Below are 47,390 nucleotides of genomic sequence, written 5' to 3'. Positions count from 1 at the left end.
TGGCCGCCCGGCGGCCCACCCTGCGCGCCGCCGGGCCGGTTCATGCCGCCACCGCCACCGGCACCGCCGCGCATACCGCCGCCGCCCATGCCTCCCATGCCGCCCCTGTCGCCGCCCGTCGAGGGGCCGGCCGTCGGGTTGGTGCCGTTGGCCGCGCCGCTGGTGGCCGCGTCCATGGCGTACGCGCCGGGGCCGGCCAGCAGGGCCAGCAGTCCGGCGGCCGCAGCCGCGGCGCCCAGCCGGCGCGGTGACGGCAGCTTGGGGGCGAAGCGCATGGCGAGCAGACCGGCGATCGACAGCGCCGCGACGACGCCGACGACGGGGCCCAGCCAGGCGTTCCAGCTGGTCGTGCGGTCGAGCAGGACGACCGCCCACACCGCGCTCACCGCGATCGCGGCGGGCAGCACCCACACCCAGCGCAGGCTGCCGAGCCGGAAGGCCCGGTACATGGCCGCGCTGCCCGCGCCAACGAGGGCGGCGATGCCGGGGGCCATGGCGGTCGTGTAGTAGGGGTGGAAGGTGCCCTCGGCGAAGCTGAAGACGAGGTAGTGAACGCCGAACCAGCCGCCCCACAGCAGGTAGGAGGCCCGCTGCATGTCCGTACGGGGCCGCCGCCCGCGCAGCACCAGCCCGGCCAGCAGCGCGATCGTGGCAAAGGGGATCAGCCAGGAGATCTGGCCGCCCATGATGCTGTTGAACAGGCGCCCAGCACCGGCCGCGCCGCCGAAGTTCGCACCCTGACCGAAGGCGCTGCCTCCGACAGCGCTGGCGCCGAAGACCCGGCCGAGGCCGTTGTAGCCGATGACGAGGTTCCAGACCGTGTTGTCCGTGGAGCCGCCGATGTACGGCCTGGAGTCCCTGGACACCAGGAAGTCGGCGACCACGACGTACCAGAGGGTGGACGCGGCCAGTGCCACGCCCGCCACCGCCAGATTGCGGACCCGCTTCCAGACGTCGACCTTGGCCGCGAAGGCGTACGCCAACACGAAGGCGGGAAGGCACATGTAGCCCTGGAGCATCTTGTCGTCGAAGGCGAAGCCCACCGCGACCCCGCACCATACGAGCGGCGCGAGCCGGCCCGTACGGATGGCGCGCAGGCACCCGGCGGCGCCGAGCAGCATGAGGAGCACCAGGAAGGGGTCGGGGTTGTTGTCGCGGTTGATGGCGACGGTGATCGGGGTGAGGGCGAGTACGAGGGCCGCGATGGTGGCGGCCACGTAGCCGAAGCTGCGCCGGACCATGGTGTAGAGGAGTCCGACCGAGGCGACGCCCGCCGCGGCGACCGGCAGCATCATCTGCCAGGTGCCGAAGCCGAAGACCCGGCACGACAGGCCCATCACCCACTCGGCGAGCGGCGGTTTGTCGACGGTGATGAAGTTCCCGGCGTCGAGGGAGCCGAAGAAGAGCGCCTTCCAGCTCTGGGTGCCGCTGAGTACGGAAGCGGCGTAGAAGGAGTTGGCGTTGCCGATGGACGAGAGGTTCCAGACGTACAGGGCGGCGGCCAGTACCAGGACGGCCCACAGTGCGGGCCGGGCCCAGCGGGGGGCGCGGGGGCTGCCGAGGGCCAGTTGCCTGGCCCGTACGGCGGCGGGAGTGGGGGGAGTGGAAACGGACATGGCGGCCAGCCTTCCCACGCGTTATGGGCTGACGCTGAGATGTCAATTAACTCCCGATGAGAAAACAATAATTTACCCGGCGGTTACTGTCTCTCGACCGAATGCAGGGCCGGGACTGCTCGTCATGAGGATTCTCTGATCCAACATGAGTAAACCTAACCGACTGCTCACCGGGGCTTAACGATATTCGGCTGTCCGCCGCTGTTGATCTCTGTACTGTCCTCTCTGTCGGCGTCGAACGGACGCCAACAGCACACAACGAAGAGGTAATTGAGATGGCTTTCAAGGCTTCTGCCCCGCTGCCCAAGCCGAAGAAGAAGCTTCTCACCCTGCCGCCGAAGCCGAAGGCGAAGAAGAAGCACGCGCCGGCCCCCCGGCCGGTCAACGCGGACGGTTCTGCGACCAACTGAGCTTCGCAGTCTGGCAGTTCGTAGCCTGAAAGAGGGCTGGTGGCACTGACCGCCGGCCCTCTTCGCGTTCCTGGCGCTCGGGTACTGGACGCTCTCATGGAGGCCTGCGGTTCCCGTTCCAGGGTGAGAAGGGGCCTCACATTCATTTCATAGGCATCTCACCGCAATTGGCTTCCGAAAGCCATTCCGTCGCGTAATGTTTTCCGTGTCGAAGCCGAAAGGGCAACGACGGAAAGATGCAAGAGAACGCGAAAAAGGGAGAATCCTCATGAGCTTCCGCAAGGTCGCCCCCCTCGCCAAGCCGGCCCCCAAGCACGAGGTCCACAAGAAGGCCGCTCCGGCGAAGCCGGCCACCAAGAAGACCCACAAGAAGGACCGCCCGCGCCCGATCGGTGACTGACCGCACCAGCTCAGTCCCCGCGGCCACCCGCACCCGCACTCGCACCACCCAGCACGGAACGGAAGAGACACCCGCATGAGCTTCAAGAAGATCGCCCCGGTCAAGCCCGCCCGCAAGCACGAGCCGGCCAAGTCCGCTGCGAAGAAGGCCCACGAGAAGCCCGAGCGTCGTCGCCCCATCGGCGGCTGACCCAGAGGAACCGGAGGCGGGCCGCGGCGCAGAGCCGCAGGCCCGCCTCGGCCATGTCCGTACGTCAGTGGGTATCGAGGTGGGAGAGACCTTGTCCGCGTATCAAGACCAGGCGACGATGCAACTGCGCGTCATCGACCCGGACGAAGCTGCCGCAGGCGCTGTGGGCCGGCACCGCACGCAGCCCAAGCGCGCCCGCCCGTACGGACGCCACCGCCACACCGGCCAGTTCGAAATCATCTACGAGGGCGGTTACGCCCCCGAGGTCGAGGCCGAGACGGAGGAAGAGGAGGAGTACACCCCCCACCTCCCGGTCCGCGAGGCTTTCAAGCGCTTCTGGCCTCTGACCAAGGGCGACCGCCGCTGGCTGGCCGTCATCGTCCTGTGCGTGGTCATCGCCGCCCTCGGTGAGACCGCCGCCATCCTGCTCTTCAGCGACCTCACCGACACCGCCCTGACGACCGGCTCACTGTCCGCCTTCTGGGCGCCGGCCGGGAAGTGGCTCGGGGTCACGGTCCTCGGCGCGATCGTCGGCTACGTCGGCAACTCGCTCGCGGTGTGGACGGCCGAGCGGTTCGTGCTGCGGCTGCGCGCCAAGGTCTTCTCCCACGTACAGGACCTTCCGCCCGACTTCTTCCAGCGGCACCGCCTCGGTGACCTGGTCGAACGCCTCACCGGCGACGTCGAGTCGATCGAACACATGGTGGTCTCTGGCGTCGTCGGCACCATCTCGGCAGTCTTCAGCGTGGTCTTCTTCTCCGCCGCGGCCCTATGGATCCGCTGGGACCTGGCGCTGGCCACCTTCGTCCTGGCACCGCTGTTCTGGCTGTCCGCAAAGCTCTTCTCGGGCAAGCTCAAGGACGTCTCCCGCGACGAGCGGGTCGCCGACGGCGCGATCACCTCGGTCGTCGAGGAGTCCCTCGGCAACATCCTGCTGACTCAGGCCTACAACCGTAAGCGGGCCGAGGAGAAGCGACTGCGGCTGGAGGCCAGGGCCTGGATGACGGCCTCGGTCACCAGCGGCCGGCTCAGTGAGCGCTACAGCCAGCTGGTCGAGGTCGTCGAGACCGTCTGCGTCCTGGTCGTGATCGGCCTCGGTGCCTGGGAGATCTCCCAGGGCCGGATGACCATCGGTAAGCTGCTCGCCTTCGCCGCCTTCCTCGGCTACCTCTACCCGCCGATCCGCTCGCTGGGCACCCTGGGGCTGACGTTGAACGCCGCCACGGCCGGCGCCGAGCGGATCCTGGAGATCATGGACGCCGAGCCCGCCGTCCGCGACCCCGAACGGGCCGTCCCCGTCCCCCGCCGCGTACAGGGCCATGTCGACTTCCAGCAGGTCGGCTTCCGCTACCCCGGCGCGGCGAAGGACTCCGTACGCAACGTCTCCTTCTCCGCCCACCCCGGCGAGCTGGTCCTGGTCACCGGCGCGAGCGGCGCCGGCAAGTCGACCATTTCCAAGCTGCTGCTGCGCTTCTACGACCCGGCCGCCGGCTTCGTACGCCTCGACGGCATCCCGCTCAGCGACTATCCGGTCGACCACCTGCGGGAACAGATCACGCTGCTGCCGCAGAAGACCCTCATCCTGCACGCCACCATCCGCGAGAACATCGCCTGCGGCCGCCCCGGCGCCACCGACGAGGAGATCGTCGCCGCCGCCCGCGACGCCCAGGCCCACGACTTCATCGCGACCCTCCCCAAGGGCTACGACACGGAGATCGACACCCACACCGCCCAGCTGTCCGGCGGCCAGCTGCAACGCATCGCGATCGCCCGTGCCATGCTGCGCGACTCGCCTATCCTGGTGCTGGACGAGCCGACCACCGGCCTCGACGCGCTCGCCGCCCGCCGTGTGATCAAGCCGCTGCGCCGCCTGATGAGCGGCCGCACCACGATCATGATCACCCACGACCTGAACCTCGCCCCCGACGCCGACCGGATCCTCGTCCTGGACCACGGCCGGCTGGCCGAGGTCGGCACCCACCACCAACTACTGGCCCAAGGCGGTGCCTACGCGCACCTGCACCACTCGCAGAACAACGGAACGGCGGACGGCACCGGGCAGTTCGACAAGTTGGACAAATTGGACAGGTTGGACAGGTTCGACACCGGCCAGTTCCGCGTTTCCACCGAGCTCGCGACGGAGAACCGAACATGGCGATGATGATGACGGAGGCGGGATCGGGAGTCGGTACCGGCAGCGGTATTGCCCCCAGCATCCTGGTGGTCGACGACGAGCGGGCGATCCGGGACGCCCTCCACCTGATCCTCAGCAGACGGGGTTACGAGGTCCTGCTCGCCGGCGACGGCGAGGAAGCCCTCGACATGGTCGAGTCGACCCACCCCGACCTCGTCATTCTGGACGTTCTGCTCCCCCACATGGACGGCCTCACCGCCTGCCGTCACCTCCGCGCCCGTGGCGAAGAGGTCCCGGTGCTGATGCTCACCGCCCGCGACACCATCGGCGACCGCGTCACCGGCCTGGAGACCGGCGCCGACGACTACCTCGCCAAGCCCTTCTCCACCGACGAGCTGATCGCCCGCATCCGCGCCCTGCTGCGCCGCAACCGCACCGGCACGAAGCCCCAGGACACCGTCCACAGCTTCGCCGGCCTGCGGATGGACACCGTCGGTCGCGAGGTCAGCCGCGACGGGCGTGACCTGCGTCTCACCCGCACAGAGTTCGCACTGCTCGAGCTCTTCCTAGCCCGCCCCCGGCAGGTCCTGGAGCGCGAATGGCTGCTCAAGGCCCTGTGGGGCGACCACGGCCTGCCCACCGCCAACACGCTGGACGTCACGTGATGTATCTGCGCCGCAAAACCGAGACGGGCGGCCGGCCACGGCTGATCCGTACGGTGCGGGGGGTCGGCTACGTACTCGACTCGGACCTGGAAGCGGTCGCATGAGCGGCGCGGACGAAAGCGGATTCTACGGCTCCACACATTTTTCTCTCAGGGATTTCACAGATTCTGGGGCGACCGTGGACGACATGTACGACGCGACCCAGACCGAGAACCCGGCGCGGATCCTCATCGTTGACGACGAGCCGGCAGTCCGTGAGGCGCTGACCAGAAGCCTGGAGTTCGAGGGCTACGAGGTCGACACCGCCAAAGACGGAATGGATGCCCTCCACCAGCTGGAGACCGAGCACCCCGACCTGATCCTGCTGGACGTGATGATGCCCGTCCTCGACGGCCTCGCCGCCGCCCGCCGGATCCGCGCCAAGGGCGACACGGTGCCCATCCTCATGCTCACCGCCCGTGACGCCGTCGGCGACCGCATCGTCGGCCTCGACAACGGCGCCGACGACTACCTCCCCAAGCCCTTCGCCGGCGACGAGCTGCTCGCCCGCGTACGCGCCCTGCTGCGGCGCAGCGCGCACCTGCCGCCCGTACAGTCGCAGGGCCCCCCCGGCTCGCCGCACGCCGCCAGCGGGTCCAAGCAGCAGCTGACCTTCGAGGACGTCGCGATGGACCTGCGCACCCGCGAGGTCACCCGCGGCGGCAAGCGGCTGGACCTCACCAAGACCGAGTACGCCCTGCTCAAACTCTTCATGGCGCACCCGCGCCAGGTGCTCAGCCGGGCCGCCATCCTGCGCGAGGTCTGGGGCTTCGACTTCGAGCCGACCTCCAACACGCTCGACGTGTACGTGATGTATCTGCGCCGCAAGACCGAGGCGGGCGGCCTGCCCCGGCTCATCCACACCGAGCGCGGCACCGGCTATGCGCTGCGTTCGCCCAGGGTCCGCGAGGTCCGCTGAGCATGTTCGACGCCAACCACCTGGTCTCCGCCTTCGGACTGCTGGGCGTCCTCGCGATAGTCTTCGCCGAGTCCGGGCTCCTCATCGGCTTCTTCCTGCCCGGTGACTCCGTGCTCTTCACCGCCGGGCTGCTGATCTCCCAGCACCAGGTGATCCACCAGCCGCTGTGGCTGGTCTGCCTGCTGATCTCCGTCGCCTCGATCCTCGGTAACCAGGTCGGATACGTCTTCGGCCGCAGAGCGGGGCCCGCGCTCTTCCGGCGACCGAACTCGCGGCTGTTCAAGCAGGAGTACGTCACCAAGGCGCACGACTTCTTCGAGCGGCACGGCCCCAAGGCCCTGGTCCTGGCCCGCTTCGTCCCCGTCGTACGGACCTTCACCCCGATCCTCGCGGGCGTGAGCGGCATGACGTACCGCGCTTTCACGGTCTTCAACGTCCTCGGTGGCGTGCTCTGGGGTGCGGGCGTGACCGTGGCCGGCTACTTCCTGGGGCAGATCGGCTTCATCCGGGACCACATCGATGTGGTGCTGGTCGCGATCATCGTGGTGTCGGTCCTGCCGGCCGGAATCGAGGCCCTGCGGGCCCGTCGCCGTACGCCGGTCCGCAGTGCCTGAAACCGCTGGCCGAAGGCCCCCTGAACATGTGAACTCCCTTTCTGGGAACGGCCTCAGGGGGAATTCAGAGCCCTCTCATCCCGGTGATACAGCATGACGCCCATGACCCCCCACACCACCTCTCACCCCACCCACGGTGTCAGGAAGGCCGTAGTCCCGGCCGCCGGCCTCGGCACGCGCTTCCTGCCCGCGACCAAGGCGACGCCCAAGGAGATGCTCCCGGTCGTCGACAAGCCCGCGATCCAGTACGTCGTCGAGGAGGCCTCCGCGGCCGGGCTCGACGACGTCCTGATGGTCACCGGTCGCCACAAGCGTGCGATCGAGGACCACTTCGACCAGGCCTCCGAGCTGGAGCGAGCTCTGGAGGCCAAGGGCGACCTCGCCCGCCTCCACGCGGTCCGCAGCGCCTCACAGCTGGCCCGCATCCACCACATCCGGCAGGGTGACCCGCTCGGCCTCGGTCACGCCGTGCTGTGCGCGCGGAGCCATGTCGGCAACGAGCCCTTCGCCGTACTGCTCGGCGACGACCTCATCGACGAGCGCGAGACCCTGCTCAAGGTCATGCTCGACGTGCGCGCCCGCTACGGCGGCAGCGTCATCGCCCTCATGGAGGTCGACCCGTCCCAGATCCACCTCTACGGCTGCGCGGCCGTCAAGCCCAGCGACGAGACCGGCGTCGTCCACGTCACCGGTCTGGTCGAGAAGCCGTCCCGCGAGGTCGCGCCCAGCAACTACGCGGTCATCGGCCGCTATGTCCTGGACCCGAAGGTCTTCGAGGTCCTGGAGCGCACCGAGCCCGGCCGCGGCGGCGAGATCCAGCTCACCGACGCGATCGAGGAACTGGCGCTCACCGACGAGGTGCGGGGCGTGGTCTTCACGGGCCGCCGCTACGACACCGGGGACAAGGCCGAATACCTCCGCACGGTGGTCCGGCTGGCCTGTGAACGGTCCGACCTGGGGCCGGAGTTCCGCAGCTGGCTCACCGAGTTCGTCGCCACATTCGACATCGACCTGGAAGGTGGGCGGCTCGCCGCCTGAGTTATCCAAATGATCCGCAGACTGCCGCTCCGCTCCCGTCTGGCACTCCTCACGGCAGCGGCCTGCGCCGTGGCGATAGGAGTGGCAGCGGCAGCCTGCTGGTACATCACCGCCAACCAGCTGCATGGGAACCTGGACGACTCCCTCATCACCGCGCAGGTCAGCCGCGGCTGGACCAAGGTGCTGGAGGCCGAGTGCGGCAAGACACCGCCCGCGACCAACAAGGAGGGCCCGCCGTCCCGCATCACCGCAGTGCTGCTCAAGCCTGACGGCACCCGCTGCGTGGACTACGCCGACACCGCGACCGTCATCACGCAGGCCGACCTCGACGTGGCGGCGGGCAAGACACGTGGGGTACTGCGCAACGGTGTGCGGGAGGACGGCACCACCGTCCGCGTCTTCACCCACAAGCTGTCCAACGGCGACACGGTTGTCCTCGCCAGCGAGATCAGCGAGATCGCCGAGCCGCTCAACAGGCTGGCCGCGCTCCTGACCATCGTCGGCGGCTGCGGTGTGCTGCTCGCGCTCGGCGCCGGGCTGCTCATCGCCCGTACGGCGTTGCGACCGGTGCACCGCTTCACCGCCGCCGTCGAGCACATCGCCCGTACGGAAGACCTGAAGGTACGCATCCCCGTCGAGGGAAACGACGAGATCGCCCGCCTCGGTACCTCCTTCAACTCCATGACCGCGGCCCTGGAGAACTCCCGCGACCGTCAGCAGCGCCTCATCGCCGACGCCGGGCACGAGCTGCGCACCCCGCTCACCTCGCTGCGCGCCAACGTGGACCTGCTCGTACGCAGCAGCGAGACGGGCCGGCCCATCCCGCAGCACAAGCGGGACGCGCTGCTCGGCAGCCTCCAGGCTCAGACGCAGGAGCTGAGCAGCCTGATCGGCGATCTGCTGGAGCTGTCCCGTCCCGATGCCGCCCAGGCCGCCGCCGTGCCGACGCCGTTTCACTCGGTGGTCGAACGCGCCCTGGAGCGTGCCCAGTTGCGCGGGCCCGGGATCGAGTTCGTCACGGAGGTCGAGCCCTGGCACGTCCTCGGCGACCCCGCGTCGCTGGAGCGGGCCGTGGTCAACCTGCTGGACAACGCGGTCAAGTTCTCCCCGCCGAACGGCAGGATCGAGGTCCGGCTGCATGCCGGCGAGCTGACCGTGCGCGACCACGGCCAGGGCATTCCGGCCGAGGACCTGCCGCATGTCTTCGAGCGCTTCTGGCGCTCCCCCCAGGCCCGCGCCCTGCCCGGCAGCGGCCTCGGCCTGTCCATCGTCGCCCACACCGTGCAGCGATCCAGCGGCCGGGTGACCCTGCTGCCTGCCCCCGGCGGCGGCACAGTGGCCTCAATAAGCCTTCCCGGTAGCCCACTTGGGGAGCGCAGCGTCGCTCACATTGTGAGCGGACTATGAGAACGCTGTTTCTCATAGTCCGCTAATTGCCGTCTTACGAGTGCCCCAGATCCGGCCGGAAGAGTCAGGGGCATGAACGAGACGACAGCAGCAGGAGGCGCCCGGCAGCGATCGGTCGAGATCGTGGTGCCGGTGTACAACGAGGCCCACGTCCTCGTCGACAGCATCAGCCGGCTTCACGCCTACCTCGAAGACTCCTTCCCCTTCCCCTTCCAGATCACCGTCGCGGACAACGCGAGCACCGATGCCACCTGGCAGGTCGCGACCGACCTGACCTACCAGCTCCCGAAGGTGCACGCCGTCCACCTGGAGCACAAGGGCCGGGGTCGCGCCCTCAAGGCCGTCTGGAGCCAGAGCCAGGCCGATGTGGTCGCGTACATGGACGTCGACCTCTCCACCGGCCTCGAAGGCTTCCTTCCGCTCGTCGCTCCTCTGCTGTCCGGCCACAGTGACGTGGCCATCGGCAGCCGCCTGCACCGCCACGCGGCGGTCGTACGCGGACCGAAGCGTGAGTTCATCTCCCGCTGCTACAACATCCTGCTGAAGCTGGGCCTGGCGGCCCGCTTCTCCGACGCCCAGTGCGGCTTCAAGGCCGTACGCACCCCGGTCTTCAAAGCGATGGCGCCGCACATCGAGGACAACGCCTGGTTCTTCGACACCGAGCTGCTGGTGCTGGCTGAGCGCAACAAGCTCCGCATCCACGAGGTCCCGGTGGACTGGACCGACGACCCCGACAGCCGGGTCGACGTCGTCCGGACCGCGATGGACGACCTCAAGGGCATGTGGCGGATCGCCAAGCGGACCCTCCAGGGCAAGGCGAGGATCGACGTGCCGCGCCGCGAGAACCAGTCGTACGTCGTCGGGCAGACCCCCGCCGACCCGGCTGCCTCTCCGGAGAAGGTGCTCACCAGCGCCGGAGCCCGCTGAGCGCGGGCCAGGGCGCCGCATCGCAACGGGTCGGAGGCCTACGGCAGTTGGTGGCCTTCGGGATCATCGGCGGCGCCTGCACCCTCGCGTACATGGCCCTGTACCTCCTGGCCCGGCAGATCATGCCGGCCATCTGGGCCAACGCCCTGGCCCTGCTGATCACCGCGGTCGCCAACACCGCCGCCAACCGCCGTTTCACCTTCGGGGTGAAGGGCTCGGCCGACGCCCTGCGTCACCAGTTCGAAGCCGGGCTGGGCTTCGCCATCGGCCTGGGGCTGACGTCCGGTTCTGTCGCCGGACTGCACTTCCTGGCCCCCAGCGCTTCCCACGGCGTCGAACTTGCCGTGCTGGTCGGTGCCAACGCCGCCGCCACCATCATCCGCTTCGTCCTCATGCGGCTCTGGATCTTCAGCCCGCGTCGCCGCCCGTCATCGTCCCCGGAGTACGCGTCATGACGACCCAACTCGCCCCGCCGCCCGTTGAACACGATTCCGGCCGGCGCTCCCACCGGGCCGCCCCGCCCTCCGGCGGCGGACTCGCCGTCCGCGCCAAACGCCTCTTCACCGGCCGCCCCGACGACCCCCGCTGGGCCCGCCCCGCGCTGTGGGCGATCCTGCTGCTGGCCACAGCTCTGTACGCCTGGAACCTCACCACGATCTCGGGCAACAGCTTCTACAACGCCGCCGTCTACTCCGGCACCAAATCCTGGAAGGCCTTCTTCTTCGGCTCGCCGGACGCGGGCAACTGGAGCACCGTCGACAAGCCGCCGTTCGCGCTGTGGATGATGGGCATCTCCGCCCGCACCTTCGGCTACGGCACCTGGCAGTTGATGCTCCCGCTGGTGGGCGTCGAGAAGGGCGTCGACCCGCTCATCGGGCGCGGTGTAGGTCAGCTCAAGAACGAACATCCGGCAAGGCCGGCCAGTCAGGCCAGCTCGACGACGACGAGGGTGCCGTGGCTGCCGCGCCGGGCGGTGTGCGGGGTGCCGGCGGGGAGGACGTAGAGCTCGCCCTTGGCGACGGAGACGGGCCGGCCGCTGACGTCGAGTTCGAGGCGGCCGTCGAGGACGAGAAGGGCCTCGGAGGCGAGGTGGGTGCGCTCGTGCACGGACAGCTCGTGCATGCGCATGACCTTGACGGAGGCAGGGACCACGGCGGTGTCCATCAGGTTGACCAGAGCCATGATCGGGACGTTATCCGACCTGACGGCACGGCTCACCGGTGGAAACGCAATGGCGGCAGACGGTCACCGACTCGTCACGGCGCGGAAATGAAGCCCCTCGCGAAGTCCCGTCCGCGGCCGCTGAATTGCGGCCCCTCAGTGCTCTATGACCTCGCCGATCTCCCCCGAGACCCCCGGCACCATCGCCGGCGGCACCGGAGTGCCGGGCAGCCGCATCACGGCGATCGTGCCGCCACCATGAGCCGCGTACAGGCCGACGGTACCGCCCGCCTGCTGGACCGTACGGGCCACGATGGACAGCCCGAGGCCGCTGCCGGGGAGTGAGCGGGAGGCGGTGGCGCGCCAGAAGCGTTCGAAGACGTGTGGCAGGTCCTCGGGCGCGATGCCCGGGCCGTAGTCGCGGACGGTGAGCTCGCCGCCGTGCAGCATCACCTCGACGGAGGTGAGCGGCGGGCTGAACTTCACCGCGTTGTCGAGCAGATTCACAATCGCCCGCTCCAGGGCTGCCGGCTCGGCCCGTACGTACCACGGCGCGAGCCGCGACACGATCTTGATGTCCTGCGCGCGGAGGCGAGCGCGGTGCAGCGCGTTCTCCGCGACCTCGTGGAAGGCCACCGTCTGCAGCAGGCCGCCACCGGGGGTCGTGTCCGGGCGTGACAGCTCCTGCAGGTCCCCGATCAGCGAGGCCAGCTCCGTCATCTGCGCCTTCACGGAGGCCAGCAGGGCGCGGCGGTCCTCCGGGGGGAGCGCGCGGCCCATGGCCTCGCTGCGCTCCAGCAGCTCGATGTTCGTACGGAGTGAGGTCAGCGGCGTGCGGAGCTCGTGGCCGGCGTCGGCGATGAGCTGCTGCTGGAGCTCGCGGGAGGCGGCGAGGCGCGAGGTCATGGAGTTGAAGGACGTGGACAGGCGCGCGATCTCGTCCTCGCCGTCGACGGGGATGCGGACGCTGAGGTCTTCTGTGCGCGCGATGTGCTCGACGGTGTCCGTCAGCCGGTCGACGGGGCGCAGGCCCGCGCGGGCGATCCAGAGGCCGGCGGCGGTGGCGCCGACGACGCCGATGCCGGAGACGGCGAGCAGGATAAGGGCGAGAGTATTGAGGGGGTCGGTGACTTCGCTGAGCGGACGGGCGATCATGACAGCTGTCGTATAGGTCTGGCCGTTGGTCTGGGCAGTGAGAGAGGTGCCCCTGGTCAGGGCCCGGTACTCCGTGCCGTCACTGGCCTTCACAGTGCGGGGGGCGACGACGTTGCTGTCCAGCCTGCCGGGGCCTCCGCGCTGGCTAGGGGTACCCGCGGCAAGGGCGACCTGCTTGTCGGCGCTCGAGATGGGGAGTGTCTTGTCGCCTTGGAGCAAGCAGGACTGGCCGTTGGACAGGACGAGCTGCACCACGGTGTTGCCGACGTTGAACTGGGGCCCGCGGTTTGGATTGGTGCTCGTCCCGGAGTCACAGCCGACGTTGGCCGGCTTGAGCGTGTCCGCAGACACCAACGACTGGTCCAGCTGCTGCATCAACTGGCCTTGCACGATGAACCACGCCGACACCGCAACCGCCGCCACCGCGACCGCGACCGCCGCAGCGGTGAGGATCGCCAGCCGCGAGCGGAGCGGGAGGGACCGGAACCGCAGGATGCGGCTTCGGCGGCGGAGTGGTGCTGCCATGGAGCTCAGACCTTGCTTTCCGTGGAGCGGAGGACGTATCCGACACCGCGGACGGTGTGGACGAGGCGGGGGAGGCTGCCCACCTCGGTCTTGCGGCGGAGGTACATGACGTAGACGTCGAGGGAGTTGGAGCTGGGTTCGAAGTCGAAGCCCCAGACGGCCTTGAGGATCTGCTCGCGGGTGAGGACCTGGCGGGGGTGGGCCAGGAACATCTCGAGGAGGGTGTATTCGGTGCGGGTGAGCTCGACGGGCAGGCCGCCGCGCGTGACCTCGCGGGTGGTGGTGTCCATGCGGAGGTCGGCGAAGGACATGACGCTGTCGTCGTCGGTGGCGCCGGTCACGGCGGCGTACGAGCTGCGCCGCAGCAGGGCACGCAGGCGGGCCAGCAGTTCGTCGAGCTCGAAGGGCTTGACGAGGTAGTCGTCGGCGCCGGCGTCGAGGCCGGTGACGCGGTCGCCGACGGTGTCGCGGGCGGTGAGCATCAGGATGGGGACGGTCACGCCGCCGGAGCGCAGGCGGCGGGCCGTGGTGAGGCCGTCCATGCGGGGCATCAGCACGTCGAGCACGATGGCGTCGGGCTGGTAGGAGCCGACCTGGTCCATCGCGGCGAGGCCGTCCTCGGCGAGGGAGGTGTCGTAGCCCTCGAAGGCCAGGCTGCGCTTGAGTGCCTCGCGGACCGCAGGCTCGTCGTCCACGATCAGGATGCGGGCGGGGGCCTCGCCGTTCTCGCCGGGGCTCATTGCTGGTGTACCTCGCGCAGGAAAGAGGGATGGGGACGGGTTATACGGATTTTCCGTTATCAGCGTCTCACGCCGCCGAGCGGCGGCGGGCGGCGGCGGAGCGGCGGCGGTTGCGGGCGGGCCGGGCGGCCCGGGAGGAACCCGTGGGGGTGGTGGCGAGCTCGGGGGCGCGGGTCGCGGCGGCGGCCATCGGCATGGCGAACGCCAGGGCCAGGTCGGCAGGGCCGGTGGCGGCGTGCTCGTAGCTGTGGATGGTGATGACGGTGGCGTTCATGGTGGTGCCTCCTGGGAGGGAGAGGGACGTGAGGAGGAGGGGGGTCAGCTGGTTCCGCCGCTGCGGAGGCCGGCGAGGTCGGACTTGACCGTGTTGATCGGGATGGCGAAGCCGAGGCCGATGCTGCCGGCGCCGCTGGAGCTGGAGGAGGAGGACGCCGAGTACATCGCGGAGTTGATGCCGATGATCTCGCCGTTCATGTTGATGAGCGCGCCACCGGAGTTGCCGGGGTTGACCGCGGCGTCGGTCTGGAGCGCCTTGTACGTGGTGGTGTTGGACCCGGTGCTGCCGTTGTAGTTCTGACCGCCGGAGGAGAACGGCCACCGGCCGCCGCCCTGGCCGTCGCCGCTCTGCGACTCGTCCGTGGAGACGGTGACGTCGCGGTTGAGGGCGGAGATGATGCCGCTGGTGACCGTGCCGGTGAGGCCTTCGGGGGAGCCGATGGCGACGACCTGGTCGCCGACCGCGACGGTGGAGGAGTCGCCGAGGGTCGCGGCGGTGAGGCCGCTGACGTTGTCGGCCTTGACGAGGGCCAGGTCCTTGTTCTTGTCGGTGCCGACGACCTGGGCGGTGGCGGTCTTGCCGTTGGTGAAGGTGATCTTGATGCTGGTGGCACCGGAGATGACGTGGTTGTTGGTGATGATCTCGCCGTTGCTGGTGATGATCACACCGGAACCGGTGGCCTCACTCGAGTTCGAGGTGGCGGTGATCTCCACGATGCTCGGGCTGTCCGCCTTGGCGACGGCCGCGACGCCGGAGCTGGAGGAGCTGGCGTTGATGACCTTCGTGGTGGTGGTGCCGGCCGAGGTCGTCGTGGTCGCCCGGCCGATCAGGGCCGCGGAGCCGCCGCCGATGAGGGCGGAGACCAGGGCCACTGCCGCGATCAGCCCGATCGGACTGCGGGACTTGCGCGCCTTGTGCGCGGGGGCCGCCTCGTCCGGCGGCGGCGGGACCGGGCTCGCGGGCCACACCGTCATGCCGGGGGCGGGAGTGACGGGTTCCGCGGGGTGGTACGACGGCGGGGGCGGGTAGGCGGAGGGGGCGTCGGCGCCGCTGGAGGCGCTCGCGTACTCGTACGGGGCGTCGCCGCCGGCCGTACCGGACCTGTCGTACCCACCGCTGCCGTACGGCTGCTGCGGGTCGGAAGCGCTGCTGCGATGGGTGTTCTCGTCCATGGCTATGACTCTGAACCCCGACTATGAGAGGTTCCTGAGTGTCCGCTGAGAAGCCCGGCAGAAGTCCGTATGACCGATATAAGGAAACGAAAGACCAGGTCAGCCCCGGATCACACGTGGTCCTTACGCGCAGCCGCAGGACCTGCGGACTACCAGTCGCGACGGGAACTGCCGCAGTCGGTCGCGCCGCGACCCCGACACCCGCAGGCCGTCGTCGAGAACGAGGTCCACCGCCGCGCGGGCCATCGCCTGGCGGTCGGAGGCGACCGTGGTGAGCGGGGGATCGGTGAGGCCGGCTTCCTTCACGTCGTCGAAGCCCGCGACCGCCAGCTCGCCCGGCACGTCGATCCGCAGCTCGCGTGCCGCCCGCAGTATGCCGATCGCCTGGTCGTCCGTCGCGCAGAACAGGGCCGGCGGGCGGTCGGGCCCGGCCAGCAGTTCGAGGCCGACCTTGTAGGCGTCGTACCGGTTGTACGGGGCCTTGAAGAGCCGGCCCTCGGTTTCGAGGCCGGCTTCCTGCATGGCGCGCCGCCACCCTTCCACGTGGTCGGTGACGGGGTCGCCGACTGTGGGGGTGAACTCGGTGCCGCCGACGCAGGCGACGTACTCGTACCCGTGCTCCAGGAGATGGCGGGTGGCGAGCTGGGCACCGCCGACGTCGTCGGTGACGACCGCGAACTCGTTGAGGGCCTCGGTGCGCTCGTGGAGCAGCACGATCCGCGCGTCCCACGCCTCGATCTCCGCGGCGGCGGTGTCGCTGAGGCCCTGGCTGACCAGGATCAACCCGGAGACCCGCATGCCGAGGAAGGCCCGCAGGTAGTGGACCTCGCGCTCGTGGAGGTAGTCCGAGTTGCCGACCAGCACCATCTTCCCGCGCTCGGCGGCCGCCTGCTCCACGGCGTGGGACATCTCGCCGAAGAAGGGCTGCCGGGCGTCGGGAACCACCAGGCCTATCAGGTCCGTTCGGCGGCTGGCCATCGCCTGGGCCACACGGTCCGGGCGATAACCGAGCTGCTTGATGGCCGCGAGCACGCGCTCGCGGGTGGCCGGTGCGACCGGCCGGGGTCCGTTGTTGATGACGTAGCTGACGACTGCGGTCGAGGTCCCCGCAAGCCTTGCCACATCGTCACGCGTCACCTTTGCCACAGGCCGAGTCTACGCGGGTCTACCGGCCGTTTGACACGACGCGGCAAGGAGCGTGACCAGGGTGTGACCAGCGGGGACCCCAGCGCGGATCAGCCTTTCTGTGCTGCAGCCGGGTTCGCCGCGGCGTCCGGGGCGCCCGAGGGGGCCGCCGACGCGGCGGCGCTCGTGGCCGCCTCCGACTCTGTGCGCTGCTGTTGCTTGAGGGCTTCCTCGGCCGCCCGCTCGACCTTCTCGGGGGTGACGAAGCGGTAGCCGACGTTGCGGACGGTGCCGATCAGGGACTCGTGTTCGGGACCGAGCTTCGCCCGCAGACGCCGTACGTGAACGTCCACGGTGCGGGTGCCGCCGAAGTAGTCGTAGCCCCAGACCTCCTGCAGCAACTGGGCGCGGGTGAAGACCCGGCCGGGGTGCTGCGCGAGGTACTTGAGCAGCTCGAACTCCTTGAAGGTCAGGTCCAGGACCCGGCCCTTGAGCTTCGCGCTGTACGTCGCCTCGTCGACCGAGAGGTCGCCGTTGCGGATCTCCATCGGGCTGTCGTCGACGGTGATCTGCTGGCGGCCCATGGCCAGCCGCAGCCGCGCCTCGACCTCGGCAGGCCCCGCGGTGTCCAGCAGGACGTCGTCGATGCCCCAGTCGGCGGTGACGGCGGCCAGGCCGCCCTCGGTGACGACCAGGACCAGCGGGCAGCCAGGCCCGGTGGAACGCAGCAGCTGGCAGAGGCTGCGGACCTGCGGGAGGTCACGTCGGCCGTCGATGAGAATGACGTCGGCGCCTGGGGTGTCCACCAGGGCCGGCCCTTCGGCCGGCGCGACACGGACGCTGTGCAGAAGCAGCCCCAGCGCGGGGAGTACCTCGGTGGACGGCTGGAGTGCGTTCGTCAGCAGGAGGAGAGAGCTCACCGGCTGCTCCCGTCGTAGTTCACGGTGTTGACGTTGTTCATCATCCGGTCATGCACGCTTCGCTTGCCCATTGCGAACCCTCCTCGGTCCCATGCGAGGACGTAACTGCATGCGCTCTGGCGGCCCAGAAAGCACGAAAGGACCCGGGGGCGACGCTGCCCGGATCCTCTTGACCTAAGAGAATAGCCCACATGGAGTCGCTTGAAGAGCCCCGATTTGCGCGATCTTGTTTTTCATCGATCACTTCCGGTGGTCAACGTGCGGTGCTGTTGACGGCCGACGGGGTGCGGATCGATGCGGCTTACGTCCCTCCTGCGGGGTCTCGCGCAGGTGAACGGGACATTGCGTTCGTGGTCGCCCACGGTTTCACCGGCGCGCTGGAACGGCCCGCCGTGCAGCGGGCGGCGCGGGTCTTCTCCGAGTTCGGCGGCGTCGTCATTTTCTCCTTCCGGGGGCACGGGCGTTCCGGCGGCCGGTCCACGGTCGGCGACCGCGAGGTCCTCGACCTCGACGTGGCGGTTGCCTGGGCCCGCAAGCTCGGCTTCGGGCGGGTGGCGACCGTCGGCTTCTCCATGGGCGGTTCCGTCGTCCTGCGGCACGCGGTGGGCGGTTCGGTCGACGCGGTCGTGTCCGTCAGCTCGCCCGCCCGCTGGTACTACCGGGGTACGGCGCCCATGCGGCGCGTCCACTGGGCCATCACCCGCCCCGCCGGGCGCCTCGTCTCCCGGCTCGGCCTCCGAACCCGGATCCACGGTGAGGACTGGAACCCGGTGCCCGTCCCGCCGGTCGAGGCGGTGCCGCTCATCGCCCCCACCCCCCTCCTCATCGTCCACGGCGACCGCGACGCCTACTTCCCCGTCGACCATCCCCTCTCCCTCGCGGCCGCTGCCGGCGACGCCGCCGAGCTCTGGCTCGAGCCGGGTTTCGGCCACGCCGAGAACGCCGCTCCCCCCGCCCTGCTGCGCCGCGTCGGCGCCTGGGTGGCCGCCCAAGCCGGCTGACCTCTCCCGCGCCCCGCCCCTGCCCGATTCCTGGACGCCGCCCTCGCACTGCTCAGCCTCCGTCCGTCGTGCCGGGGCTGCCGCCGGTTGGGACTGGGGTTGTTTCCCCCACCCCGCCCCTTCCCGAGACCAGGGGCGCTGCCCCTGGACCCCGGACGCGTGCGTGCTTCGGCGCGGGTTCGTGGCCGGGTTGTGCCAGCCTCCCCCAAAGCTTCCTTTGGGTGGGGGCACCTCGCTTTGCTCGCCATGCGGAACGTTCTCCCACAACCCGGTGGAACCAGCCCGTCCGGCGTTTGAGGATCGGGGGGACCCCCACCCGAACGAAGGTTTGGGGGGAGAGCCCGGTTTCGGGAAGGGGCGGGGTGGGGGACAACCCGGCCCGGGCCCCACGGACTGGTGTCGGCTGGGTGCGCCATCATGGATGGTGGTAGCCAGGACGACGAAGGGGCCGCAATGGCCGGACGGGCCGGGACGATCCGGTATTGGGCGGCGGCGAAGGCCGCGGCGGGCACGGCGGAGGAGCCGTATGAGGCGGGGACGCTCGCCGAGGCGCTGGCGGTCGCGCGGGAGCGGCATGCGGGGCGGCCGGAGTTCGCGCGGGTGCTGACGAGCTGCTCGTTTCTGGTGGACGGGGACCCCGTGGGGACCCGGGACCATGCGGGGGTTGAGCTGAAGCAGGGCGGGACGGTCGAAGTTCTGCCGCCGTTCGCGGGAGGATGAGCGGCGTGACTTACGACCCGTATGGCGGCGCGATGCCGCAGGAGGCCGAGCAGACCGCCGTGATGCTGCCGGTGGAGGATCTTCCGCCGCAGGCGGCGGAGGGCAGGGCGGCCCGCCGGAAGGGCACGGTGCCGGCGGCGCAGCGCACCGGGTCCCCGATCATTCCGCCCGGGCCGCAGCCGGCGGCGCTGACGACGATGCTGGCGCTGTTGCTGGCCGGCGGCGCATCGCTCGGGCGGCCGGGGCTGGCGGTGCCGCTGGTGCTGCTGCAGGCGGTGACGGCAGCGGGATGGTTCCGGCTGAACGGCATGTGGCCGGCCCGCCAGGGCATCGTGCTGGCGTTCATGGCGGGCGTGACGGCGGATGTGGTGCTGCTGGCGACGGGCGGCGAGAACGGTCCGGCCGTACTGGTCGGCACGCTGGGCGTGTGGCTGCTGCTCGTACTCGTACTCCAGCTGCGGCACCGCGGCAGCGCCGAGGAGCGGCTGTCCTCGCTGACGGCGACCGCCGCCTCGACGCTGGTGACGGTGCTCGCGGGGGGCTATCTCGCCGCCGCCTCCAACCCGCACGGCAGTGACGTGATCATCGTCGGCGCGATCGCGGTCGCCGTCGCGACGGTGGTCCGCAGCCTGCACGGGAAGGGCGTGGCGACGGTGGTCGTCGCCCTGCTCGCCGCCTCGGGGGCCGGGGTCGCGATGGCGCACGCCAGCGGGCTCAGTAGCGGCGACGGCGCCCTCGTCGGCCTCGCCGCCGGCGCCGCCGCCCTGATCGGCCTGCGGGTGGCCAGCTACGACTTCCCGTCCCGCTTCGTCCACTTCACCGCGGGCGTCGCGCTGCCGCTGACAGCCGCAGCGCCTGCGGTGTACGTCCTTGGCCGAGCGCTGGTGGGCTAGGGGTGCCGTGGTCGGGCCCCCTGCTGGGGGTACGGGGGTTGTCCCCCGGGAGATTGCAGCACCGCGGGCGTCGCGCTGCCGCTGACAGCTGCGGCTCCGGCCGTTTACGTACTGGGCCGGGCGCTGGTGGGGTGAGCCCGGCTAGGGTCGAGCAATGCGCGCATTGCGGATCCTGTTGATCATCGTCGTGATACTTGGCGGCCTGTTCGTCGCAGCCGACCGCGTCGCCCTGCACTTCGCGGAGTCGGAGGCGGCGAGCAAGGCCCAGCAGACCCAGGGGCTGTCCGAAAAGCCTGATGTGTCGATCCATGGGTTCCCGTTCTTGACCCAGGTGGCGTCGAAGAAGCTGGACGACGTGACGGTCACGGCCAATGGCATCACGGCGGGCACGGGCGGCACCGCGCTGCGGATCGACCGGTTCACGGCGGATCTGCGCGGCGTGCGGCTGGGCAACGGCTTCGCGTCGGCGGTGGCGGACACGGCGGACGGGTCGGCGCTGGTGACGTACGCGGATCTGACGAAGGCGGCGCCGGACGGGGTCTCCGTGGCGTATGGCGGCGCGGCTGCCAACGGCAAGGGGAAGGTGAAGCTGACCGTGAGTCTGTCGTTGCCGGTCGTGGGGACGGTGAAGCGGTCGGTGGTGAGCCAGGTCAGCGTGACGGGCGGCAACACGATCCAGCTGCACGCGGACTCGATCCCGAACGTCAGCGGTCTGCCGTCGTCCGTGGAGACGCTGATCAGGGGCCAGATCGACTTCGCGCGGAAGCTGGTCGGGCTGCCGGAGGGCATCGAGCTGAAGTCGGTGGACACGAGCCCGGAGGGGATCACGATCGCCGCGACGGGGACGAAGGTCGTGCTCGCGGGCTGAGCGATACGTCCGCAGGGTGAGATGGGGGAGTCCGACCCGCAGGCGCCCCGCGCCCGGCGATCACCGTGAGGGCCCTTCGAACAGGTGCGCGCCCGTCATCCGTACCACAATGCGGACACCGGCGTCCCGAATGGCGGACCAGCGGTGACACTGCCCCGCTCGGTGCCTACGATCGAGGTCATGAAGCGACAGGCGGACCTTACGAAGCGGCGGGCAGTTGACCTGTGCCGCGTCGCCGCCATGCTCTGTCGCATGCGCTAGGCCTGCGCATTTTCCTGGCCGCCCTTCCCCCGTCGCGTAAGCGATAAGCGCCGCCGCCGCGCGTACCCGTCCGTACGCCGGCGAGATATCCGAACTGCCCCGGAGGAGAACAGCATGAGCCGCAGTGACGTCCTGGTGGACGCCGATTGGGTCCAGGACCGGATCGACGACCCGAAGGTGGTCATTGTCGAGGTCGACGAGGACACGTCGGCGTACGACAAGAACCACATCAAGAACGCCGTCCGCATCGACTGGAAGAAGGACCTCCAGGACCCGGTGCGCCGTGACTTCGTCGACCAGGCCGGCTTCGAGAAGCTGCTGTCGGAGAAGGGCATCGCCAACGACGACACCGTCGTTCTCTACGGCGGCAACAACAACTGGTTCGCCGCCTACGCGTACTGGTACTTCAAGCTCTACGGCCACCAGGACGTCAAGCTCCTCGACGGCGGCCGCAAGAAGTGGGAGCTGGACTCCCGCGACCTGGTGGACGGCTCCGAGGTCCCGAACCGTCCGGCCACCGAGTACAAGGCCAAGGAGCAGGACAGCTCGATCCGTGCCTTCCGTGACGAGGTCATCGCCGCGATCGGCAGCCTGAACCTGGTCGACGTCCGCTCGCCCGACGAGTTCTCCGGCAAGCTGCTCGCCCCGGCACACCTCCCGCAGGAGCAGTCGCAGAAGCCGGGTCACATCCCGACCTCCCGCAACATCCCGTGGTCGAAGAACGCCAACGACGACGGCACCTTCAAGTCCGACGACGAGCTCAAGGCCCTTTACGAGGACGAGGGCGTCGACCTGTCGAAGGACACCATCGCGCTCTGCCGCATCGGTGAGCGTTCCTCGCTCACCTGGTTTGTGCTGCACGAGCTGCTCGAGCAGCCGAACGTCAAGAACTACGACGGCTCCTGGACCGAGTACGGCTCGCTCGTCGGCGTGCCGATCGAGCTCGGCGCGGCGAAGTAACAGGGAAAGGGAAGAGGACCATATGTGTGGAGCGAAGGCCGGCGGCCCGGACCTGGCAGGAGTTGACGTGGCGAGCGAGACGATCATCCAGGGTTCGGTGACCCGCGACGGCGAGCCCATCAGCGGCTACGTCCGTCTGCTCGACGGCGGCGGCGAGTTCACCGCCGAGGTCCCGACCTCGGCGACCGGACAGTTCCGCTTCTTCGCCGCCCCGGGCACCTGGACGCTGCGCGCGCTCGTCCCGGGTGCGACGGTGGACCGCACGGTCGTGGCCCAGCAGGGCTCGCCCGCGGAGATCGCCATCGCCGTCTGACGGCAGCTTTACGAGTACGAGTACATACGAAGGCCGCGCTCCTGCTGGGGCGCGGCCTTCGGCGTACCGTGGAAGCATGAGCGTGCAACGGCGGCATCGGCTCTACTTCGTCATGATGGGCAGCTGCGTCGGGCTCTTCGTCCTGGCGTGGGGCGTGGTACGCCTGTGGTCGGTCACGGCGGCCGTGGTGATGTGCGTCGTGGCGATGGTCATCCCGCCCTTCGCGGCGATCGTGGCGAACCGCAGGGACCCGGGGGAGCGCTGGTGGGACGAGTCCGGGGACTCCCAGTCCGACCGGTGGTGGCGGGAGCTGGACGACAGGGAACACAAGTAGGCCGCTGCGTCAGTGGCCGCTGCCTGCGTGGCCGCTGCCTCAGTAGACGAGGGCCTGTACGCCGTCCGGCATGATCTCGCTGACGAAGACCTGGGCGCCCGCGATCCGTACGCCGTCCAGGACGTCCTTCTCGGTGATCTCGCGGCGGGCCGCGCACTGCGTGCACAGCGTGATCCGGCCGCCGCCCGCCATGATCCCGTCGATCAGCTCCGGCAGCGGCGCGGCATGCGGCAGCTCGAACTCGGCGGCCTTCCCCGGCAGCGCGAACCACGCGGACTCGCCGGTCAGCCAGAGCGAGACCTCCACCTCGCTGGCCACCGCAACGGCCGCCACGGTGAACGCCTGCGAGCAGCGCTCCGGTGCGTCCGTGCCTGCGGTTACCTTGATCACGAGCTTCTTCGCCATGGCCCTACCCTATGCGTGGGCCGTCTCACACAAAAAAGACTGTCAAGAGGTTGCGTTCAGTCGACATAATGCCGGTTCCGCTTGTTGCGCGTGGGGCGCGAGGGCGTTGTGTGATTGCCCGGGGGGGCCTTGTGGAAGCGCAGTCCGATTCGTTGGTTGTTCCGCCCATGCCAACGGGCGCGCCGGTACCGCCGCGCCGTCCCCGGCGCACCCCGCTGATGACCGCCGCTGCGCCCTGCACGATCCCGTCGACGACCACGACCACGACCACGACCACGGCCGCGCCGACGACCGCCGCGCCCACGCCGTCCAGCACGGTCACCGGCGCGGTGAAGAGCGGCGGCATCTAGACGGCAGCCACCCCTCGAAGGCGTACCGGCTCAGCTCCTCCGGCCAAGACCCCGGACCGCGCGCAGCTGCGAGTGCTTTTCGACCTGCAGTACCGCCGCCTGAAGACCGGACGCTGAGCCGCCCGCGCCACGCGGCAGCCCAACAAAACTTGCCCTGTTCCGATCCACCCGTGGAGAACCTCTTGTCCCTGGACGCTCCTGTCCCCATCCCCGAGCCCCCTTTGGAGCCACCCGTGGCTCCGGACGCGGCTCCGCCCCAGCCCCGGCCCCGGCGCCGCCGGGGCCGCACGACGCTGATCATCGCCGTCGCGGCGATCCTCGGCGTCCTCGCCGGAACCGGCGTCGGCTACCAGATCCAGTACCAGCGCCCGGACACCCCGCTCCCGCCGCTCACCCAGGCCAAGCTGAAGCAGCCGACGGGCGCGGCCCCGGCCGCCAAGCCGCTCACCGCGGCCGAGGACACGCTCGTCACGTACGACGGCGACCTGCGCAAGCTGCTGCTGAAGAAGCCCAAGGGCGCGAAGGACTACACGGCCTCGTACACCGACAACAACTGGATGTCGGAGTACGACTACGCCGAGTCGTACAAGAAGCCGGACGTCATGTTCCGGCTGCTGGCAGGCAACGGCTTCCGCCGGATCGCGGCCACCGGCTGGTCGACCGGCAGCTACTCGAACTACGTCGAGACCGAGATCAACCTCGTCCAGTTCCGGGACGACCAGCAGGCCTACACCCCCGAGCGGCTCAGTGACGAGCAGAGCTACATGGCGGACAAGGACTACGCGGGCAACAACGGCAAGGACATTCCGGGCTCGGTCGACGGCACGGCGTGGGTCTACTCCAAGCCGCAGATCAAGGCCGGCTACCTGCCGTTGTACACGGCCCGTGCGCTGGCCCGCCAGGGGAACGTCATGGTGGACATCTGGGTCTTTTCGTCGCGGTCGATCAGCATGAGCACCATCCAGTCCCTGGCCAAGCGGCAGTTGGAGCGGCTGTGACCGACGAGACCACGAATCTCCTCCCCGAGCCCGAGCCCGAGCCCGCGCCCGCGTTCGTTCCCGAGTTCGCTCCCGAGCCGCCGAAGAAGAGCCGCAAGGGCCTCGCCCTCGCCCTCGCCGTCGTGCTCGTGGGCGTCGCGGCTGGCGGCGGCATCGGCTACGCCATGCTCAAGCACCAGCAGGACGACAAGAAGCAAAGCGCCTCCCAGCCCTGGAAGGCGCCCGCCCCCAAGAAGACCGGCGAGTACGGAGCCCAGTCCGGCGGCAGCCACTACGGCGCCCTCGGCAAGTTGCTGTTGCCCATGCCCGACGGCTACACGGCGGGCCCGGACATCGCCGAGTACGGCAACGACACCGAGCTCAGCGGCAAGCGTGCCGTCACCCTGATGAAGGACTCGTACCGCGACCTGTCCGCCAAGCAGCGCAACGCCGCCCGCAAGGCGGTCGACCAGCTGCACATCGAGGGCATCGGCATGCGTACGTACACCAGCAATAGCGGCGACCTGGTCGTCGAGACGCAGATCGTCCAGATGAAGAACAAGCAGGCCGCCCGCAGCATGACCGAGTTCTACTCCGCCTTCACCAAGGCGCTGGGCATCTACCGCAACGGCCCGAAGGTCGCCGGCCACGACAAGGCCCGCTGCATCCTGCCGCCCAAGACGTCCGGCTCCAAGCTCGACTGGATGACCTGCCAGGCCACCGAGGGCGACCTCCTCATCACCATGAACGCCACCGGCACATCGCCCTTGGACAAGACGAGCGCCGCGGACCTGCTCAAGCAGCAGCTCGACCGCGTCCAGGACCCGGGAGAGGCCGCATGACGACCGAGAACATTCCGCACACGGCCGAGCCGGAGCCCGCGTCCGTGCCGGAGCCGGAGCCCACGCCCGTGCCACAGGACACACCGGTGGCCCTCGACCCCTGGGCCGCGCCTCCGGAGCCGGCGGCGCCGAAGGACCGCCGGGTGCTGCGCGCGGTGCTGCGGTGGACGGCGGCCGTGGTGGTGTTCGCCGCGCTGGGCGGGGCGGCGGCGTACGGGGTGACGCAGCCGAGGCGTACGGACATCCCGGGCCTGCAGACGCCGGACGATGGGCGCTGGACGTACCAGGCGCTGAAGCTGCCGAAACTGCCGGCCGGGAAGCCGCGGGCGCTCGACGCGGACAACAACCCTGCCGGCCGGCACTACGCCGACGTACGGTCGCTGCTGCTCCCGGCTCCGGCCGGGGCGAAGCTCGACAAGACCTTTCCGGGGCGCGACGGCTGGCTTCCCACCAGCACGTTCCTGAAGCTGTTCCAGGAGGCCGGGCGGAAGAACCTGGCGCTGCGGATGGACCAGGACACGCTGCGCCACATCGCGGCGCGAGCGTGGACGATGCCGGACGGCACACGCGCGGAGATCTATCTGCTCCAGTACAGCAGTGCCGCGTACGCGGTCCGCGACATCTCCGACAACGCGGTCTTCTCCGAGGCGCCGGTCGCGTCGTACGACGCCGCCTTCCCGACCGACGGCGTCCCGGACGGGGTCACGACCAACATCTACGACGAGGACAAGCCGCGCGGCACGAACCACGTGCGCTACGCCTTCCTCACGTCGGGCGACACCGTGGCCCTGGTCTATCTGACCAAGAAGGGCAGCCAGCCCCAGGTGCCCTTCCGCCAGACGGTGCTGCTCCAGTCGCAGCTGCTGGGCTGACCCGGCCGGACACGACCGGGCCACGCGGGGGCGGCGCACCTCACTGCGCCGTCCCCGGGTGGGGCGACTAGACTCGTACGCGGTCCGTTACCGCCCCGCCTGCCCGAGGAGCTCCACCCGTGAGCATCACGTACTTCTTCGACGCTCTGCTCATCCTGGTCTGCGTCGGCGTCGCCGCGTTCTCCGTTCTCGCGGTGAAGAAGCTCTACCAGGGACAGCGCTGAACATGATCGAGATCCCCTCCGACCTGCACCCGGAGCTCGTGCCGATCGCCTTTCTCCTGGGCAACTGGGAAGGCGCGGGAGTCTTCGACTTCCCCGGCGACGAGAAGTGCAACTTCGGCCAGGAGGTGACCTTCACCCACGACGGCCGGCCCTTCCTGGAGTACGTGTCCAAGACCTGGGTGCTGGACGGCGAGGGCAAGAAGGTCCGGCCGCTGGAGAACGAGGCCGGCTTCTGGCGGATCGACAAGGACCGCAAGGTCGAGGTCACCACCACCCGCGACGAGGGCGTCGTCGAGATCTGGTACGGCGAGCTGGCCGAGGGCAAGCCGCAGATCGACCTGATCACGGACGCCGTGGCGCGGATCCCGTCCGCCCCGCACTACAGCGGTGGCAAGCGGCTGTACGGGTATGTCAACAGCGACCTGATGTGGGTCGCCGAGAAGACCACGCCGACCGTGCCGCTGCGCCCGTACATGTCTGCCCATCTGAAGAAGGTCGTCGATCCGCGGGAGTGGGCGAAGGACCTCAAGGACCTCCCGGACGACGGAATCGCCTTCTTCCGCTGAGTGCCGTGGTCCTTGACCGCTGTGTCCCCTTCCCGGATGCTTTCGTTGCGGCACGCGCGCTGCGTGCCGCGATAAGCAACCAGCCGAGGAGCACTCATGGCTCACCAGGTCCGTGCCGTCGTCGCCCGGGAGAAGGGCGCCCCCGTCAGTCTGGAAACGATCATCGTGCCCGACCCCGGGCCGGGCGAGGCGCTGGTGAAGATCCAGGCCTGCGGGGTCTGTCACACCGACCTCCACTACCGCGAGGGCGGCATCAACGACGACTTCCCCTTCTTCCTCGGCCATGAGGCGGCGGGCGTGGTCGAGTCGGTCGGCGAGGGCGTGACCGACGTGGCTCCCGGCGACTTCGTGATCCTCAACTGGCGAGCGGTCTGCGGTCAGTGCCGGGCCTGCCGGCGCGGCCGCCCCTGGTACTGCTTCAACACCCACAACGCCAAGCAGAAGATGACTCTGCTCGACGGCACCGAACTGTCCCCGGCCCTGGGTATCGGCGCCTTCGCCGAGAAGACCCTCGTCCACGCCGGCCAGTGCACCAAGGTCGACCCCGCCGCCTCCCCGGCCGTCGCCGGGCTGCTGGGCTGCGGCGTCATGGCGGGCATCGGCGCCGCGATCAACACCGGCAACGTCGGCCGTGGCGACTCCGTCGCCGTCATCGGCTGCGGCGGTGTCGGCGACGCGGCCATCGCGGGGTCCCGGCTGGCCGGCGCGGCGAAGATCATCGCAGTCGACATCGACGACCGCAAGCTCGAGACGGCGAAGAAGATGGGCGCCACCCACACCGTCAACTCCCGCGAGAACGACCCGGTCGAGGCCATCCAGGCGCTGACCGGCGGCAACGGCGCCGACGTCGTCATCGATGCGGTCGGCCGCCCGGAGACGTACAAGCAGGCCTTCTACGCCCGCGACCTGGCCGGCACCGTCGTCCTGGTGGGGGTGCCCACGCCGGACATGAAGCTGGAGCTGCCGCTGATCGACGTCTTCGGGCGCGGCGGCTCGCTCAAGTCCTCGTGGTACGGCGACTGCCTGCCCAGCCGTGACTTCCCGATGCTGATCGATCTGTATCTGCAGGGCCGCCTCGACCTGGGGGCCTTCGTCACCGAGACGATCGCCCTGGACGACGTCGAGAAGGCGTTCGAGCGGATGCACCACGGTGACGTGCTGCGGTCGGTGGTGGTGCTGTAAGGCTGCCCCAGAGGGCTTCCCCCTGGGCAGCCGAACGCCCTTCGGGCGTGTCCTCGAACGCCGGACGGACTGAATTCCGGCGACGCACAGAACCGAACTCGGCGGTGAACTTCGCATGACTGCCCGCATCGACCACGTCGTAACCAGCGGCACCTTCTCCCTCGACGGCGGCACCTGGGACGTCGACAACAACGTCTGGATCGTCGGCGACGACAGCGAGGCGATCGTCATCGACGCCGCCCATGACGCCGACGCCATCGCGGCGGCGGTGGGGGACCGGCGGCTGGTCGCGATCGTGTGCACGCACGCCCACAACGACCACATCGACGCCGCGCCCGCGCTGGCCGCGCGGACCGGCGCGCCGGTGCTGCTCCATCCGGACGACCTGTTCCTGTGGAAGCAGACCCACCCCGACCGCTCCCCGGACGGTGAACTCGCCGACGGGCAGGTGCTCTCGGTGGCCGGCACCGAGCTGACCGTCCTGCACACCCCGGGCCACGCGCCGGGAGCGGTCTGCCTGTACGCGCCCGCGCTGGGCACCGTCTTCACCGGCGACACGCTGTTCGCGGGCGGGCCGGGGGCGACGGGCCGTTCCTTCTCGCACTTCCCGACGATCATCGACTCCATCCGGGAGCGGCTGCTGACGCTGCCGTCCGACACGGTTGTGCGTACCGGACACGGTGACGGCACGACCGTCGGGGCTGAGGCGCCGCAGCTCGACGAGTGGATCAAGCGCGGTCACTGACCCCGCTGAACTGGCCTTTCGTACGTCAACCGCCCCACGCTGTGGGGCGGTTTTCGTCTCCCTTGACAGGGGGTGGGGGCGCCTCCAGACTGTTGTTGCGCTTACCGCAATCAGTTTCGTCATACGCACCGAGGTGTCATGAAGATTCCCGTGTGCCGCCTCGCGGATCTGCCGCGAGGCGAGGCCTACCGGCTCGAAATCGACCCGCCTGTCTCGGTGTTCCACACCGATGACGGAGAGGTCTTCGCCATCGACGACACATGCACTCACCAGGACGCCTCGCTCGCCGACGGCTGGTTGGAAGGGTGCGAGGTCGAATGCCCGCTGCACGCGTCGAAGTTCGACCTGCGCACCGGCTCGGTCGACTCGCCGCCTGCCAAGCTGCCCGTCCGTACGCACCAGGTCGTGGTCGAGGACGGCATGATCTACGTCGAGCCCTCGCAGGCAGTGCCCAACCTGCCGCCCTGCGTCGGCGCCCGGCTCGCCGGGGGTCTCGCGTGAGAACGGTGGCCGTGGTGGGGGCCTCGCTCGCCGGCCTGTCGGCCGCCCGCTCCCTGCGCAGGCAGGGGTTCGACGGGCGGCTCGTCATCGTCGGCGACGAGATCCACCGGCCGTACGACCGGCCGCCGCTCTCCAAGGAGTTCCTGGCCGGGACGATGGCCGAGGCCGACCTCGCCCTGGAGGCGGACGGCGAGGATCTGGCCGCCGAGTGGCTGCTCGGCGTACGGGCCACGGGCCTGGACCGCAACGAGCGCCTGGTACGCCTGGCCGACGGCACGGCGGTCCGCGCCGACGGCTTCGTCATCGCCACCGGTGCCGCCGCCCGCACCCTGCCGGGCAGTGAGGGGCTCGCCGGCGTCCACACGCTGCGCACCCTGGACGACGCCCTCGCGCTGCGCGCCGACCTCGCCCGTGGGGGCCGCCTGGTCGTCATCGGCGGCGGCTTCATCGGTGCCGAGGTCGCCTCGACCGCGTACGCCCTCGGACTGGACGTCACCGTCGTCGAGGTGGCGCCGACCCCGCTGGCCGGGCCGCTCGGCGAGGCCATGGGCGGCGTCGTGTCCTCGCTCCACGCGGATCACGGCGTGCGGCTGTTGTGCGGCGTCGCGGTGGCGGGGCTCAGCGGCGAATCCGGCCGCGTGGACGCGGTCCTGCTGGCGGACGGCCGCAGTCTGCCCGCCGACACGGTCGTCGTCGGCGTGGGCGCCCGGCCCAATGTGGAGTGGCTGGAGGGCTCCGGCATCGCGCTGGAGAACGGCGTCACGTGCGGTGCCGACGGCCGCACCAGCCTCGCCGCCGTCGTGGCGGTCGGCGACTGCGCCAACTGGTACGACCCGCTCGCCGGCGCCCACCGCCGCGTCGAGCACTGGACCGGCGCCCTGGAACGCCCGGCCTCCGCCGTGGCCGCCCTGCTCTCCGGGGGCGCGGCCGAGCCGGGTCCGGTGAGGCCGCCGTACTTCTGGTCGGACCAGTACGGCGTGCGTATCCAGTTCGCGGGCCATGCCGCCGTCGCCGACAGCGTCACGGTGGAGGAGGGGGCGGCGGACGATCGCAGCTTCCTGGCGGTCTACCGCCGGGCCGGGGAACCGGTCGCGGTGCTCGGCATGGACCAGCCTCGGCTGTTCATGCGCTGGCGCAAGCAGTTGGCTCAGCCGGCTGCCTCGACCGCTTCGGTCGCTCCGGCCGCCGTGAGGTCTTGACACCGGCGTTTCCCGCCCCACATTCTGCCTGAAAGCAGTTGCGTACTGCACATCGCGTTGCCTATCGCACAACGCCTGGAGGAGTGCCCACGTGACATCGACCAGCCTGCCGGACAGCCTGATCGCCACCCTCTCCGGCTCCTACTACACCGACCCGGGGATCTTCGCCCAGGAACAGGAGCGCATCTTCGAGACGATGTGGTTCTGCGTCGCGCGGGCCTCGGAGCTGGACAAGCCCGGTGCCTTCCGGACCGTCGAGGTGGGCCGGGAGAGCATCATCGTCACGCGCTCGCGGGACAACGCGATCCGGGCCTTCTTCAACGTCTGCCGGCACCGTGGCGCCAAGCTCTGCACCGAGGAGACCGGCGAGGTCAAGCGGGCCTTTCAGTGTCCGTACCACGCCTGGACGTACGACCTCACAGGCAAGCTGATCGCCGCCCCGAACCTGACCAAGATGCCGGACGTCGGCCGCACCGAGTACGGCCTCGCGCCCGTCCACGTACGGGAATGGCTGGGCTATGTCTGGGTCTGCCTGGCTGAGGAGCCGCCCTCCTTCGAGGAGGAGGTCGTCGGCGCGGTCGTGACGCGGCTGGGCGACGTGGAGTCGATCGAGCGCTACGACATCGACAGCCTGGCGGTCGGCAAGCGGATCGTCTACGACGTCAAGGCGAACTGGAAGCTCATCATCGAGAACTTCATGGAGTGCTACCACTGCGCCACGATCCACCCCGAACTCACCGAGGTGCTCCCGGAGTTCGCCGACGGCTACGCCGCGCAGTACTACGTCGGCCACGGCGCGGAGTTCGGCTCGGACGTCCAGGGCTTCACGGTCGACGGCTCGGAGGGCCTGGACCGCATACCGGGCGTGAGCGAGGACCAGGACCGGCGCTACTACGCGATCACCGTCCAGCCGCAGGTCTTCATCAACCTTGTGCCGGACCACGTCATCTTCCACCGCATGTACCCGGTGGCCGCCGACCGCACGATCGTCGAGTGCGACTGGCTCTACCTGAAGGACGTCGTGGACAGCGGCAAGGACGTCAGCCGCTCCGTCGAGCTCTTCGACCGCGTCAACCGTCAGGACTTCGACGCCTGCGAGCGCTGCCAGCCCGCCATGAGCTCCCGCCTGTACGCCAAGGGCGGCGTCCTGGTCCCCAGCGAGCACCACATCGGCGCCTTTCACGACTGGGTCCAGGGCAAGCTGGGCAGTTAGCCCAGGTCCTGGCCGAGGTACCCCATCCGGTGGCTGATCTCGGCGGCGCCCTTGATCAGCACCGGGGCCAGCTCGTGCATCCGCTCCTCCGTGAAGCGGTAGGAGGGGCCGGATGCGCTGACCGCGGCGATGACCTCGCCGTCGCGGGAGCGTACGGGCGCGGCCATGGCGTGCAGGCCGATCTCCAGCTCCTCCAGGGTCCAGGCGTAGCCGCGTTCCCTGGCCTCGGCGAGGTTCTTCTCCAGCTTGGTCTTCGAGGTCAGGGTGTGCGGCGTGATCTTCTCCAGGCCCGCGTCGGACAGCAACTCGGCGCGCTCGCGGGCGGGGAGGTGGGCGAGCAGGATCTTGCCGCTGGAGGTGGCGTGCAGCGGGGTGAGCTGGCCGACCCAGTTGTGCGCGGTGACGGCGCCGGGGCCGCGTACCTGGAAGAGGTTGATCGCGAACTGCTTCTCCATGACCGCGATGTTGACGGTCTCCTCGATCTCCTCGGCAAGGCGTTCGCAGACCGGGCGGCCCTGCTGCGTAATGTCGATACGGCCGGTGACCGCGCCGGCCAGCCGTACGATCCCGAAGCCGAGGCGGTACTTCCCGCGCTCGCCGGCCTGCTCCACCAGGCCTCGTGCCTCCAGGGCGCCCAGCAGGCGGAAGGCGGTCGACTTGTGCACGTCGATCTCCCCCGCCACTTCACTCACACCGGCCTCGCCGCGCTGGGCCAGGATCTCCAGGACGCTGATCGCGCGGTCGACGGACTGCACTCCGCCGGTCTGCGATCCCGCCGTTTCGTTATCTGCGCTGAAGTTGCTCACAGCGAAACTATACGCGCGGTAAACAACAGCCCGGTAGGAAACGAAACCGAAACCTCCGCTCTTCAAGTTGCGTGGCACGCAACCTGGTGCGTATAGCGATACTCGTACTACCATGCCCCGCATATCGACGGCGCGATCGGGAAGCGAGAGGTCCATGGCTCCCTTGCAGTACGACTACGTCATCGTCGGCGGCGGCTCAGCAGGCAGCGCGCTGGCCAACCGGCTCTCCGCCGATCCGGCAAAGAAGGTGCTGGTCCTGGAGGCCGGCCGCCCGGATCACCGGTGGGATGTCTTCATCCAGATGCCCGCCGCCCTCACCTTCCCGATCGGCAGCCGGTTCTACGACTGGAAGTACGAGTCCGAGCCCGAGCCCCACATGGGCGGCCGGCGCGTTTACCACGCCCGCGGCAAGATCCTCGGCGGCTCCAGCAGCATCAACGGCATGATCTTCCAGCGCGGCAACCCGCTGGACTACGAGCGCTGGGCCAAGGACCCGGGCATGGAGAAGTGGGACTACCACCACTGTCTGCCCTACTTCCAGCGCATGGAGAACTGTCTCGCCGCCGACGACAAGGACGAGTTCCGCGGCCACGAAGGCCCGCTGGTCCTGGAGCGCGGCCCGGCGAAGAGTCCCCTGTTCCCCGCCTTCCTCAAGTCCGTCCAGGAAGCCGGCTACCCCCTCACGGACGACGTCAACGGCTACCGCCAGGAGGGCTTCGCGCCCTTCGACCGCAACGTCCGCCGGGGCCGCCGCCTCTCCGCCTCCAAGGCCTACCTGCACCCGGTCATGAAGCGGCCCAACCTGACGGTCAAGACCCGCGCCCTGGTCACCAAGGTGCTCTTCGAGGGCAAGCGTGCCGTCGGCGTCGAGTACGAGCACGGCCTCGGCAAGAAGAAGCAGCAGCACGAGGTGCGGGCCGGCGAGGTCATCCTCTGTGGCGGCGCCATCAACTCCCCGCAGCTGCTCCAGCTCTCCGGCGTCGGCAACGCGGAGGAGCTCCAGGCGCTGGGCATCCCCGTCGTCCACGACCTCCCCGGTGTCGGGGAGAACATGCAGGACCACCTCGAGGTCTACGTCCAGTACGCCTGCAAGCAGCCCGTCTCCATGCAGCCGTACATGGCGAAGTGGCGGGCGCCCTTCATCGGCCTGCAGTGGCTCTTCCGCAAGGGCCCGGCGTCGACCAACCACTTCGAGGCCGGCGGCTTCGCCCGCAGCAACGAGGACGTCGACTACCCGAACCTGATGTTCCACTTCCTGCCGATCGCGGTCCGGTACGACGGTTCCGCACCGGCCGGCGGACACGGCTACCAGGTGCACGTCGGGCCCATGTACTCCGACGCCATCGGCTCCGTGAAGATCAAGAGCAAGGACCCGCGCGAGCACCCGGCGCTGCGCTTCAACTACCTCTCCACCGAGCAGGACCGGCGCGAGTGGGTCGAGGCCATCCGCGTCGCCCGCAAGCTGCTCAACCAGCCCGCCATGGAGCAGTACAACGCCGGTGAGGTCTCCCCGGGGCCGGAGGTCGAGACGGACGAGCAGATCCTGGAATGGGTCGCCAAGGAGGGCGAGACGGCCCTGCACCCGTCCTGCACCTGCAAGATGGGCACCGATGAGATGGCCGTCGTCGACCCCGACAGCATGAAGGTCCACGGAGTCGAGGGCCTGCGGGTCGTCGACGCCTCGGTCATGCCCTACGTCACCAACGGCAACATCTACGCCCCGGTCATGATGATCGCCGAAAAGGCCGCCGACCTCATCCTCGGCAAGGACCCGCTCCCGCCCTCCAAGGCGGAGTACTACCGGCACCGCGACCCGCGTTGAAGCAGCTGCTGAGCCGGGTCCGCTACGAAGTCCTCCCGGCGAAGTCGACGGAGGACAAGGTCCTCGCCCACGTCCCGCGCGACGTGGTGATCACGGTCACCGCGTCGCCGGTCAAGGGCCCCAAGATCGGCGTCGGCGAGTCCACCCGCTTCCTCGCCAAGCACGCCTCCTGGTTCGTCCGCCTGGCCACCCCCGGCGGCTACTCCCCGGAACGGCTCCTGACCCGTACCGCTCCGGCGCTCGCGGCGCCTTCCGCCGCGGTGGCGGGCCTCCATGTCTTCACCTTCAACCAGATCGCCGAGACCGAGCGCTGGCGCCGCGACATGCTTGCGCGCGCCGGGAGTTGAGGCCCCCGGCGCGTCCGGCGATTGTGTACGGCCGCGTACGGCTCGCGTCAGCGGAAGACGACGGTGCGGTTCCCGTCGACCATGACGCGGCTTTCGCTGTGCCACTTGACGGCGTGGGCGAGGACCTGGGCCTCCACGTCGCGCCCGACGGTGACGAGCTCGTCGGGGTCGAGGGAGTGGTCGACGCGGACGACGTCCTGTTCGATGATCTGGCCTTCGTCGAGCTCGGGGGTGACGTAGTGCGCTGTGGCGCCGACGAGCTTGACGCCGCGGTCGTAGGCCTGGTTGTAGGGGCGGGCGCCCTTGAAGCTGGGGAGGAAGGAGTGGTGGATGTTGATGGCGCGGCCGTCGAGTTGCTTGCAGAGGTCGTCGGAGAGGACCTGCATGTAGCGGGCGAGGACGACGAGTTCGACGTCGAGTTCGCGGACCAGCTCCAGGAGGCGGGCCTCGGCCTCGGGCTTGGTGTCCTTCGTGACGGGGACGTGGAAGAAGCGCACGCCGTAGGTGTCGGCGAGGCTCTCGAAGTCGCGGTGGTTGGAGACGATCGCCGGGATGTCGATGTTGAGCGCGCCGGTGCGCTGCCGGAAGAGCAGGTCGTTCAGGCAGTGTCCGAACTTCGAGACCATGATGAGGGCGCGGGTCGGCGTGGCCGCGTCGCGGAGAATCCAGCGGATGCCGTAGGCCTCGGCGACGGGGCCGAAGCGGTAACGCAGTGTTTCCAGATCGGTGTTTGGATCGGAAACGTCGAAGTGGACCCTCATGAAGAACCGGCCCTTGAGCCGGTCGTCGAACTGCTGGCTCTGAAGGATGTTGCCGGAGTTCCGTACGAGGAAGCCGCTCACCGCGTGGACGATGCCGGCCCGGTCCGGGCACGAGAGGGTGAGGACGTACTCGTGGCCGGGTTGCGGTCGAGCAGACATGTGCGACCTCCGCTGGTGCGTAATGAGCAACAGGGTGAGTGATACGCAACATGGTCCGGTCCCGTGCCGCCTGCGGTCAAGAGGTGGAACCCGCTGGCGTCAACCCCTTGACGTATGTCACCCATTCGGCCAGGGTGTTCCACCACAAGCAATTCGATGCGCTATGCGCAACGAATTCGTCTGAAGGGCTCCTCGCGTGGCAGACCTGTATCTGGACGGTGAGTGGCGCGACCCGGTTGCGGGCGGCCGCCGGGAGATTCGCTGCCCCGCTGATGGCACCCTGTCCGCGACCGTGTCCGAGGGAACGCGGGCAGACAGCGAGATCGCGATCATCGCAGCCCGCCGCGCCTTTGACGAGGGGTCGTGGCCGCGCACGCCGGAGCGGGAGCGCGGGGCGCTGCTGCTGAGGGTCGCGGACCTGCTGGAGCGGGACGCCAAGGAGTTCGCGCGGGCCGAATCGCTCGACACCGGCAAGCGGTTGGTGGAGAGCGAGTACGACATCGCCGATGTCATCTCCTGTTTCCGCTACTACGGCGGCATCGCGGGCACCAGCGCCGGCCGGGTCATCGACACCGGCCGGGACGACGCCATCAGCAGGGTGGAGTCTGAGCCGATCGGCGTCTGCGGCCTGATCACCCCCTGGAACTACCCCCTCCTCCAGGCCTCCTGGAAGGTCGCGCCCGCCCTCGCTGCGGGCAACACCATCATCCTCAAGCCCAGCGAGCTGACCCCCTCCACCTCGATCCTGCTCATGCGGGCCCTGGAAGAGGCCGGCCTCCCTGCCGGGGCCGCCAACCTGGTCCTGGGCACCGGCCCGGAGGTCGGGGCGCCCTTCTCCGAGCATCCGGCGGTGGACATGGTGTCCTTCACCGGCGGGCTGGAGACCGGCAAACGGATCATGGCGACCGCCGCCGCGAGCGTGAAGAAGGTCGCGCTGGAGCTGGGCGGCAAGAACCCCAACGTCATCTTCGCCGACGCCGACTTCGAGACGGCCGTGGACTTCGCGCTCACGGCCGTCTTCCTGCACTCGGGCCAGGTCTGCTCGGCCGGCGCCCGCCTGATCGTAGAGGACTCGCTGCACGACTCCTTCGTCGACGAGGTCGTACGCCGGGCAGGAACGATCCGCCTCGGCGGCCCCTTCGACGCCGAGGCCGAGACCGGCACGCTGATCTCCGCCGCCCACCGCGACAAGGTCGAGGCCTACGTCGCCGCCGGCATCGCCGAAGGCGCCGTACTGCGGTGCGGCGGCGCCCGCCCCACCGACCCCGCACTGGCGGACGGCTTCTACTACCCGCCGACCGTCCTGGACGAGTGCACCCAGGACATGCGCGTGGTCCACGAGGAGTCCTTCGGCCCGGTACTGACCGTCGAGCGCTTCCGGGACGGCGACGAGGACGACGCCGTACGCATCGCCAACGACACGGAGTACGGCCTCGCCGGCGCCGTCTGGACGCAGGACGCGGGCCGGGCCCAGCGGGTCGCCCGGCGGCTGCGCCACGGCACCGTATGGATCAACGACTACCACCCCTACGTGCCGCAAGCGGAATGGGGTGGATTCGGGCACTCGGGCGTGGGCCGGGAGCTGGGACCTGCCGGCCTCGACGAGTACCGCGAGCCCAAGCACATCTGGCAGAACATCCAACCGCAGCCGCAGCGCTGGTTCCGCGGCTGAAGCCCGAAGAGAGGTCGACAGTGACCCCAACCGATACTGAGGTGTCGCAGCGGCGCGACGCGTCCCAGGATCAGGACCGGACCCCGGTCGTCTCCGTGCGCGGGCTGTGGAAGGTGTTCGGCCCCAAGGCCGAAAAGGTGCCGGACTCCGAGGAGTTGAGGGGTCTGTCGCGCCGCGAGCTGCTGGACCGGGCCGGCTGCACGGCGGCAGTGCGGGACGTGAGCTTCGATGTGTCACCCGGTGAGGTCTTCGTCGTCATGGGCCTGTCCGGCTCCGGCAAGTCCACCCTCGTGCGGTGTCTGACCCGGCTGATCGAACCGACCGCCGGCCAGGTCGTCTTCGAGGGCGAGGACATCCGCGACGCCGACCCCAAGCGGTTGCGCGAGCTGCGCCGCCGCAAGTTCTCCATGGTCTTCCAGCACTTCGGGCTGCTGCCGCACCGCCGCGTCGTCGACAACGTCTCGTACGGTCTCGAGATACGCGGCATGGGCAAGGCCGAGCGCACCAAGCGGGCCCTGGAGGTCGTCGAGCTGGTCGGCCTGTCCGGCTACGAGAACTCCTACCCCGACCAGCTCTCCGGCGGCATGCAGCAGCGCGTCGGCCTGGCGCGGGCGCTCGCGGGCGACCCGGACGTGCTGTTCTTCGACGAGCCGTTCTCCGCGCTGGACCCACTGATCCGCCGGGACATGCAGAACGAGGTCATCCGGCTGCACCACGAGGTCGGCAAGACCATGGTGTTCATCACCCACGACCTGTCCGAGGCACTCAAGCTCGGTGACCGCATCCTGATCATGCGCGACGGCAAGATGGTTCAGTGCGGGACCGGCGACGAGCTGGTCGGCGCCCCGGCCGACGACTACGTACGCGACTTCGTCAGCGAGGTGCCGCGCGCCGATGTGCTGACCCTGAAGTGGATCATGCGCCCGGCCGGCCCGGACGACGCCCTCGACGGGCCGGAGCTGGGCCCGGACGTGGTGGTGCGGGAGGCGACCCGGGCCGTGCTGGCAGCCGAGAAGCCGGCGAAGGTCGTCGAGAACGGCAAGCTGCTGGGCATCGTCGGCGACGAGGAGATTCTGTCGGTCATCGCGGGCGGTGCGTGATGGCAACCATCGCGGAGGCACCCGCCAAGCTCGGGCCGGTACGCGCGGTCCGCCGCCGGGTCGTGATCGCCGGGATCCTGGTCGCCTGGCTGGTGCTCTTCGCCGTGCTGCGCGGCCATCAGACGCTGGCGCTGGCGGCGGCCGACCTGACCGACCTGCACCGCTGGTTCAACGACGTCAACGACTCCATCGGCGCCAACCGCAACTCCAACCCGCTCTTCCTCTACTTCTTCAACGAGATCCGGCTGGTCATCGACAACCTGGTGACCTTCATCCAGTCGCTGATCTCCCAGCCGTCCGCCGGCCGCCCGGTCCCCACCATCGGCTGGCTCGGCGTCGTCGCCATCGCCGGTTACGTCTCCTGGGCCTTCGGCAACTGGCGGGTCGCGATCCTGGCCATGGCCGGCTTCACCTTCTTCGGGTTGCAGGGCCTGTGGCAGGAGAGCATGGACACCCTGGCGCTGACCGTGTCGGCGGTCTTCGTCGCGCTCCTCATCGGCATCCCGCTCGGCGTGTGGGCGGGGCTGTCCGACCGGGTCAACCGGATCCTGACGCCGTTCCTGGACTTCATGCAGACGATGCCGACCTTCGTCTACCTGGCCCCGCTCACCCTCTTCTTCCTCATCGGTCCGGCGTCGGCCACCATCGCCACCCTGATCTACGCGGCGCCTCCCGCGATCCGTATCACCGCCCACGCCATCCGCTCGGTGCCCGAGACGACGGTCGAGGCGGCCGACTCGCTGGGCTCGACGCGCCGGCAGACGCTCACCAAGGTGCTGCTGCCGATGTCCAAGCGGACGGTGGTGATGGGCGTCAACCAGACCATCATGGCCGCCCTGGCCATGGTCACCATCGCCGCGCTGATCGACGCCCCCGGGCTCGGCAAGACCGTCGTCCAGGCCCTGCAGTCGCTGGATGTGGGCACGGCCTTCAATGCTGGTCTCGCCATCGTCGTCATGGCCATCGTCCTGGACCGGGTGACGACCGCGGCAAGCGTAAGGGCCGAGGCGGCCAGGCGCTCGGGGAGCCGTTTCGCCAAGTGGCGCAAGCACCTGCTGGTGGCGGGCGGCGTGGTGGCGGCAGTCGTCGTCTACCTGTCGCACACGTACGTCTGGGCGGCGGAGTTCCCCGGCCAGGGCAGCACCGGCAGCGCCATCGCGAGCGCGGCGGACAGCGTGACCACCTGGGCGCAGGACAATCTGTCGGGCTTCACGAACGCCATTCGCAACCTCATCACCAACGGCCTGCTCAACCCCTTCCAGTCGCTGCTGACCGACTCCCCGTGGTGGCTGGTCGGCGCGGTCCTGGTCGCCGTCGGCGCCGTACTGGGCGGCTGGCGGGCCGGGGTCACGGCGGGGGTGTGCGTGGGGCTGCTGGTCGGCACCGGGGTGTGGTCGGACGGTATGACCACGCTGGCCTCGACGGTCGTGGCGACGGTGCTCGTGATGGTGTTCGGGGTCGTGGTCGGCGTCTGGATGGGGCGCAGCCCGATGGCCGACCGGCTCATCCGGCCCACTCTGGACGCGGCGCAGGTGATGCCGCCGTTCGTCTACCTGGTGCCGTTCCTCGCACTGTTCGGCGCGACCCGCTTCACCGCGATCGTCGCCGCCGTCGTCTATGCCGCACCCGTCACGATGAAGATCATCGCGGACGGGATCCGGGCCGTGCCGGAGACCACGGTCGAGGCGGCCACCGCTGCCGGGTCCAACACCTGGCAGATCATCACCAAAGTCCAACTGCCGATGTCACGCGGCGCCCTGACTCTCGCTACCAACCAGGGCCTGATTTACGTGCTGTCGATGGTTGTTGTGGGCGGCCTGGTCGGTGCGGGCGCCCTCGGCTACGACGTTGTGGCCGGATTCTCGCAGGGAGAGCTGTACGGCAAGGGGCTGGCGGCGGGGCTCGCCATCGTACTGCTCGGAGTCATGTTCGACCGGATCACTCAGGCAGCGGCGCGACGCACCACGGTGCCCAGCCGGGGCTAGGGCAGTCAAAAGGAGCACGACACATGGCAATACACCTCGTCGCGGGCAGCCGTCCCGCGAGATGGCGCGCCGGCGCGGCCGGACTGGCGGCGCTCGGCCTCACCCTCACCGCGTGCGGCGGTGCCAAGGTCGGCGACACCTCCTCCGCCGCAGGCAGCTCCGGCAAGTGCGGAACCTTCAATCTGGCGGTCAACCCGTGGGTCGGCTACGAGGCGGACGCGGCGGTCGTCGCGTACGTCGCGGAGAAGAAGCTCGGCTGTACGGTCAATAAGAAGGACCTGAAAGAGCAGGTCGCGTGGCAGGGCTTCGGGACCGGCGAGGTCGACGCCGTCCTGGAGAACTGGGGCCACGACGACCTGAAGAAGAAGTACATCACCGAGCAGAAGACCGCCGTCTCGGCCGGCCAGACCGGCAACAAGGGCGTCATCGGCTGGTACGTACCGCCGTGGCTGGCGAAGGCGTACCCGGACATCACCAGCTGGAAGAACCTCAACAAGTACGCCTCGAAGTTCAAGACCTCGGAGTCGGGCGGCAAGGGCCAGCTGCTGGACGGCGACCCCTCGTACGTCACGAATGACGCGGCGCTGGTGACGAACCTGAAGCTGGACTACAAGGTGGTGTACGCGGGCAGCGAGACCGCGCTCATCCAGGCCTACCGGCAGGCCGAGAAGAACAAGCAGTGGGTCATCGGCTACTTCTACGAGCCGCAGTGGTTCCTGTCCGAGGTGCCGCTGGTCAAGGTCAATCTGCCCGCGTACACGACGGGCTGCGACGCCGTCGCGTCGAAGATCGCCTGCGATTACCCCGTATACAACCTGGACAAGATCGTCAGCTCGACGTTCGCCAAGTCGGGCAGCCCGGCCTACAGCCTGGTCAAGAACTTCTCCTGGACCAACGACGACCAGAACCTCGTCGCCAAGTACATCGCCGTCGACAAGATGTCGGACGACGCGGCCGCGAAGAAGTGGGTCGACGCCAACCCCGACAAGGTCGCTGCCTGGCTCAAGTAGGGCGCTCCGCCCGGGATGAGGCAGCTCGCGCGACCGCGACCGCCCGTGAAACACCCGTGCCCGGTGGGCTGCTCCGACAGCCCGCCGGGCACGTGCGTTCTGCCCTCTTGACACCCCCCGGAGGGACAGGCACATTGAGTTGCGCAACCTGAAGCTTGTTGCGCTGACAGCAACTGGGACTGCTTTTTAGGCGGAGGTGCGGCGATGGCGGGACCCCGAGTGGTCATCATCGGAGCGGGCGTCGTGGGGGCGGCGCTGGCGGACGAGCTGTCCGCCGCGGGCTGGACCGAGATCACGGTCGTCGACCAGGGCTCGCTCCCGGCCACCGGGGGATCGTCTTCGCACGCGCCCGGCCTGGTCTTCCAGACCAACTCGTCCAAGACGATGACCGAGCTGGCCCGCTACACCGTCGAGAAGTTCTGCTCCCTCGACGTCGACGGCCAGCCCTGCTTCCTCCAGGTCGGCGGCCTCGAAGTGGCCACGACCGAGGCGCGCCTCGCCGAACTGCACCGCCGCCACGGCTGGATCACCGCCTGGGGCGTGGAGTCCCGCCTGCTGAGCCCCGAGGAGTGCGTCGAGCTGCACCCCCTCGTCGACCGCTCACGCGTCCTCGGCGGCCTCCTGGTGCCCACGGACGGCCTCGCCAAGGCCGTCCTCGCGGTCGAGGCGCAGGTCCGGCAGGCCACCGAGCGAGGCGTACGTTTCCTGCCCTGCCACGAAGTCCTCGACGTGCTGCAGGAGGACGGCCGGGTCACCGCCGTCCGTACCGATGTCGGCGGCGACATTCCCGCCGACATCGTCGTGTGCTGCGCCGGCATCTGGGGCCCGAAGATCGCCCGCATGGTCGGCATGAACCTGCCGCTCACCCCGCTCGGCCACCAGCTCGCCTGGACCGGCCCGGTGCCGGCCCTCGCCGGCCAGACGGAGGAAGCGGTCCGCCCGATCCTGCGCCACCAGGACGCCGACCTCTACTACCGCGACCGCTTCGACCGCATCGGCATCGGCTACTACGGCCACCGCCCGATGCCGGTCTCCGCCGACGACATCCTCTCCGTGGACGCGGCCGACCAGATGCCCTCCGTCCTCAAGTTCACCGAGGACGACTTCGCGGACGCCTGGACCGAGACGCAGGCGCTGCTCCCCGCCACCCGCGAGGCCAAGATCGAGGAGGGCATCAACGGCCTCTTCTCCTTCACCACCGACGGCATGCCGCTGCTGGGCGAGTCACCGGACGTCCGGGGCTTCTGGGTCGCCGAGGCCGTATGGGTCACCCACTCCGCCGGCGTGGCCCGGGCCGTCTCCGAGTGGCTGGTCGACGGCCACTGTTCGTCCTTCGACCTGCACGAGTGCGACGTCAACCGCTTCGAGCCGCACCAGCTCTCCCCGGAGTACGTCCTCGCCCGCGACTGCCAGAACTTCGTCGAGGTCTACGACATCCTCCACCCCCTCCAGCCCTCCGGGGAGCCGCGCCCGATCCGTACCAGCCCCTTCCACGCCCGCCAGCAGGAGCTGGACGCGTGGTTCCTGGAGGCCAACGGCTGGGAGCGCCCCCAGTGGTACGAGGCCAACGCGGGCCTGGTCGACGGCCGTTCCATCCCCACCCCTAACGACTGGGCCGCCCGCTACTGGTCCCCGATCGTCGGCGCCGAGGCCCAGGCCACCCGCGAGACCGTCGCCATGTACGACATGACGGCCCTCAAGCGCCTCGAGGTGTCCGGCCGGGGCGCAGCCGCCTTCCTGGAGCGGCTGTCCACCGGCAAGATCGACAAGTCCGTCGGCTCGGTCACGTACACCCTCCTCCTGGACGAGGACGGCGGCATCCGCAGCGACGTCACCATCGCCCGCCTCGCCCGCGACCTCTTCCAGGTCGGCGCCAACGGCAATCTCGACCTAGACTGGTTCACCCGCCACCTCCCGGACGACGGCTCGGTCGCCGTCCGCGACATCACCCCCGGCACCTGCTGTATCGGCCTCTGGGGCCCGCTGGCCCGTCAGGTCCTCCAGCCCCTCACCGACTCCGACTTCTCCAACGACGGCCTGAAGTACTTCCGCGCCAAGCGCGCCCACATCGGCTCGGTCCCGGTCACCGCGATGCGTCTGTCGTACGTCGGCGAGCTCGGCTGGGAGCTCTACACCACCGCCGACCTCGGCCAGAAGCTCTGGGACACCCTGTGGGCCGCCGCCCAGCCCCTCGGCGGCATCGCCGCCGGCCGCGGCGCCTTCAACAGCCTCCGCCTGGAGAAGGGCTACCGCTCCTTCGGCACCGACATGACCTACGAGCACGACCCGTACGAAGCCGGGCTCGGCTTCGCCGTCAAGCTCGACAAGGACGTCGACTTCATCGGCAAGGCCGCGCTGATCCGCCGCAAGGCGGACGTGAAGCGCCGCCTGACCTGCCTCACCATCGACGACCCGAGCGCCGTCGTCATGGGCAAGGAACCGGTCTACGACGGCGGTCAGGCCGTCGGTTACGTCACCAGCGCCGCCTACGGCTACACCATCGGCAAGGGCATCGCCTACGCGTGGCTCCCGGCGGACCTGGCCACCCCGGGCCGTGCTGTGGACATCGGCTACTTCGACCGGCGCATCGCCGCCCAGGTCGCGGAAGAGCCCCTGTTCGACCCGACGATGTCCCGCCTGCGTGGCTGATCCGGGAGGCCCTGGCCGTATGAACGCCCTCAGCGCACCGCTCGCCGAGCCCGACCCCGACCTCGCAGCCCTGCGGGCCCGCACCGAAGCCCTCGCAGCCGCCCACCCGCTCTACCCGTACCTGTCAGGAGACGCCCGATGAGCCCCCGCACCCCCGGTGCCGATCTCCCCGAGCACCCCGACTGGCTGTGGCGCACGCCCGAGCCGAAGAAGTCGTACGACGTCGTCATCGTCGGCGGCGGCGGGCACGGCCTCGCCACCGCCCACTACCTGGCGAAGAACCACGGGATCACGAACGTCGCGGTCCTGGAGAAGGGCTGGCTCGCGGGCGGCAACATGGCCCGCAACACCACGATCATCCGCTCCAACTACCTCTGGGACGAGAGCGCCGGCATCTACGAACACGCCCTCAAGCTCTGGGAAGGCCTGGAGGAGGAGCTGGACTACCCCATCCTCTTCTCCCAGCGCGGCGTCCTGAACCTCGCCCACAGTCTCCAGGACGTACGCGACAGCGTCCGCCGCGTCGAGGCCAACCGCCTCAACGGCGTCGACGCCGAATGGCTCGACGCGGACGGTGTCCGGGAGGTCTGCCCGATCGTCAACATCTCGCCCGACGTGCGCTACCCCGTCATGGGCGGTACGTACCAGCCGCGCGCCGGCATCGCCAAGCACGACCACGTGGCCTGGGGCCTGGCCCGCTCGGCGGACGCCGCCGGCATCGACATCATCCAGAACTGCGAAGTCACCGGCATCGACATCGTCGGCGGCCAGGTCGTCGGCGTACAGACCACCCTCGGGCCCATCGCGGCGGGCAAGGTCGCACTCTGCTCGGCGGGGCACTCGTCGGTCCTGGCCAAGATGGCCGGCTTCGATCTGCCGCTGCAGAGCCACCCGTTGCAGGCGCTCGTGAGCGAGCTGCTGGAGCCGGTCCACCCCACGGTTGTCATGTCGAACGCGGTGCACGTGTACGTCAGTCAGGCGCACAAGGGCGAGTTGGTCATGGGCGCCGGCATCGACTCGTACAACTCCTACACCCAGCGCGGCGCCTTCCACATCATCGAAGAGCAGATGTCCGCCGCGCTCGAGCTCTTCCCCGTCTTCGCCCGCGCGCACGTGCTCCGCACCTGGGGCGGCATCGTCGACGTCAGCCCCGACGCCTCCCCCATCATCGGCCTCACCCCCGTCGACAACCTCTACCTCAACTGCGGCTGGGGCACCGGCGGCTTCAAAGCCACCCCCGGCGTCGGCTGGGTCTACGCCCACACCATCGCCCACGACACCCCCCACCCCCTCAACGCCCCCTTCTCGCTCGACCGTTTCACCACCGGCGCGCTCGTCGACGAGCACGGCGCGGCCGCGGTAGCCCACTGATGCGGCTTCGCCTCAGACCCGTGCCGCCGCTCCGGAACGCCCCGGCCGCCGCCCTGCCGGCGGCCCCGCTCGACATCGCGAGGTGATCTCACAACATGCTGCTCATCCCATGCCCTTGGTGCGGACCCCGCGACGAGTCCGAGTTCCACTACGGCGGCCAGGCCCACATCGCCTACCCCGAGGACCCCTCGGCCCTGACCGACGACGAGTGGGCCCACTACCTCTTCTTCCGCGACAACCCCAAGGGACCCTTCGCCGAGCGCTGGAGCCACGCGGCCGGCTGCCGCCGCTGGTTCAACGCGGTACGCGACACGTCGACGAACGAGTTCGTGGAGGCGCCGCCATATTCAGCCCCTCCGGGGTTTGAGGAGCAGGGTCCAGGGGCAAAGCCCCCGGTTTCGGGAAGGGGCGGGGTGGTGGGGGTGCCCCCAGCGAAGCGAGGGGGAGAGTCAACCCCTGCCCCCGCCACGGACGGCCGCACCCAACCGTTCCGGCTCACCACGGGCGGCCGAGTCAACCGCGCCGAACGCCTCACGTTCACCTTCGACGGCACCCAGTACGAAGGCCACCCCGGCGACACCCTCGCCTCCGCCCTCCTCGCCAACGGCATCATCCGCACCGGAACGAGCATCAAACTCGGCCGCCCGCGTGGCATCTTCTCCGCCGGCGTCGAAGAGCCCAACGCCGTCATCCAGATAGAAGAGCCGTTCCCCGAGCCGATGCTCCCCGCCACCGCCGTCGAGCTGTACGACGGCCTCGTGGCGACCGGCCTTCCCGGCCAGGGCCGCCTCGCCACGACCCCCGACCCGGCGCGCTACGACGCCGTGCACACCCACTGCGACCTGCTGATCGTCGGCGCCGGCCCGGCCGGCCTCGCCGCGGCCGCCTCGGCAGCGAGAAGCGGCGCCCGCGTCATCCTGGCCGACGACCAGCCCGAGCTGGGCGGCAGCCTGCTGGGCACGGCCCAACACCTCACCTGGGCAAGCGAAGTCGAGGCCCTCCTCACCTCCGCCCCCGAAGTGCGCATCCTCCGCCGCACCACCGTCTTCGGCTACTACGACGACAACCACCTCCTCGCCGTCGAGCGCCGCACCAACCACCTCGGCGCCCACGCCCCCGCGCACGTCTCCCGCGAGCGCGTCCACCGCATCCGCGCCCGCCGCGTCATCCTGGCCACCGGCGCCCACGAGCGCTCCCTCGCCTTCCCGGACAACGACCGCCCCGGCATCATGCTGGCCGGTTCGGCCCGTACGTACGTCAACAAGTACGGCGTCGTCCCGGGCCGCAAGGCCGTGGTCTTCACGACCAACGACAGCGCCCACGCCGTCGCCCGCGACCTTGCCGCCGCAGGCGTGGAGATCGCGGCGATGGTCGACACCCGCCAGGGCGAGTACGTCACCGGCACAGAAGGAGAAGACCGCCTCACCGCCGTGCTGGTGGGCGACCGCCGGATCGAGGCCGACCTCCTCCTGGTCTCGGGCGGCTGGAACCCCGTCGGCCACCTCTACAGCCAGGCGGGCGGCAAGCTCCGCTACGACGACGCCCTCGGCACCTTCGTCCCCGCCCCCGGCACCTGCCGCCAGGCCGTCGAGGTCGCGGCGAGTCCGGCGGAGGGCACGGCAGCCGCCGCCTGCGCGCTGGAGGCCGAAGGCTACGCACCGGAGCAACCCGAACTGCCGCCCGTAGACGCCGAATCGGAGACCGCCCCGGAGACGGTCTTCGTCGTCTTCGGCACCGGCGGAGCGACAAGCTTCGTCGACCTCCAGCGCGACGTCACCGTCGCCGACCTCACACGGGCCACCGGCGCCGGAATGCGTTCCGTCGAGCACACCAAGCGCTACACCACCGC

49 protein-coding genes and 1 pseudogene (1 of these 50 only partly in view) are annotated in these 47,390 nt (G+C 69.6%); 39 read left to right on the top strand and 11 right to left on the bottom strand.

Features of this window, described 5'->3' with window-relative positions; genetic code table 11:
- The coding region (locus EFK10_RS21025; protein WP_127357206.1) for an ArnT family glycosyltransferase at positions 1 to 1,616 on the bottom strand (1,616 nt) is incomplete at its 3' end.
- 275 nt (positions 1,617 to 1,891) lie between these two features.
- Here EFK10_RS21025 and EFK10_RS52205 point away from each other — a divergent pair.
- From EFK10_RS52205 to EFK10_RS20980, 11 genes and pseudogenes are all read left to right on the top strand, one after another.
- Complete coding sequence (locus EFK10_RS52205; RefSeq protein ID WP_265737542.1) at positions 1,892 to 2,026, top strand: hypothetical protein; 135 nt, start codon at positions 1,892 to 1,894, stop codon at positions 2,024 to 2,026.
- A gap of 268 nt (positions 2,027 to 2,294) precedes the next feature.
- A complete protein-coding gene (locus EFK10_RS52200; RefSeq protein WP_265737541.1) occupies positions 2,295 to 2,426 on the top strand; it encodes a hypothetical protein in 132 nt (43 codons plus the stop codon).
- A gap of 307 nt (positions 2,427 to 2,733) precedes the next feature.
- Entirely contained in the window at positions 2,734 to 4,776 is a 2,043-nt protein-coding gene (locus EFK10_RS21020) for an ABC transporter ATP-binding protein (protein ID WP_127357213.1), read from the top strand.
- Positions 4,777 to 4,778: 2 nt separating this feature from the next.
- Positions 4,779 to 5,518 (top strand): annotated as a pseudogene (locus EFK10_RS21015) (response regulator transcription factor).
- Between the two features lie 83 nt (positions 5,519 to 5,601).
- The gene (locus EFK10_RS21010; protein ID WP_127357205.1) at positions 5,602 to 6,372 is read left to right on the top strand and encodes a response regulator transcription factor; all 771 of its coding nucleotides are present in this window, start codon (positions 5,602 to 5,604) and stop codon (positions 6,370 to 6,372) included.
- A 2-nt stretch (positions 6,373 to 6,374) separates the two neighbouring features.
- The gene (locus EFK10_RS21005; protein WP_127357204.1) at positions 6,375 to 6,986 is read left to right on the top strand and encodes a DedA family protein; all 612 of its coding nucleotides are present in this window, start codon (positions 6,375 to 6,377) and stop codon (positions 6,984 to 6,986) included.
- A gap of 93 nt (positions 6,987 to 7,079) precedes the next feature.
- Positions 7,080 to 8,024, top strand: coding sequence for a UTP--glucose-1-phosphate uridylyltransferase GalU (gene galU / locus EFK10_RS21000; protein WP_127357203.1), 945 nt, complete (start codon positions 7,080 to 7,082; stop codon positions 8,022 to 8,024).
- A 9-nt stretch (positions 8,025 to 8,033) separates the two neighbouring features.
- Entirely contained in the window at positions 8,034 to 9,431 is a 1,398-nt protein-coding gene (locus tag EFK10_RS20995; protein ID WP_127357202.1) for a sensor histidine kinase, read from the top strand.
- Positions 9,432 to 9,503: 72 nt separating this feature from the next.
- Complete coding sequence (locus tag EFK10_RS20990) at positions 9,504 to 10,358, top strand: dolichyl-phosphate beta-glucosyltransferase (protein ID WP_127357201.1); 855 nt, start codon at positions 9,504 to 9,506, stop codon at positions 10,356 to 10,358.
- Between the two features lie 92 nt (positions 10,359 to 10,450).
- Entirely contained in the window at positions 10,451 to 10,813 is a 363-nt protein-coding gene (locus tag EFK10_RS53360; protein WP_127357200.1) for a GtrA family protein, read from the top strand.
- Entirely contained in the window at positions 10,810 to 11,361 is a 552-nt protein-coding gene (locus EFK10_RS20980; protein WP_407647113.1) for a hypothetical protein, read from the top strand. The genes EFK10_RS53360 and EFK10_RS20980 overlap by 4 nt, the downstream gene beginning before the upstream one ends.
- Here the strand turns inward: EFK10_RS20980 and EFK10_RS20975 are convergent.
- From EFK10_RS20975 to EFK10_RS20945, 7 genes are all read right to left on the bottom strand, one after another.
- The gene (locus EFK10_RS20975; protein ID WP_127357199.1) at positions 11,283 to 11,540 is read right to left on the bottom strand and encodes a cupin domain-containing protein; all 258 of its coding nucleotides are present in this window, start codon (positions 11,538 to 11,540) and stop codon (positions 11,283 to 11,285) included. The two genes, EFK10_RS20980 and EFK10_RS20975, sit on opposite strands and share 79 nt — an antisense overlap.
- Before the next feature lie 135 nt (positions 11,541 to 11,675).
- Complete coding sequence (locus tag EFK10_RS20970) at positions 11,676 to 13,199, bottom strand: sensor histidine kinase (RefSeq protein ID WP_127357198.1); 1,524 nt, start codon at positions 13,197 to 13,199, stop codon at positions 11,676 to 11,678.
- A gap of 5 nt (positions 13,200 to 13,204) precedes the next feature.
- Entirely contained in the window at positions 13,205 to 13,939 is a 735-nt protein-coding gene (locus EFK10_RS20965; RefSeq protein ID WP_127357197.1) for a response regulator transcription factor, read from the bottom strand.
- A gap of 67 nt (positions 13,940 to 14,006) precedes the next feature.
- Entirely contained in the window at positions 14,007 to 14,213 is a 207-nt protein-coding gene (locus tag EFK10_RS20960) for a hypothetical protein (RefSeq protein ID WP_127357196.1), read from the bottom strand.
- Between the two features lie 44 nt (positions 14,214 to 14,257).
- Positions 14,258 to 15,388: a S1C family serine protease gene (locus EFK10_RS20955; RefSeq protein WP_127357195.1), complete on the bottom strand. Its 1,131-nt coding sequence runs from the start codon at positions 15,386 to 15,388 to the stop codon at positions 14,258 to 14,260.
- Positions 15,389 to 15,511: 123 nt separating this feature from the next.
- Positions 15,512 to 16,534, bottom strand: a complete 1,023-nt coding sequence (locus EFK10_RS20950) for a LacI family DNA-binding transcriptional regulator (protein ID WP_127357194.1) — start codon at positions 16,532 to 16,534, stop codon at positions 15,512 to 15,514.
- Between the two features lie 89 nt (positions 16,535 to 16,623).
- Positions 16,624 to 17,433, bottom strand: a complete 810-nt coding sequence (locus EFK10_RS20945) for a response regulator transcription factor (protein ID WP_127357193.1) — start codon at positions 17,431 to 17,433, stop codon at positions 16,624 to 16,626.
- A 191-nt stretch (positions 17,434 to 17,624) separates the two neighbouring features.
- Here EFK10_RS20945 and EFK10_RS20940 point away from each other — a divergent pair, with 191 nt between their 5' ends.
- The 8 genes from EFK10_RS20940 (at position 17,625) to EFK10_RS20910 (ending at position 22,783) form a co-directional block, all read left to right on the top strand.
- Positions 17,625 to 18,434: an alpha/beta hydrolase gene (locus EFK10_RS20940; RefSeq protein ID WP_127357192.1), complete on the top strand. Its 810-nt coding sequence runs from the start codon at positions 17,625 to 17,627 to the stop codon at positions 18,432 to 18,434.
- Between the two features lie 417 nt (positions 18,435 to 18,851).
- Positions 18,852 to 19,154 (top strand): MoaD/ThiS family protein, encoded by a 303-nt coding sequence (locus tag EFK10_RS20935; RefSeq protein ID WP_407647112.1) that lies wholly within the window; start codon positions 18,852 to 18,854, stop codon positions 19,152 to 19,154.
- 5 nt (positions 19,155 to 19,159) lie between these two features.
- Positions 19,160 to 20,047: a hypothetical protein gene (locus EFK10_RS20930; protein WP_407647111.1), complete on the top strand. Its 888-nt coding sequence runs from the start codon at positions 19,160 to 19,162 to the stop codon at positions 20,045 to 20,047.
- A 154-nt stretch (positions 20,048 to 20,201) separates the two neighbouring features.
- Positions 20,202 to 20,915, top strand: a complete 714-nt coding sequence (locus tag EFK10_RS20925; RefSeq protein WP_127357190.1) for an LmeA family phospholipid-binding protein — start codon at positions 20,202 to 20,204, stop codon at positions 20,913 to 20,915.
- Between the two features lie 180 nt (positions 20,916 to 21,095).
- The gene (locus EFK10_RS53355; protein ID WP_407647114.1) at positions 21,096 to 21,176 is read left to right on the top strand and encodes a putative leader peptide; all 81 of its coding nucleotides are present in this window, start codon (positions 21,096 to 21,098) and stop codon (positions 21,174 to 21,176) included.
- A gap of 114 nt (positions 21,177 to 21,290) precedes the next feature.
- Positions 21,291 to 22,136 carry a sulfurtransferase gene (locus EFK10_RS20920; RefSeq protein ID WP_127357189.1) on the top strand — a complete coding sequence of 282 codons (846 nt, stop codon included), beginning with the start codon at positions 21,291 to 21,293 and terminating at the stop codon, positions 22,134 to 22,136.
- Positions 22,137 to 22,158: 22 nt separating this feature from the next.
- On the top strand, positions 22,159 to 22,449 hold the full coding sequence (locus EFK10_RS20915; protein ID WP_127357188.1) for a DUF1416 domain-containing protein: 291 nt from the start codon (positions 22,159 to 22,161) through the stop codon (positions 22,447 to 22,449).
- A gap of 76 nt (positions 22,450 to 22,525) precedes the next feature.
- Positions 22,526 to 22,783, top strand: a complete 258-nt coding sequence (locus EFK10_RS20910; protein WP_127357187.1) for a DUF3099 domain-containing protein — start codon at positions 22,526 to 22,528, stop codon at positions 22,781 to 22,783.
- Positions 22,784 to 22,822: 39 nt separating this feature from the next.
- Here the strand turns inward: EFK10_RS20910 and EFK10_RS20905 are convergent, their stop codons facing one another.
- On the bottom strand, positions 22,823 to 23,188 hold the full coding sequence (locus EFK10_RS20905; protein ID WP_127357186.1) for a DsrE family protein: 366 nt from the start codon (positions 23,186 to 23,188) through the stop codon (positions 22,823 to 22,825).
- A 218-nt stretch (positions 23,189 to 23,406) separates the two neighbouring features.
- Between EFK10_RS20905 and EFK10_RS52195 the strand changes: the two genes are divergently transcribed.
- The 10 genes from EFK10_RS52195 to EFK10_RS20855 all read left to right on the top strand — a co-directional run bounded on the left by EFK10_RS52195 (position 23,407) and on the right by EFK10_RS20855 (position 31,859).
- Positions 23,407 to 23,538: a hypothetical protein gene (locus EFK10_RS52195; RefSeq protein WP_265737539.1), complete on the top strand. Its 132-nt coding sequence runs from the start codon at positions 23,407 to 23,409 to the stop codon at positions 23,536 to 23,538.
- A 233-nt stretch (positions 23,539 to 23,771) separates the two neighbouring features.
- On the top strand, positions 23,772 to 24,536 hold the full coding sequence (locus EFK10_RS20900) for a hypothetical protein (RefSeq protein ID WP_127357185.1): 765 nt from the start codon (positions 23,772 to 23,774) through the stop codon (positions 24,534 to 24,536).
- Positions 24,533 to 25,357 (top strand): hypothetical protein, encoded by an 825-nt coding sequence (locus EFK10_RS20895; protein WP_127357184.1) that lies wholly within the window; start codon positions 24,533 to 24,535, stop codon positions 25,355 to 25,357. Before EFK10_RS20900 ends, EFK10_RS20895 begins: the two co-directional genes overlap by 4 nt.
- Complete coding sequence (locus EFK10_RS20890) at positions 25,354 to 26,229, top strand: hypothetical protein (protein ID WP_127357183.1); 876 nt, start codon at positions 25,354 to 25,356, stop codon at positions 26,227 to 26,229. The genes EFK10_RS20895 and EFK10_RS20890 overlap by 4 nt, the downstream gene beginning before the upstream one ends.
- 226 nt (positions 26,230 to 26,455) lie before the next feature.
- Positions 26,456 to 27,019: an FABP family protein gene (locus EFK10_RS20880; RefSeq protein ID WP_127357182.1), complete on the top strand. Its 564-nt coding sequence runs from the start codon at positions 26,456 to 26,458 to the stop codon at positions 27,017 to 27,019.
- Between the two features lie 96 nt (positions 27,020 to 27,115).
- Positions 27,116 to 28,201, top strand: coding sequence for an S-(hydroxymethyl)mycothiol dehydrogenase (locus EFK10_RS20875; protein ID WP_127357181.1), 1,086 nt, complete (start codon positions 27,116 to 27,118; stop codon positions 28,199 to 28,201).
- Between the two features lie 115 nt (positions 28,202 to 28,316).
- The gene (locus EFK10_RS20870) at positions 28,317 to 28,946 is read left to right on the top strand and encodes an MBL fold metallo-hydrolase (protein ID WP_127357180.1); all 630 of its coding nucleotides are present in this window, start codon (positions 28,317 to 28,319) and stop codon (positions 28,944 to 28,946) included.
- Between the two features lie 138 nt (positions 28,947 to 29,084).
- Positions 29,085 to 29,447 carry a bifunctional 3-phenylpropionate/cinnamic acid dioxygenase ferredoxin subunit gene (locus EFK10_RS20865; protein ID WP_127357179.1) on the top strand — a complete coding sequence of 121 codons (363 nt, stop codon included), beginning with the start codon at positions 29,085 to 29,087 and terminating at the stop codon, positions 29,445 to 29,447.
- Positions 29,444 to 30,646 (top strand): NAD(P)/FAD-dependent oxidoreductase, encoded by a 1,203-nt coding sequence (locus EFK10_RS20860; protein ID WP_127357178.1) that lies wholly within the window; start codon positions 29,444 to 29,446, stop codon positions 30,644 to 30,646. The genes EFK10_RS20865 and EFK10_RS20860 overlap by 4 nt, the downstream gene beginning before the upstream one ends.
- Before the next feature lie 91 nt (positions 30,647 to 30,737).
- Positions 30,738 to 31,859 carry an aromatic ring-hydroxylating oxygenase subunit alpha gene (locus EFK10_RS20855; protein ID WP_127357177.1) on the top strand — a complete coding sequence of 374 codons (1,122 nt, stop codon included), beginning with the start codon at positions 30,738 to 30,740 and terminating at the stop codon, positions 31,857 to 31,859.
- Here the strand turns inward: EFK10_RS20855 and EFK10_RS20850 are convergent.
- Entirely contained in the window at positions 31,856 to 32,614 is a 759-nt protein-coding gene (locus EFK10_RS20850; protein ID WP_127357210.1) for an IclR family transcriptional regulator, read from the bottom strand. The genes EFK10_RS20855 and EFK10_RS20850 overlap by 4 nt on opposite strands.
- A 205-nt stretch (positions 32,615 to 32,819) precedes the next feature.
- Here EFK10_RS20850 and betA point away from each other — a divergent pair, with 205 nt between their 5' ends.
- Complete coding sequence (gene betA / locus EFK10_RS20845; RefSeq protein WP_127357176.1) at positions 32,820 to 34,487, top strand: choline dehydrogenase; 1,668 nt, start codon at positions 32,820 to 32,822, stop codon at positions 34,485 to 34,487.
- The gene (locus EFK10_RS20840) at positions 34,484 to 34,834 is read left to right on the top strand and encodes a hypothetical protein (RefSeq protein WP_127357175.1); all 351 of its coding nucleotides are present in this window, start codon (positions 34,484 to 34,486) and stop codon (positions 34,832 to 34,834) included. The genes betA and EFK10_RS20840 overlap by 4 nt, the downstream gene beginning before the upstream one ends.
- A 47-nt stretch (positions 34,835 to 34,881) precedes the next feature.
- Here EFK10_RS20840 and purU read toward each other — a convergent pair whose 3' ends face one another.
- The gene (gene purU / locus EFK10_RS20835) at positions 34,882 to 35,754 is read right to left on the bottom strand and encodes a formyltetrahydrofolate deformylase (RefSeq protein ID WP_127357174.1); all 873 of its coding nucleotides are present in this window, start codon (positions 35,752 to 35,754) and stop codon (positions 34,882 to 34,884) included.
- A gap of 196 nt (positions 35,755 to 35,950) precedes the next feature.
- Here purU and EFK10_RS20830 point away from each other — a divergent pair, with 196 nt between their 5' ends.
- The 8 genes from EFK10_RS20830 to EFK10_RS52185 all read left to right on the top strand — a co-directional run.
- Positions 35,951 to 37,426, top strand: coding sequence for an aldehyde dehydrogenase family protein (locus tag EFK10_RS20830; protein WP_127357173.1), 1,476 nt, complete (start codon positions 35,951 to 35,953; stop codon positions 37,424 to 37,426).
- Between the two features lie 20 nt (positions 37,427 to 37,446).
- A complete protein-coding gene (locus EFK10_RS20825) occupies positions 37,447 to 38,526 on the top strand; it encodes a quaternary amine ABC transporter ATP-binding protein (protein ID WP_127357172.1) in 1,080 nt (359 codons plus the stop codon).
- Positions 38,526 to 40,511, top strand: coding sequence for an ABC transporter permease (locus tag EFK10_RS20820; RefSeq protein WP_127357171.1), 1,986 nt, complete (start codon positions 38,526 to 38,528; stop codon positions 40,509 to 40,511). Before EFK10_RS20825 ends, EFK10_RS20820 begins: the two co-directional genes overlap by 1 nt.
- Positions 40,512 to 40,534: 23 nt before the next feature.
- Positions 40,535 to 41,521: an ABC transporter substrate-binding protein gene (locus EFK10_RS20815; RefSeq protein WP_127357170.1), complete on the top strand. Its 987-nt coding sequence runs from the start codon at positions 40,535 to 40,537 to the stop codon at positions 41,519 to 41,521.
- Positions 41,522 to 41,725: 204 nt separating this feature from the next.
- Positions 41,726 to 44,170 carry a GcvT family protein gene (locus EFK10_RS20810; RefSeq protein ID WP_127357169.1) on the top strand — a complete coding sequence of 815 codons (2,445 nt, stop codon included), beginning with the start codon at positions 41,726 to 41,728 and terminating at the stop codon, positions 44,168 to 44,170.
- A gap of 19 nt (positions 44,171 to 44,189) precedes the next feature.
- On the top strand, positions 44,190 to 44,312 hold the full coding sequence (locus EFK10_RS52190) for a hypothetical protein (protein ID WP_265737538.1): 123 nt from the start codon (positions 44,190 to 44,192) through the stop codon (positions 44,310 to 44,312).
- Complete coding sequence (locus EFK10_RS20805; RefSeq protein ID WP_127357168.1) at positions 44,309 to 45,541, top strand: sarcosine oxidase subunit beta family protein; 1,233 nt, start codon at positions 44,309 to 44,311, stop codon at positions 45,539 to 45,541. Before EFK10_RS52190 ends, EFK10_RS20805 begins: the two co-directional genes overlap by 4 nt.
- 95 nt (positions 45,542 to 45,636) lie before the next feature.
- Positions 45,637 to 47,390 carry the 5' portion of a sarcosine oxidase subunit delta gene (locus EFK10_RS52185; RefSeq protein ID WP_127357167.1) on the top strand. The gene runs 1,339 nt beyond the window's last position, so the window shows 1,754 of its 3,093 coding nt (coding positions 1–1,754); its start codon is at positions 45,637 to 45,639; its stop codon lies beyond the right edge, outside the window.

It is taken from the genome of Streptomyces soli, assembly GCF_003999195.1.
Taxonomy (GTDB): Bacteria; Actinomycetota; Actinomycetes; order Streptomycetales; family Streptomycetaceae; genus Actinacidiphila; species Actinacidiphila soli.
Note: the sequence above shows the minus strand (reverse complement) of the source record. Positions and strands in the feature narration are given on the sequence as shown.

Coding starts and splice junctions, on each gene's coding strand:
- EFK10_RS52205 (WP_265737542.1), top strand. CDS start 1,892: ATGGCTTTCAAGGCTTCTGCCCCGCTGCCCAAGCCGAAGAAGAAGCTT.
- EFK10_RS52200 (WP_265737541.1), top strand. CDS start 2,295: ATGAGCTTCCGCAAGGTCGCCCCCCTCGCCAAGCCGGCCCCCAAGCAC.
- EFK10_RS21020 (WP_127357213.1), top strand. CDS start 2,734: ATGCAACTGCGCGTCATCGACCCGGACGAAGCTGCCGCAGGCGCTGTG.
- EFK10_RS21010 (WP_127357205.1), top strand. CDS start 5,602: ATGTACGACGCGACCCAGACCGAGAACCCGGCGCGGATCCTCATCGTT.
- EFK10_RS21005 (WP_127357204.1), top strand. CDS start 6,375: ATGTTCGACGCCAACCACCTGGTCTCCGCCTTCGGACTGCTGGGCGTC.
- galU (WP_127357203.1), top strand. CDS start 7,080: ATGACGCCCATGACCCCCCACACCACCTCTCACCCCACCCACGGTGTC.
- EFK10_RS20995 (WP_127357202.1), top strand. CDS start 8,034: ATGATCCGCAGACTGCCGCTCCGCTCCCGTCTGGCACTCCTCACGGCA.
- EFK10_RS20990 (WP_127357201.1), top strand. CDS start 9,504: ATGAACGAGACGACAGCAGCAGGAGGCGCCCGGCAGCGATCGGTCGAG.
- EFK10_RS53360 (WP_127357200.1), top strand. CDS start 10,451: ATGGCCCTGTACCTCCTGGCCCGGCAGATCATGCCGGCCATCTGGGCC.
- EFK10_RS20980 (WP_407647113.1), top strand. CDS start 10,810: ATGACGACCCAACTCGCCCCGCCGCCCGTTGAACACGATTCCGGCCGG.
- EFK10_RS20975 (WP_127357199.1), bottom strand. CDS start 11,540: ATGGCTCTGGTCAACCTGATGGACACCGCCGTGGTCCCTGCCTCCGTC.
- EFK10_RS20970 (WP_127357198.1), bottom strand. CDS start 13,199: ATGGCAGCACCACTCCGCCGCCGAAGCCGCATCCTGCGGTTCCGGTCC.
- EFK10_RS20965 (WP_127357197.1), bottom strand. CDS start 13,939: ATGAGCCCCGGCGAGAACGGCGAGGCCCCCGCCCGCATCCTGATCGTG.
- EFK10_RS20960 (WP_127357196.1), bottom strand. CDS start 14,213: ATGAACGCCACCGTCATCACCATCCACAGCTACGAGCACGCCGCCACC.
- EFK10_RS20955 (WP_127357195.1), bottom strand. CDS start 15,388: ATGGACGAGAACACCCATCGCAGCAGCGCTTCCGACCCGCAGCAGCCG.
- EFK10_RS20940 (WP_127357192.1), top strand. CDS start 17,625: ATGGAGTCGCTTGAAGAGCCCCGATTTGCGCGATCTTGTTTTTCATCG.
- EFK10_RS20935 (WP_407647112.1), top strand. CDS start 18,852: ATGGATGGTGGTAGCCAGGACGACGAAGGGGCCGCAATGGCCGGACGG.
- EFK10_RS20925 (WP_127357190.1), top strand. CDS start 20,202: ATGCGCGCATTGCGGATCCTGTTGATCATCGTCGTGATACTTGGCGGC.
- EFK10_RS53355 (WP_407647114.1), top strand. CDS start 21,096: ATGAAGCGACAGGCGGACCTTACGAAGCGGCGGGCAGTTGACCTGTGC.
- EFK10_RS20920 (WP_127357189.1), top strand. CDS start 21,291: ATGAGCCGCAGTGACGTCCTGGTGGACGCCGATTGGGTCCAGGACCGG.
- EFK10_RS20915 (WP_127357188.1), top strand. CDS start 22,159: ATGTGTGGAGCGAAGGCCGGCGGCCCGGACCTGGCAGGAGTTGACGTG.
- EFK10_RS20910 (WP_127357187.1), top strand. CDS start 22,526: ATGAGCGTGCAACGGCGGCATCGGCTCTACTTCGTCATGATGGGCAGC.
- EFK10_RS20905 (WP_127357186.1), bottom strand. CDS start 23,188: ATGGCGAAGAAGCTCGTGATCAAGGTAACCGCAGGCACGGACGCACCG.
- EFK10_RS52195 (WP_265737539.1), top strand. CDS start 23,407: ATGACCGCCGCTGCGCCCTGCACGATCCCGTCGACGACCACGACCACG.
- EFK10_RS20890 (WP_127357183.1), top strand. CDS start 25,354: ATGACGACCGAGAACATTCCGCACACGGCCGAGCCGGAGCCCGCGTCC.
- EFK10_RS20880 (WP_127357182.1), top strand. CDS start 26,456: ATGATCGAGATCCCCTCCGACCTGCACCCGGAGCTCGTGCCGATCGCC.
- EFK10_RS20875 (WP_127357181.1), top strand. CDS start 27,116: ATGGCTCACCAGGTCCGTGCCGTCGTCGCCCGGGAGAAGGGCGCCCCC.
- EFK10_RS20870 (WP_127357180.1), top strand. CDS start 28,317: ATGACTGCCCGCATCGACCACGTCGTAACCAGCGGCACCTTCTCCCTC.
- EFK10_RS20865 (WP_127357179.1), top strand. CDS start 29,085: ATGAAGATTCCCGTGTGCCGCCTCGCGGATCTGCCGCGAGGCGAGGCC.
- betA (WP_127357176.1), top strand. CDS start 32,820: ATGGCTCCCTTGCAGTACGACTACGTCATCGTCGGCGGCGGCTCAGCA.
- purU (WP_127357174.1), bottom strand. CDS start 35,754: ATGTCTGCTCGACCGCAACCCGGCCACGAGTACGTCCTCACCCTCTCG.
- EFK10_RS20820 (WP_127357171.1), top strand. CDS start 38,526: ATGGCAACCATCGCGGAGGCACCCGCCAAGCTCGGGCCGGTACGCGCG.
- EFK10_RS20815 (WP_127357170.1), top strand. CDS start 40,535: ATGGCAATACACCTCGTCGCGGGCAGCCGTCCCGCGAGATGGCGCGCC.
- EFK10_RS20810 (WP_127357169.1), top strand. CDS start 41,726: ATGGCGGGACCCCGAGTGGTCATCATCGGAGCGGGCGTCGTGGGGGCG.
- EFK10_RS52190 (WP_265737538.1), top strand. CDS start 44,190: ATGAACGCCCTCAGCGCACCGCTCGCCGAGCCCGACCCCGACCTCGCA.
- EFK10_RS20805 (WP_127357168.1), top strand. CDS start 44,309: ATGAGCCCCCGCACCCCCGGTGCCGATCTCCCCGAGCACCCCGACTGG.